The sequence below is a fragment of the Streptomyces altiplanensis genome (assembly GCF_053591575.1).
This window is the reverse complement of the sequence record NZ_JBSFUB010000061.1, coordinates 1-43,387: the sequence shown is the minus strand read 5'-3', so window position 1 is coordinate 43,387 and position 43,387 is coordinate 1. Positions and strand designations below refer to the sequence as shown.

Annotated in this window: 39 protein-coding genes and 2 pseudogenes; 21 read left to right on the top strand and 20 right to left on the bottom strand. The window is 71.4% G+C overall.

Features of this window, described 5'->3' with window-relative positions; translation table 11 throughout:
* Nucleotides 1–96: pseudogene (locus tag ACWD0Y_RS24160) on the top strand (ABC transporter ATP-binding protein); the annotation flags it as partial.
* Here ACWD0Y_RS24160 and ACWD0Y_RS24155 read toward each other — a convergent pair.
* From ACWD0Y_RS24155 to ACWD0Y_RS24145, 3 genes and pseudogenes are all read right to left on the bottom strand, one after another.
* Nucleotides 95–652: pseudogene (locus tag ACWD0Y_RS24155) on the bottom strand (cob(I)yrinic acid a,c-diamide adenosyltransferase); the annotation flags it as partial. The pseudogenes ACWD0Y_RS24160 and ACWD0Y_RS24155 overlap by 2 nt on opposite strands.
* 14 nt (nucleotides 653–666) lie before the next feature.
* Nucleotides 667–1,422 (bottom strand): ABC transporter permease, encoded by a 756-nt coding sequence (locus ACWD0Y_RS24150; protein WP_450262401.1) that lies wholly within the window; start codon nucleotides 1,420–1,422, stop codon nucleotides 667–669.
* A 21-nt stretch (nucleotides 1,423–1,443) separates the two neighbouring features.
* Nucleotides 1,444–2,226 carry an ATP-binding cassette domain-containing protein gene (locus ACWD0Y_RS24145; RefSeq protein WP_450262400.1) on the bottom strand — a complete coding sequence of 261 codons (783 nt, stop codon included), beginning with the start codon at nucleotides 2,224–2,226 and terminating at the stop codon, nucleotides 1,444–1,446.
* Nucleotides 2,227–2,305: 79 nt separating this feature from the next.
* Here ACWD0Y_RS24145 and ACWD0Y_RS24140 point away from each other — a divergent pair, with 79 nt between their 5' ends.
* The 4 genes from ACWD0Y_RS24140 (at nucleotide 2,306) to ACWD0Y_RS24125 (ending at nucleotide 7,360) form a co-directional block, all read left to right on the top strand.
* Nucleotides 2,306–2,947, top strand: coding sequence for a TetR/AcrR family transcriptional regulator (locus ACWD0Y_RS24140; protein WP_450262399.1), 642 nt, complete (start codon nucleotides 2,306–2,308; stop codon nucleotides 2,945–2,947).
* Between the two features lie 138 nt (nucleotides 2,948–3,085).
* Nucleotides 3,086–3,934: a 3-hydroxyacyl-CoA dehydrogenase family protein gene (locus ACWD0Y_RS24135; RefSeq protein WP_450262398.1), complete on the top strand. Its 849-nt coding sequence runs from the start codon at nucleotides 3,086–3,088 to the stop codon at nucleotides 3,932–3,934.
* A gap of 146 nt (nucleotides 3,935–4,080) precedes the next feature.
* Nucleotides 4,081–4,404, top strand: coding sequence for an STAS domain-containing protein (locus ACWD0Y_RS24130; protein WP_093799010.1), 324 nt, complete (start codon nucleotides 4,081–4,083; stop codon nucleotides 4,402–4,404).
* A gap of 256 nt (nucleotides 4,405–4,660) precedes the next feature.
* Nucleotides 4,661–7,360 (top strand): ATP-binding protein, encoded by a 2,700-nt coding sequence (locus ACWD0Y_RS24125; protein ID WP_450262397.1) that lies wholly within the window; start codon nucleotides 4,661–4,663, stop codon nucleotides 7,358–7,360.
* Between the two features lie 66 nt (nucleotides 7,361–7,426).
* Here ACWD0Y_RS24125 and nucS read toward each other — a convergent pair whose 3' ends face one another.
* Complete coding sequence (nucS, locus tag ACWD0Y_RS24120; protein ID WP_093799008.1) at nucleotides 7,427–8,098, bottom strand: endonuclease NucS; 672 nt, start codon at nucleotides 8,096–8,098, stop codon at nucleotides 7,427–7,429.
* A 209-nt stretch (nucleotides 8,099–8,307) separates the two neighbouring features.
* Between nucS and ACWD0Y_RS24115 the strand changes: the two genes are divergently transcribed.
* Entirely contained in the window at nucleotides 8,308–8,700 is a 393-nt protein-coding gene (locus ACWD0Y_RS24115; RefSeq protein WP_450262396.1) for an SCO5389 family protein, read from the top strand.
* 91 nt (nucleotides 8,701–8,791) lie between these two features.
* Here ACWD0Y_RS24115 and ACWD0Y_RS24110 read toward each other — a convergent pair whose 3' ends face one another.
* On the bottom strand, nucleotides 8,792–9,841 hold the full coding sequence (locus ACWD0Y_RS24110) for an LLM class flavin-dependent oxidoreductase (RefSeq protein WP_450262395.1): 1,050 nt from the start codon (nucleotides 9,839–9,841) through the stop codon (nucleotides 8,792–8,794).
* A 214-nt stretch (nucleotides 9,842–10,055) separates the two neighbouring features.
* On the opposite strand from ACWD0Y_RS24110, the gene ACWD0Y_RS24105 reads away from it, so the two are divergent.
* A complete protein-coding gene (locus tag ACWD0Y_RS24105; protein WP_450262402.1) occupies nucleotides 10,056–10,385 on the top strand; it encodes an ATP/GTP-binding protein in 330 nt (109 codons plus the stop codon).
* Between the two features lie 18 nt (nucleotides 10,386–10,403).
* Here ACWD0Y_RS24105 and ACWD0Y_RS24100 read toward each other — a convergent pair whose 3' ends face one another.
* From ACWD0Y_RS24100 to mce, 7 genes are all read right to left on the bottom strand, one after another.
* Entirely contained in the window at nucleotides 10,404–11,249 is an 846-nt protein-coding gene (locus tag ACWD0Y_RS24100; protein ID WP_450262394.1) for an ABC transporter permease subunit, read from the bottom strand.
* Complete coding sequence (locus ACWD0Y_RS24095; RefSeq protein WP_450262393.1) at nucleotides 11,246–12,460, bottom strand: ABC transporter ATP-binding protein; 1,215 nt, start codon at nucleotides 12,458–12,460, stop codon at nucleotides 11,246–11,248. Before ACWD0Y_RS24095 ends, ACWD0Y_RS24100 begins: the two co-directional genes overlap by 4 nt.
* Before the next feature lie 130 nt (nucleotides 12,461–12,590).
* On the bottom strand, nucleotides 12,591–13,361 hold the full coding sequence (locus ACWD0Y_RS24090) for an ABC transporter permease (RefSeq protein WP_450262392.1): 771 nt from the start codon (nucleotides 13,359–13,361) through the stop codon (nucleotides 12,591–12,593).
* Between the two features lie 3 nt (nucleotides 13,362–13,364).
* Nucleotides 13,365–14,339: an ABC transporter ATP-binding protein gene (locus ACWD0Y_RS24085; protein WP_450262391.1), complete on the bottom strand. Its 975-nt coding sequence runs from the start codon at nucleotides 14,337–14,339 to the stop codon at nucleotides 13,365–13,367.
* Between the two features lie 91 nt (nucleotides 14,340–14,430).
* Nucleotides 14,431–15,369: a coiled-coil domain-containing protein gene (locus tag ACWD0Y_RS24080; protein ID WP_138896371.1), complete on the bottom strand. Its 939-nt coding sequence runs from the start codon at nucleotides 15,367–15,369 to the stop codon at nucleotides 14,431–14,433.
* Between the two features lie 122 nt (nucleotides 15,370–15,491).
* Nucleotides 15,492–19,694 carry a polarized growth protein Scy gene (gene scy, locus ACWD0Y_RS24075; RefSeq protein ID WP_450262390.1) on the bottom strand — a complete coding sequence of 1,401 codons (4,203 nt, stop codon included), beginning with the start codon at nucleotides 19,692–19,694 and terminating at the stop codon, nucleotides 15,492–15,494.
* Nucleotides 19,695–19,871: 177 nt separating this feature from the next.
* Nucleotides 19,872–20,312 carry a methylmalonyl-CoA epimerase gene (gene mce, locus ACWD0Y_RS24070; protein ID WP_093798998.1) on the bottom strand — a complete coding sequence of 147 codons (441 nt, stop codon included), beginning with the start codon at nucleotides 20,310–20,312 and terminating at the stop codon, nucleotides 19,872–19,874.
* 135 nt (nucleotides 20,313–20,447) lie between these two features.
* Here mce and ACWD0Y_RS24065 point away from each other — a divergent pair, with 135 nt between their 5' ends.
* Together ACWD0Y_RS24065 and meaB are read left to right on the top strand one after the other, a co-directional pair.
* Nucleotides 20,448–21,650, top strand: coding sequence for an acetyl-CoA C-acetyltransferase (locus ACWD0Y_RS24065; RefSeq protein ID WP_450262389.1), 1,203 nt, complete (start codon nucleotides 20,448–20,450; stop codon nucleotides 21,648–21,650).
* A 61-nt stretch (nucleotides 21,651–21,711) separates the two neighbouring features.
* Nucleotides 21,712–22,668: a methylmalonyl Co-A mutase-associated GTPase MeaB gene (meaB, locus tag ACWD0Y_RS24060; RefSeq protein ID WP_450262388.1), complete on the top strand. Its 957-nt coding sequence runs from the start codon at nucleotides 21,712–21,714 to the stop codon at nucleotides 22,666–22,668.
* Nucleotides 22,669–22,987: 319 nt separating this feature from the next.
* Here meaB and ACWD0Y_RS24055 read toward each other — a convergent pair whose 3' ends face one another.
* The gene (locus tag ACWD0Y_RS24055; RefSeq protein WP_450262387.1) at nucleotides 22,988–23,533 is read right to left on the bottom strand and encodes a PepSY domain-containing protein; all 546 of its coding nucleotides are present in this window, start codon (nucleotides 23,531–23,533) and stop codon (nucleotides 22,988–22,990) included.
* Between the two features lie 114 nt (nucleotides 23,534–23,647).
* On the opposite strand from ACWD0Y_RS24055, the gene ACWD0Y_RS24050 reads away from it, so the two are divergent.
* Both ACWD0Y_RS24050 and ACWD0Y_RS24045 read left to right on the top strand, forming a co-directional pair.
* On the top strand, nucleotides 23,648–24,310 hold the full coding sequence (locus ACWD0Y_RS24050) for a response regulator transcription factor (RefSeq protein ID WP_093798994.1): 663 nt from the start codon (nucleotides 23,648–23,650) through the stop codon (nucleotides 24,308–24,310).
* Nucleotides 24,307–25,716 carry an ATP-binding protein gene (locus tag ACWD0Y_RS24045; protein ID WP_450262386.1) on the top strand — a complete coding sequence of 470 codons (1,410 nt, stop codon included), beginning with the start codon at nucleotides 24,307–24,309 and terminating at the stop codon, nucleotides 25,714–25,716. The genes ACWD0Y_RS24050 and ACWD0Y_RS24045 overlap by 4 nt, the downstream gene beginning before the upstream one ends.
* Nucleotides 25,717–25,861: 145 nt before the next feature.
* On the opposite strand, the gene ACWD0Y_RS24040 is transcribed toward ACWD0Y_RS24045, so the two are convergent.
* The 4 genes from ACWD0Y_RS24040 to ACWD0Y_RS24025 form a co-directional block, all read right to left on the bottom strand.
* Complete coding sequence (locus ACWD0Y_RS24040) at nucleotides 25,862–26,338, bottom strand: MarR family winged helix-turn-helix transcriptional regulator (protein ID WP_450262385.1); 477 nt, start codon at nucleotides 26,336–26,338, stop codon at nucleotides 25,862–25,864.
* A gap of 106 nt (nucleotides 26,339–26,444) precedes the next feature.
* Entirely contained in the window at nucleotides 26,445–27,221 is a 777-nt protein-coding gene (locus ACWD0Y_RS24035) for an AIM24 family protein (RefSeq protein ID WP_450262384.1), read from the bottom strand.
* Entirely contained in the window at nucleotides 27,218–27,868 is a 651-nt protein-coding gene (locus ACWD0Y_RS24030; RefSeq protein ID WP_450262383.1) for an AIM24 family protein, read from the bottom strand. Before ACWD0Y_RS24030 ends, ACWD0Y_RS24035 begins: the two co-directional genes overlap by 4 nt.
* Nucleotides 27,868–28,506: an AIM24 family protein gene (locus ACWD0Y_RS24025; RefSeq protein ID WP_450262382.1), complete on the bottom strand. Its 639-nt coding sequence runs from the start codon at nucleotides 28,504–28,506 to the stop codon at nucleotides 27,868–27,870. The genes ACWD0Y_RS24030 and ACWD0Y_RS24025 overlap by 1 nt, the downstream gene beginning before the upstream one ends.
* Nucleotides 28,507–28,636: 130 nt before the next feature.
* On the opposite strand from ACWD0Y_RS24025, the gene ACWD0Y_RS24020 reads away from it, so the two are divergent.
* The 4 genes from ACWD0Y_RS24020 to ACWD0Y_RS24005 all read left to right on the top strand — a co-directional run bounded on the left by ACWD0Y_RS24020 (nucleotide 28,637) and on the right by ACWD0Y_RS24005 (nucleotide 33,185).
* Entirely contained in the window at nucleotides 28,637–28,981 is a 345-nt protein-coding gene (locus tag ACWD0Y_RS24020) for a DUF3817 domain-containing protein (RefSeq protein WP_093798988.1), read from the top strand.
* Nucleotides 28,978–29,271, top strand: a complete 294-nt coding sequence (locus ACWD0Y_RS24015; protein WP_093798987.1) for an MTH1187 family thiamine-binding protein — start codon at nucleotides 28,978–28,980, stop codon at nucleotides 29,269–29,271. Before ACWD0Y_RS24020 ends, ACWD0Y_RS24015 begins: the two co-directional genes overlap by 4 nt.
* Before the next feature lie 181 nt (nucleotides 29,272–29,452).
* Entirely contained in the window at nucleotides 29,453–31,225 is a 1,773-nt protein-coding gene (locus tag ACWD0Y_RS24010; protein WP_450262381.1) for a glycosyltransferase family 2 protein, read from the top strand.
* A gap of 4 nt (nucleotides 31,226–31,229) precedes the next feature.
* Complete coding sequence (locus ACWD0Y_RS24005; protein WP_450262380.1) at nucleotides 31,230–33,185, top strand: galactose oxidase-like domain-containing protein; 1,956 nt, start codon at nucleotides 31,230–31,232, stop codon at nucleotides 33,183–33,185.
* 7 nt (nucleotides 33,186–33,192) lie between these two features.
* On the opposite strand, the gene ACWD0Y_RS24000 is transcribed toward ACWD0Y_RS24005, so the two are convergent.
* Together ACWD0Y_RS24000 and ACWD0Y_RS23995 are read right to left on the bottom strand one after the other, a co-directional pair.
* Nucleotides 33,193–34,230 (bottom strand): glycoside hydrolase family 6 protein, encoded by a 1,038-nt coding sequence (locus ACWD0Y_RS24000; RefSeq protein WP_450262379.1) that lies wholly within the window; start codon nucleotides 34,228–34,230, stop codon nucleotides 33,193–33,195.
* Between the two features lie 184 nt (nucleotides 34,231–34,414).
* Nucleotides 34,415–35,401: a DUF5937 family protein gene (locus ACWD0Y_RS23995; RefSeq protein ID WP_450262378.1), complete on the bottom strand. Its 987-nt coding sequence runs from the start codon at nucleotides 35,399–35,401 to the stop codon at nucleotides 34,415–34,417.
* Nucleotides 35,402–35,512: 111 nt separating this feature from the next.
* On the opposite strand from ACWD0Y_RS23995, the gene ACWD0Y_RS23990 reads away from it, so the two are divergent.
* The 4 genes from ACWD0Y_RS23990 to ACWD0Y_RS23975 all read left to right on the top strand — a co-directional run bounded on the left by ACWD0Y_RS23990 (nucleotide 35,513) and on the right by ACWD0Y_RS23975 (nucleotide 39,515).
* On the top strand, nucleotides 35,513–36,808 hold the full coding sequence (locus ACWD0Y_RS23990; protein ID WP_450262377.1) for an MFS transporter: 1,296 nt from the start codon (nucleotides 35,513–35,515) through the stop codon (nucleotides 36,806–36,808).
* A 21-nt stretch (nucleotides 36,809–36,829) separates the two neighbouring features.
* Entirely contained in the window at nucleotides 36,830–37,339 is a 510-nt protein-coding gene (locus ACWD0Y_RS23985) for a MarR family winged helix-turn-helix transcriptional regulator (RefSeq protein WP_450262376.1), read from the top strand.
* Between the two features lie 63 nt (nucleotides 37,340–37,402).
* On the top strand, nucleotides 37,403–37,729 hold the full coding sequence (locus tag ACWD0Y_RS23980; RefSeq protein ID WP_450262375.1) for a DUF3817 domain-containing protein: 327 nt from the start codon (nucleotides 37,403–37,405) through the stop codon (nucleotides 37,727–37,729).
* Nucleotides 37,730–37,814: 85 nt separating this feature from the next.
* The gene (locus ACWD0Y_RS23975; protein ID WP_450262374.1) at nucleotides 37,815–39,515 is read left to right on the top strand and encodes an acyl-CoA mutase large subunit family protein; all 1,701 of its coding nucleotides are present in this window, start codon (nucleotides 37,815–37,817) and stop codon (nucleotides 39,513–39,515) included.
* Nucleotides 39,516–40,041: 526 nt separating this feature from the next.
* Here the strand turns inward: ACWD0Y_RS23975 and ACWD0Y_RS23970 are convergent.
* A complete protein-coding gene (locus ACWD0Y_RS23970) occupies nucleotides 40,042–40,701 on the bottom strand; it encodes a TetR/AcrR family transcriptional regulator (protein WP_450262373.1) in 660 nt (219 codons plus the stop codon).
* Nucleotides 40,702–41,037: 336 nt separating this feature from the next.
* On the opposite strand from ACWD0Y_RS23970, the gene ACWD0Y_RS23965 reads away from it, so the two are divergent.
* Nucleotides 41,038–42,018, top strand: a complete 981-nt coding sequence (locus ACWD0Y_RS23965; protein WP_450262372.1) for a tetratricopeptide repeat protein — start codon at nucleotides 41,038–41,040, stop codon at nucleotides 42,016–42,018.
* A 590-nt stretch (nucleotides 42,019–42,608) separates the two neighbouring features.
* Nucleotides 42,609–43,274 carry a DUF6230 family protein gene (locus ACWD0Y_RS23960; protein ID WP_450262371.1) on the top strand — a complete coding sequence of 222 codons (666 nt, stop codon included), beginning with the start codon at nucleotides 42,609–42,611 and terminating at the stop codon, nucleotides 43,272–43,274.
* The last annotated feature ends 113 nt before the right edge of the window (nucleotides 43,275–43,387 follow it).

Below are 43,387 nucleotides of genomic sequence, written 5' to 3'. Positions count from 1 at the left end.
GAACTCCTCTTCCTGGACGAGCCGACCACCGGCTTCGACCCCCAGGCGCGGCACGAGTTCCACGTACTGGTCGAACGGCTGGCCCGCGACGAGGGGGGACCCACAGCACGTCCCCGACCTCCTTGTTCGCCACCCTGGCCAGGATGAACAGGAGGTCCGAGAGCCGGTTGAGGTACGTCGCCGTCAGCGGGTTCATGACCTCGCCGTGCACCTCGAACGCCGCCCACGTGGACCGCTCCGCGCGCCGTACGACCGTGCACGCCTGGTGCAGCAGCGCCGCGCCCGGAGTGCCGCCCGGCAGGATGAAGCTGCGCAGCTTCTCCAGCTCCTCCAGGAAGCGGTCGCAGTCCGCCTCCAGCTTGTCGATGTACGCCTGCTCGACACGCAGCGGCGGGTACTTCGGGTCCTCGACCACCGGGGTCGACAGATCCGCGCCCACGTCGAAGAGGTCGTTCTGGACCCGGACGAGGACCTTCACGACCTCTTCGCCGAGCTGCCCCAGGGCGATCGCCGTCCCGATGGCGGCGTTGGCCTCATTGGCGTCGGCGTACGCCGAGATCCGCAGATCGGTCTTGGCGGTGCGGCTCATGTCGCCCAGGGCGGTGGTGCCCTTGTCGCCGGTACGGGTGTAGATGCGCGTCAGATTGACCATGGAGCCGAGCCTAGCTACGCCCCCGCCTTCCGGAAGACACGTGTGCCCACCGTCACGGAGACCAGCACCAGCGCGGCCGACACCAGGACGCCGTACAGCATCGCCGTGCCCGCGTAGTCGCCCACGTACGCCGCCCGCATCGCGTCCACCAGGTACCGGAAGGGCATGAGGCGCGACAGCGCGTCCAGCCAGCCCGGGGCGAGGGCCATCGGCAGCATCAGGCCGGAGAGCAGCATCGACGGCATGCTCACCGCGTTGACGGCCGGGCCGAACTCGTGCGGCCTGGAGACCTTGAGCGCGAGCGCGTACGAGAGCGAGGCGAGCGCGACCGTCAGTACGCCCACGAACGCGAAGCCGATGAGAACGCCGCCCAGCGGCGCCCGCATCCCCGTCGCCAGCGCGGCCAGCACCACCACACCCGCCTGGAACACGAACAGCACCGCGTCCCGCAGTACGCGCCCCAGCAGCAGCGCGAGCCGGCTGACGGGGGTGGCCCGCATCCGCTCCACCACCCCGGACTGCTTCTCGATGATGACCGCGAATCCGGCGAACAGGGCGCCGAACAGGCCGAGCTGGAGCAGCAGGCCGGGAACGAGCACCTGCCAGGAGTCGCCCCGCGAGCCGAGCGGCAGGCCGGTCAGCAGGGGGCCGAAGAAGAGCAGGTAGAGCAGCGGCATCAGGGCGCCGAAGAAGATCTGGAACCTGGAGCGCAGCGTCTGGCGGGCGTACCGCCCGAAGAGCAGCGCGGTGTCGGAGAGAAGAACGCTCATGGGGTGTCGGGTCTCCCGGGACTAGACGGCGACGGGGGCGGGGTCCACGGGCGCGGGGCCGCGCCCGGTGATGGCGAGGAAGGTGTCCTGGAGGGTGGCGTCGAGGTGGCCGCCGTACCGGAGCTTGAGCGCGCCCGGCGTTCCCTCGGCGGCGACCACTCCCTTGTCGACGACGACCAGCCGGTCCGAGAGCGCGTCGGCCTCGTCGAGGTAGTGCGTGGTGAGGAAGACGGTGGTGCCGTACCGGTCGCGCAGCCGGCGCACCAGCTTCCACAGGCCGGCCCGGCTGCCCGGGTCGAGGCCGGTGGTCGGCTCGTCGAGGAAGAGCACCTCGGGCCGGTGGGTGAGGCCCATGGCGATGTCGAGCCGCCGCCGCCGGCCGCCGGAGAGCGCGCCGCACGCGCGGTCCATGACCCCGGTCAGGTCCAGGTCGTGGGCCAGCTCGTCGGCGCGGGCGGCCGCCTCGGCCCTGGAGAGGCGGTAGAGGCGGCCCTGGGTGACGAGTTCCTCGCGTACGGACACCTGGGGGTCCACGCCGCTGGACTGGGCGACGTAACCGATCTTCCGCCGTACGCCCGCGGGGTCCCCCGCCAGGTCGTGGCCCGCGACGGTGGCGGCGCCGCCGGTCGGTGCGAGCAGCGTGGTGAGCATGCGCAGGGTGGTGGTCTTGCCGGCGCCGTTGGGGCCGAGGAAGCCCAGGATCTCGCCCGGTTCGACGCTCAGGTCGATGCCGCGGACGGCCTCGACGGGGCCTGCCTTGGTGGTGAAGGTCCGGGTGAGCCCGGCCGTGCTGATGACTGCCATGCGCCCAGAAAAACAGAGGAGCTTTAAAATTGCAATGACCCCAAAATTAAAATGAGCCCAGCGAAGCTAGGATGGAGGCATGGCCGAGGGACTCAGAGAGCGCAAGAAGCGGCAGACCAGGCAGCACATCTCCGACGTGGCGACCGGGCTCTTCCTGGAGCGGAGCTTCGACGCGGTGACGGTCGCCGAGATCGCCGAGGCCGCCGATGTCTCCGTCAACACCGTCTACAACTACTTCCCGGCCAAGGAGGACCTCTTCCTCGACCGGGGCAGCGACATCGTCGACCGCCTCTCGCGGTACGTCCGCGGACGCCGCGCCGGGGAGTCGGCGGCCGGCGCCGTGCTGCGCGAACTGCGCGGGGCGGTCGAAGGCGTCTCGCCCGCCGTGGGCCTCTTCGCGGGGTACGGCCGGTTCATGCGGGTCGTCTCGGAGGCCGACTCCCTCAGGTCGCGGCTGTGGCGCATCCAGCAGGAGAGCCTCGAGAACCTGGAGCGCACCCTCGGGCAGGAGGCCGGTGCCGAGCCCGGCGACCCGCTCCCCGTCCTGGTCGCCGGCCAGCTGTCCTGGCTCCAGACGATGCTCATGGGGTGCATCGGCCGGGAGATGACCGCGGGCCGCGAGGCCGCCGAAGTCTCCCGCGAGGCGCTCGTCCTCCTCGACGAGATGGAGGAGCTGCTGAGCGAGAAGGTGCTCAACTACGCGGTGCGGGCCGCCGAGTGAGGGGTGCCGGTGTGATGTCCGCCATTTGGGACGTGACGCGCATCTCTTCACCGCCACTCGGCCGCTCACGGACGCTAATCTCCGCCGGAGAGCCTGAAGTGAACAGGCGTTAAGGCCGAAGGAATCAAGGGGTGTGCCGTGGCCAGGAAGCTCGCCGTCATCGGAGCCGGACTCATGGGGTCCGGTATCGCGCAGGTATCGGCGCAGGCGGGCTGGGACGTCGTCCTGCGCGATGTCACCGACGCCGCGCTGACCCGGGGCCGTGACGGCATCAGGGCCTCGTACGACAAGTTCGTGTCCAAGGGGAAGCTGGAGGCCGCGGACGCCGACGCGGCGCTCGGCCGCATCACCACGACCACCGACCTCGACGCGGTCGCCGACGCCGACATCGTCGTCGAAGCCGTCTTCGAGAAGCTCGAGGTCAAGCACGAGATCTTCCGTACGCTCGACAAGCTCGTGCGCGACGACGCGGTCCTCGCCTCCAACACCTCCGCCATCCCGATCACCAAGATCGCGGCGGTGACGGAACGCCCGGAGCGGGTCGTCGGCGCGCACTTCTTCTCGCCCGTACCGATGATGCAGCTCTGCGAGCTCGTGCGGGGCTACAAGACCAGCGACGAAACGCTCGCCCGTACACGCGAGTTCGCCGAATCCGTCGGCAAGACCTGCATCGTCGTCAACCGTGATGTGGCAGGCTTTGTCACCACCCGCCTCATCTCGGCCCTCGTCGTCGAGGCCGCCAAGCTCTACGAGTCGGGTGTCGCGTCGGCCGAGGACATCGACATCGCCTGCAAGCTGGGCTTCGGCCACGCCATGGGACCGCTCGCCACCGCCGATCTGACCGGTGTCGACATCCTGTTGCACGCGACCAGCAACATCTACACGGAGTCGCAGGACGAGAAGTTCGCGCCGCCGGAGCTGATGCGCCGGATGGTTGACGCCGGTGACATCGGACGCAAGAGCGGGCAGGGCTTCTACAAGCACTGACGCCGTGTCAGCTCCTGGGTCACTCCCAGGAGTGAATTCGGTATCGGTTCGCTTACGGGCGGCAACTTCCTTACCCGTACGGCAGTCAGTTGGGTGCAAGGAAGAAGCAGGACACGGAGAAACTGACGGACTCCCGGGGAGCGCATATGCACATCAGGGGCGATCACGTCGAGCTGGTCGTCGGGGGCCGCCTCGATGTCCGCAGCGCGGCGGACGCCCGTACGGCCCTGCACTCGGCCGTCGACGACGGAGTCGGCGATCTGGTGCTGGACCTGACCGAGTTGGACTCCTGGGACGCCACCGGCCTGGGCGTCATCATGGGCGCCCACCGGCGCGCCGGGCGGGCGGGCCGCAGGCTCGTGCTGCGCGGGGTGCCGGCCCAGATGCAGCGCCTGCTGGTCGCGACCAGACTGCACCGCATCCTCGCCATCGAGGGCGGTCTCGCGGCCGAATCGCTGCCAAGGGTCTGACAGGGGTCCGAGCGGTACGGCGTGGGACATCGCGGGACAGCGCGAGACATACGGCGGGCGCACAATCCTCACGAGACCGTGACGTCCCGGGCGGGGCGGCCCCCCTCTTGTTCACAGATACTGTGCCAAGGTCTAGGGTTCGGTCGCCTGCCGATTGACGAACCCGAGTACGGCGGGCACCGGACCAGAAGCGACAGCGAGCGTGCGAAAGGCCGGGAGGGACAACCGCACGCAACGCCTCTGGGGGGCTTTGACCATGGACCCGATGAACCGGGGACCGGAAGAGTACGGCCACGACGACGACCGTTTCGGCGAGGGCGACACCGGTGACGGACCGCGCCGGCCACCGCGGGACGCGCTGCCGCCGGCTCTTGCGCAGAGCGGTCAGGCCAAGGGGAGCGGGCAGTCCTCGCCCGCGCCCGCCCGCACCGTGCAGGTCGTCGCGGGCGACTTCCTGCTCACCGTCAACCCTGTCGACGGCAGCGAGATCGAGGTCTGCCCGCCCGGCGAGCGTCCCGCGCGGCCGGTCAGGCGCGACGCCGAGGACCGTGCCGAGCTGCTGCGGGCGGCCGCGCCGCCCGTACCGCCGGGGCCGGCCGCTCCCGCCCGCCCGCTCCTGGAGCGCCAGGAGGAGCGCGAGAGGCTCGTGCGGCTGCTCGCGCGCGGGCGTTCGGTGCGGCTGACGGGACCGTCGGGATCCGGCCGTACGGCACTGCTCGACGCCGTCGCCGAAGAGTGCGCGGACCTCGCGCCCGACGGCGTCGTACGGCTCTGCGGAAGCCACCGCACGCCCGAAGAACTGCTCCACGACCTGTTCGCGGCCGTGTACGGCGCGCCGCTGCACCGTCCGGACCGTGCGGGGCTGCTCGGTCTCGTCCAGGAGATCGGTGCCGTCGTCGTCCTCGACGACCTGGAGTTCGGCGGGGCGGCGCTGGACGAGCTGCTGGAGGCCACGCCCGAGTGCGCCTTCCTGCTCGCCACGACGCCGGATGTCGCCCCGCCCTCGCCCGAGTCGCACGTCGAGGAGGTCTTCCTCGGCGGTCTCGGCCGCGGCGCCAGTCTGGAAGTCCTCGAACGGGCCGTGGACCGGCCGCTCACCGACGACGAGGCGAACTGGGCGGGCGACCTGTGGTTCGAGTCCGAGGGGCTGCCGCTGCGCTTCGTGCAGGCGGGCGCGCTGCTGCGCCAGCGCGACCGGCTGCGCGCCGACCCCAACGCCTTCGACGAGTACGGGTACTTCAGCGAGCAGCCCTTCGACGCGGACGACGGCCACGACGTGCCCCTGCCCTCGCTCGCCGAGGGAGCGATGCCCGTGGCGCTGCTCGTGTCCCGGCTGAGCGAGTCCGCCCGGGACACTCTGCGCTTCGCCCTCGCGCTCGGCGGCGAGGTCCCGCACCAGGCGCACCTGCCGGCCCTCGTGGGGGACACCCACGCGGACGCCGCGCTCGGCGAGCTGATGAGCTGCGGCCTGCTCTCGACGGCCGGCTCGCACTACCGGCTGGCGGCCGGTGTGGCCCCGCAGCTGGAGGCCGCGGGGTTCGCGGACGACGTGACGGAGCGGGCGCACAGCGCCGCCCAGCACTACGCCTGGTGGGTCGGACACCCCTCGGTCACGCCCGAGCGGGCGACCGCGGAGGCCGACGCGGTCCTCGCCGCGATGGCCGCACTGGTACCGGGCACCGAGGCGGGGCATCCGAGCGCCGCCGTCCTGCTCGCCCGTACGGCGGCGCCCGCCTTCGCCGCCGGGCTGTACTGGGGGGCGTGGGAACGGGCCCTGCGGACCGGGCTCGAAGCCGCGCGCCTCGCGGGTGAGGTCGCCGAAGAGGCGTACTTCCACCACGAGTTGGGTGTCCTCGCGCTCTGCACGGGCAACCTGGACCGGGCCCGGGCCGAGCTGGAGGCGTCCATCGCGATGCGCGGCGCCGTGGCCGACAAGAGCGGCACCGTCGCCGGACGCAGGGCGCTGGCGCTGGTCGCGGACCGCTCCGGCGCGGGCGTCGGCGGGCTCGTGCCGGGCGGACGCACGCCCGCGGGCGAGGAGGTGCCCGCGGCGCGGTACGAGGAGTCGGCGTCGCCCCCCGGCGGCGTACCGGCGGCGGTCGTACCCCTGTCGCTGCCGCCCAGGCCCGAACAGCCGCGCGAGGACGGCACGCTGGTCACCCACCGTCCGGCGGCGGCCCCGGGCGGCGGCCGTCTCGCCCTGCTCAGCGGCGCGCGGCGCAACATGGTCGCGGCGGGCGCGGGCGCGCTGCTCGTCGCCGTACTCGGCACCGTGGTGACCCTGGGCGCGGCCTCGGACAGCGACGAGACCCCGGACAACAAGGTCAGGACCGAGCAGTCGGCCAGTGAGGACGACGGACTGGACGGTCTGCCGGCCGACGAGCCGACCCAGGGCTCGACCGAGCGCCCGGGTGATCCGGGTGACCCGGCCGGGCCCGGTACGTCGGGACAGCCGCAGCCGGGCGAGAGCGGCGACAGCAAGGCTCCCGGCAGCAGTCCGTCCAAGAGCGGCAGACCGACGGACGACGACTCCTCGTCGCCGGGCAGCAAGCCGCCGGCTTCGGACGGTCCGACGACGGGCGGGCCGACCACCGGCGGTCCGACGACGGGCGGTCCGACCACCGGCGGTCCGACGACGGGCGGTCCGACGACGGGCGGTCCCACGACCGGTGGTCCGACCACGGGCGGTCCCACGACGGGCGGCCCGACCACCGGAGGCCCCACCTCGACGGGAGGAACCTCCGAGGGCGGAACCACCGAAGGGGGAACCACCGAAGGCACTTCCGAGGGCGGGACCACCGAAGGCGGGACGACCACCGAGGGCGGGACCACCGGCGACACGAACGGCGGAACCACCGACGGCACCACCACGGACGGCACCACCACCACGGGCGGCAGCCCCAGCAACAGCGTCTCGGTCTCGTCCGGCGCGCAGGACCCCGCGAGCCCGGCGTAGGGCGTGGGGCGGGGGAGAGGGTTCTTTCCCCCGCCCCCTTCCCGGAGGCCGTGAGCCGGGAGCGGGTCAGAACAGGCGGAGCTTGTCGTCCTCGATGCCGCGCATCGCGTCGTAGTCCAGTACGACACAGCCGATCCCGCGGTCCGTCGCCAGTACGCGCGCCTGCGGCTTGATCTCCTGCGCCGCGAAAACGCCCCGCACCGGAGCCAGGTGCGGGTCCCGGTTGAGCAGTTCGAGGTAGCGGGTGAGCTGCTCGACGCCGTCGATGTCACCGCGCCGCTTCAGCTCCACCGCCACCGTCGCCCCGTCCGCGTCGCGGCACAGGATGTCCACCGGGCCGATGGCGGTGGGATATTCGCGCCGGATCAGGGAGTAGCCCTCGCCGAGGATCTCGATGCGGTCGGCGAGCAGCTCCTGAAGGTGCGCTTCGACGCCGTCCTTGATGAGACCGGGGTCCACGCCCAGCTCGTGGGACGAGTCGTGGAGGACTTCCTCCATCGTGATGATCAGTTTCTCGCCCGCCTTGTTGATCACCGTCCAGGTACCGGCATCGTCTCCGGTGCCCTCCTTGAGGGTGCACGGCGGCGACATCCAGTTGAGCGGTTTGTACGCCCTGTCGTCGGCGTGGATCGAAACGCTGCCGTCCGCCTTCACCAGGATCAGACGGGGAGCGGAGGGCAAGTGGGCGGTGAGCCGGCCCGCGTAGTCCACGGAGCAGCGGGCAATGACGAGACGCATGGGGCGCAACGCTACTCGACTACCCGTGCTCTACGCGATTCGCCCAGTAAGCCCCCGTTCGTTGTTGGCCGGTTGTGTTCCCAATCTCCTGGTGCGGTCCGGACCGCACCCTTAACTTGGATGCAGGAGGTCGTCGTACGTGCACCCTGCGTCGTCGTCCGCCTTCCCTGCCCGTAAGACCCCGGCCCGGGGTCGCGAGAGGAGAACCCATGTCGCTCGACGTCTCACCGGCACTGTTGGAACAGGCCGAGCGAGGCGATGTCGACGAAGCCGCCTTCGTCGACTGCGTCCGGACCTCCCTGCCTTACGCATGGGAGATGATCAGCTCTCTGGTGGCACAGCTGAAGGTCGACGGTGGAGAGTTCGCCGACAACCAGACGCCTCCGCCGGACGAGCAGGCTCGTGGTCAGCTGCTGCGCGCACTCGCGAGTGACGCGATTCGCGGTGCGCTCCAGCGGCACTTCGGCGTACGTCTTGCTTTCCAGAACTGCCACCGCGTAGCGGTGTTCCCGCTGGACCCCTCTTCGGACGAGCGGCTCGCCCGCTTCACCTCGATCAGGGGGCAGCTGCTCAACCAGTCACCGGAACTGCGGGACTGCTGAGACAACGCTGCCGCTCCGCATCGTGGGAGTTGCACGCCTGATGCGGAGCGGCGGTGTCCCGCCGGGCCGGCCCTGGTCCGGGCCGACGGGGTCAGGACAGCAGGGGGAGCACCTCGGACCCCAGCAGCCGTACGTTCTCCTCGGTGGCCGCAAGGTCCCCCGACCCTTCGACGAGCAGTGCGAAGCGCGTGATGCCGGTCCGTTCCGCAGTGGCCGCCAGCCGGTCGGCGGCCAGCTGCGGCGGGCCCACCGGGTGCAGCCGGCACAGCATCTCCGTGTAGGCGACGGGGTCCCGCATCGCGCGGTGCCGCCCGTCCACCGTCACATGGGCGTCGAGCCCCTGCTTGAGCCAGCCGGGCATCGCCTTCGTCAACGTCTCCGTGGCGTCGGCCGCGCTGCTCGCGATCTGAGCCACTCCGGCCGAGACGTGCCCCGCCCGCGCGACCGTCTCCGGCTCGTGTCCCGCGGCGAGCGCGTGCCTGCGCCACAGCGTGACCATCTCCGCCTTGTCCTCGTCGCCGCAGTGCATGCCGAGCAGCATCGGCAGCCCGCGTTCGGCCGCCAGCCGCACGCTCTTGGGCGAGGTGCAGGCGATCACCACCTCGGGGCCCCCGGAGGCTTCAGCTCCCTCGGGCCCTGCCGGCAGCAGCTCGTCCGGCCTGGGTACGACGGCGACTTCGCGGAAGTCGAACCGCTCTCCCCGCGACTCGACGCGCGGCTCGCGCAACCACCGCAGCAGCAGGTCCAGCGATTCGGGGAACCCGTGCTCGTACGCCGCCAGACCCTGTCCGAACACCTCCAGGTCCACCCACGGACCGCCCCGCCCGACGCCGAGTGTGAAGCGCCCGCCGGAGGTGAGGTGCAGCAGCGCGGCCTGCTCGCCCAGGGCGACCGGGTGTACGGTCGGCAGGACGCTGACCGCCGTGCCCACGCGGATCCGCCGGGTGCGGCCGAGCAGCAGTCCGGCGAGGGTCACCGCGGAAGGGCACACGCCGTACGGCACGAAGTGGTGCTCCGCGAGCCAGACCGAGTCCAGCCCGCACTCCTCGGCGACCTCGGCCGACCGCACCGCCCGGTGCAGTGCTTCCCCTGGGCCCTGGCCCGGGAACTGGGCTGCCAGTACAAACGTTCCGACACGCATCGCCTTCTGCCTCCTTGCGGCCGACGCGGCATCCCCCTTCACTGGCAACAACGCCTGACACGTGCCAAAGGCACGGCCACGTGAGAAGTTGTTGCGATTTTCCGGTAAGCCGGAGCCTGTGGGCGGCGGGCTCGTACGCGGTGCGGTACGGGTGCCCCGGCCGAATGGCCCTAGGCTTGGGAAAACCACTTCCATCCGATCCGTGAGGTTTCAGGTGTCCCCGCGTCGCAACCGCCCCAAGGGCGGCGAGAACCCGACCGAGCCCCAGAGCGGCACGGCAGGAGACCGGTTCGGGCTCCAGAGCACCGAGTTGTGGCAGGGCGAGGAGTGGTCGGTGCGCCACGTCGCCGGAGCGAGCGCGGCCGGCAAGCGCTACCGCTGCCCGGGCTGCGACCAGGAGATCCCGTCCGGGGTGCCGCACCTGGTGGCCTGGTCCGAGTACGGCGGCGTCGACGACCGCAGGCACTGGCACAAGGCGTGCTGGAACGCGAAGGACCGCCGCACCTCGAAGGTGCAGCGGTCCCGGAACGCCCCGCGCTACTGACCGGCGCGGCGGGCGCGGTCACACGTCGCGCTTCTCCAGGGCCAGGAAGGCGCCGCCGAGCGCCACGGCGGTCACGCCCGCCACGATCCACAGCGGGTCCCACCCCGACGGTCCCGACTGGGTGACCGAGGCGTCGTAGAAGACGGCGAGCTGGCTGGGGATCGAGTACTCGAAGAGCGCCTGCTGAAGGTCGGCCAGCGACTCGGAGAACATGAACATCGCCAGCACCAGCGGCAGCAGCACCACGCCGATCATGATGGTGATCGCGCCCGCCGAGTGACGGATGAGCGAGCCGACGGCGAGCGACAGCAGGCCGAGCGTCGCGATGTAGAGGCTGACGCCGACCGTCGCGCGCAGCCAGTCCTCGCCGGTGGCCGTGGCCCCGTCCAGCATCGCGACCTGGAGCGCCCCGACGGCGGCGGTGGTCACCAGTGTGATGGCGAAGGCCAGTGCGAAGAAGACGATCGCCTTGGCGGTCAGCACCCGGGCGCGGCTGGGGCACGCGGTGAGGGTCGTGCGGATCATGCCCGTGCCGTACTCGGACGCGACGGTCATCACGCCGAGCGTGATCACCGGGATGGCGCCGAGCAGTACGCCGAAGAAGCCGAGGCTCAGGACCGGGGACTCCTCGAGGTCGGCGCCGGACGAGGAGACGAGCAGCGTCGAGAGCAGTCCGATGCCGAGGACGAGCACGATCATCACGCCGAGCGTCCACACCGTGGAGCGCACCGACCGGATCTTCGTCCACTCGGAGGCGAGGGCGTCCCCGAGCGTCGCCCTGCGCACCGGGATCGGCGAGACGTACGACGCGACGCCCTGCGGCGGGTACTGCTGCGGGGCCTGCTGCTGGTACGGGGTCGTCATCGGGCGTCCTCGGGGCTGTCGCTGTCGCTCTTGGTCGGGTGGGCGGCGGGCGCGGGCGCGGGGGGCACCGGCGGGGCGGGAGGCGCCGCGTACGGGTTCTGGCCCGGTGCGGGCGCGTAACCGGGCGCGGGTGCCTGGCCGGGCGGTACGGGGGCGCCGGCGAAGGGCGGCTGCCCGCCGGCCTGGGGCGGCGGCGGGGCGTACCAGCCCTGCTGCGGCACGGGCGGCACGGGCGGGGCGTAACCGCCGGGCGGGTGCGGCTGGTCCGGCGGCTGGAAGCCGGCCAGCTGGTCGGCCGTCGAGCGGTAGTCCACCGCGCTCTGCGTCATCCGCATGTACGCCTCTTCCAGCGAGGCCTGGTGCGGCGAGAGTTCCCACAGCCGTACGTCGGCCTCGTGCGCGAGGTCGCTGATCCGCGGCAGCGGCAGCCCGGTGACGCGCATCGCACCGTCGTGTTCGGTCATGACGTGCCCGCCGGCCTCGGTCAGTACCGAGGACAGCTTCTCGCGCTGCTGCGGCTCGGCCTGCGGCGTACGCACCCGGGCGAAGTCCGCGGAGTTGGCGGAGATGAAGGCCTTGACGCTCATGTCGGCGAGCAGCTGCCCGCGCCCGATCACGATCAAGTGGTCGGCGGTGAGCGCCATTTCGCTCATGAGGTGGCTGGAGACGAAGACCGTGCGGCCCTCGGAGGCCAGCGTCTTCATGAGGTTGCGGACCCACAGGATGCCCTCGGGGTCGAGACCGTTGACCGGCTCGTCGAAGAGCAGCACCTGCGGGTCGCCGAGCAGCGCCGCCGCGATGCCCAGGCGCTGCCCCATGCCGAGCGAGAAGCCGTTGGAGCGCCGCCTGGCGACCTCCTGGAGGCCGACGACCCCGAGCACCTCGTCGACCCGCTGGGCGGGGATGCCGGAGAGTTGCGCCAGCGACAGCAGGTGGTTGCGGGCGGTGCGCCCGCCGTGCACGGCCTTGGCGTCGAGCAGGGCGCCGACCTGCCGGGGGGCGTTGGGCAGCTTGCGGAAGGGGTGGCCGCCGATGGTGACATGGCCCGAGGTGGGCTCGTCGAGCCCGAGGATCATGCGCATCGTCGTGGACTTGCCGGAGCCGTTGGGGCCGAGGAAGCCCGTCACCGTGCCCGGGCGAACCTGGAAGGAAAGGTTGTGCACGGCTGTCTTGGCGCCGTAGCGCTTCGTCAGGCCGACTGCCTCGATCATGTGTGTGCAGCCCCATCGACAGGTCGGGTCGTCGGGGCTGTGACCGCATGGCCGAACGCGCCCCCGTAAGGGTTAGGAGGATAACCAGCCGTTGACGGTTCCGGCTAAGCCGGGGACGCGGCCGTCGTCCCTACGCGTCCCGCTTCTTCAGCAGGGCGTACCCGCCCGCCACGGCCACGACGACCCACGCCACCATGATCAGCAGCCCGCCCCACGGGCCGTACGGCGCATCGTCGTCGAGCGGCGGCACCACCTGCATGATCTTGCTGCCCGCCTGGTCGGGGAGGTACTGGCCGACCTTCTCGGTCGCGGAGACATTGCCCAGGATCGGCGCGAGGAGGAAGAAGATCGGCATCAGGATGCCGAGCGCGAGCATCGGGCTGCGCAGCATGGTGGCCACGCCCATCGAGAACAGCGCGATCAGGGTCATGTAGAGCCCGCCGCCGATCACCGCGCGCAGGACGCCCGGGTCGCCGATGTCCGCTCTCAGGTCGCCCAGCATCGCCTGGCCCAGGAAGAAGGAGGTGAAACTCGTGACCATCGCGACGGCCAGTGCGAGCGCCGTGGCGACGGCGATCTTGCTGAAGAGGAAGGCGCCGCGCTGCGGGACCGCGGCGAGCGACATGCGGATCATTCCGGTGCTGTACTCGTTCGACACGACGAGCACGCCGAAAACGATCATCGCCAGCTGGCCGAGGCTCGTTCCGGCGAAACTCACGAAGGTGGGATCGAAGGCGAGCCTGTCCTGGGCGTCCATGTTCTTGAACTCGTTCTTCGAGAGAACGCTGATCAGCATGCCGAGGCCGATCGTGACCACCGCGGCGAGACCGAGCGTCCACACCGTGGACCGAACCGATTTGATCTTGGTCCATTCCGATGTGAGCACCTGTGCGACCGCCATGGCTCAGACCCCCTTCTTCTGCTGCTGCGCGCCGGCGCCCCAGCCGGCCCCGGGCGACTGCGGCCCCGCGCCGTCCGTATGCGCGTGGTACTCCACGGACTCCGCGGTCAGCTGCATGAACGCCTCCTCCAGCGAGGCCTGCTGGGGGCTCAGCTCATGGAGGACGAGCTGGTGGCGGGCGGCGAGTTCGCCGAGCTGCTCCGAGGTCGCGCCGTCCACCTCCAGCGCCCCGTCACCTTTGCTGACCGCCGTGATCCCGGCCTCGTGCATGACATCGCGCAGCCGCTCCTGCTGCGGGGAGCGCAGACGCACGTAACTGCGCGAGTTCTCCCGGATGAAGTCGGCCATGGACGTGTCGGCGAGCAGCCTGCCCTGGCCGATGACGACCAAGTGGTCGGCGGTGAGCGCCATTTCGCTCATCAGGTGGGAGGAGACGAAGACCGTACGGCCCTGGCCCGCCAGCGACTTCATCAGGTTGCGGATCCAGTGGATGCCCTCGGGGTCGAGCCCGTTCACCGGCTCGTCGAACATCAGGATCTCGGGGTCGCCCAGCAACGCGCCCGCGATGCCGAGCCGCTGGCCCATGCCGAGCGAGAAGCCCTTCGCGCGCTTCTTGGCGACGGCCGTCAGGCCCACCGTTTCGAGGACCTCGGAGACCCGGCGGCGGGGGATGCCGTTGCTCTGGGCCAGGCACAGCAGGTGGTTGTACGCGCTGCGGCCGCCGTGCATCGCCTTGGCGTCGAGGAGCGCGCCGATGTACTTCAGGGGATCCTTGAGTTCGGCGTACCGCTTCCCGTCGATGCGGACGTCGCCCGCCGTCGGGTTGTCCAGCCCCAGCAGCATCCGCATGGTCGTCGACTTGCCCGCCCCGTTCGGGCCCAGGAAGCCGGTCACGATGCCCGGCCGTACAGTGAAGGTCAGATGGTCGACGGCCACCTTCCCGCCGTAACGCTTCGTCAGCCCCGTCAGCTCAATCATGCCCGCCACGCTAAGGGCGCACCGAGCCCCCCGCCACCGGAATGACGGGGGGCTTTCGGGGCTTTTACGGCCTGCTTGCTTCCGCTTCGGGCTAGCGGGTCTGCTGGGCCGGGACGCCGCGGGTGATCGGCTCGTCGTCGGCCGGGGCGCCGGCGGCGGCGACGGCCGCACCGGTCAGCGTCGCCAGCATCTCGCGGACGTTGGTCAGCTGCGCGTTGATCGAGTCACGGCGGTTGGTGAGCGCCGCCAGCTCGCGCTCCGATTCGCTGCGGATCCGGTCGGCCTTGGCGTTGGCGTCGGCGACGATGTCCTCGGCCTGGCGCTGCGCGGTCTCCACCGTCTGACGGGCACGGCGCTCCGCGTCCGTACGCAGCTTCTCGGCCTCCAGGCGCAGCTGCTCGGCGCGGTGCTCGATCTCGGCCAGACGCTTCTCGGCCTTGGCCTGGCGCGAAGCCAGGTCGCGCTCGGACTGCTCGCGGCGCTTGGCCAGGTTCGTCTCGAAGTCCGCGGCGGCCTGGGCGGCCTTGGCGCGGGTCTCCTCGAAGAGGGCGTCCGCCTCCTCGCGCTTCTGCTGTGCGTCCTTCTGCGCCTCGCTGCGCAGCGTCGAGGCGTCCCCCTTGGCCTTCTCGACGATACGGACACCCTCGTCCTCGGCCTTCGCCTTGCGCTCGGCGGCGAACGACTCGGCGTCGTTGCGCACCTGCTGCGCGGCGGACTCGGCGAGCTCGCGGTGCTGCTCGGCGGCGCGACGGGCCTCCTCACGCAGGTCCTTCGCCTCCTCCTCGGCGAGACGGAGGATCTTCTCGACACGCGCACCGAGACCGGCGTACGACGGCTCGGCATCGCTGACCTGGGCCTGGGCGTTCTGTGTCTCGAGGTGGAGTTCCTCGATGCGCTTTTCCAGAGCAGTGATTCGGGCCAGAGCACTGTCACGGTCGGCGACGAGTTTGGTAATGCGGTCGTCCACCTGACCGCGGTCGTAACCACGCCGCACGAGCTCGAAGCCGAAGGGGGAGGAAGTGTCGCTCATGGGGTTCCTGGGTTCCTGTCGAATGAGACCGGTGGGGTGCTAGGGGGAATCCTAGGGGCCCGGGCGGCGTGTCACCGAGCCAATGGAGGTTTGGTCCGGAGAATGACACCTCTTTCGAGTGGCTAACTGTCCGAAGACTTGCCACCCGAACGAGTGTTGCCCGACCCTGCGCCCGCTCTGACTCCACCTGCGGCGGAGCCGCTGTTCGATGCCGTCTTGCCACCCCCCGCGGGTGTCTCAAAAGACTCCAATGCCTCAAGTACGTCCTGGACGCGGGAAATCTCGGTCTGGATGTCCTTGCGGCGGCGTACGAGCACATCGAGCTCACGCCGGCCCTCCTCGACCGTGCGCTTCGCCTCCGCCTCGGCCTCCGCGTGCATCCGCTCGGCCTCCCGTACCAGCTCGGCCTTCTTCTGCTCGGCCTCCTTGAGCAGCGCCTCGGCCTTCTTCACCGCGGCGATACGGACCTTGCCCGCCTCCGAACTCGCCTCGGAGATCATCGCCTTCGCCTTCGCCTCGGCCTCGGCCTGCTGCTCCGTCGCGGCCTTCACCAGCTTGTCGACCCGCTCGCCCGCCGTCCGCATCTGCTCGGACGTCTCCCGGCGGGCCCGCTCGTGCAGCTCCTCGATCTCGCTCTCCGTACGGGAGCGCAGCTCCTCCGCCCGCTCCCGTATGGCGGTCGCGTCCCTGCGGGCCCCGACCAGCAGCTCGTCGGCGTCCGTACGGGCCTTCTCCACCAGGGAGTTGCCCTCGATCGTCGACTCAGCCACCAGCCGCTCGGCCTCCTTGCGGGCCGCGCCGACCATCGTGTCGGCCTGCTCCTCGGCCCGCGTCGCGGCGAGCAGCGCCTCCTCCTGGGCCTTCGCGATCAGCTGGTCGGCCTGCTCGGCCGCGTCCGCGCGGCGCTTGGACGCCGCCTGGCGCGCCTCGTCGAGCAGCCGGTCGGCCTCGGCGCGCGCGTCGCCGCGCATCCGCTCCGCCGCCTTCTCGGCGTCCGCCTTGACCTTCTCGGCGTCGGACCTGATGCGCTCCGCCGCCCGCTGGGCGGAGGCCACCATCTCGGCGGCCTCGGCGCGCAGCCGCTCGGCCTCGCCGTTCGCGTCGGAGAGGATCCGCTCGGCCTCGCCGCTCGCCTCGGAGACGAGCTTGTCGGCCTGGGACGCGGCGTCGCCGCGTCGCTTGTCGGCGGCCTTGCGCGCCTCGTCGAGGACGCGCTCGGCCTCCTGGCGCGCGTCGCCGCGCACCCGCTCGGCCTCGGCGCGCAGCCGCTCCGCTTCGCCGTTCGCGTCGGAGAGGATCCGCTCGGCCTCGCCGCTCGCCTCGGAGACGAGCTTGTCGGCCTGGGACGCGGCGTCGCCGCGTCGCTTGTCGGCGGCCTTGCGCGCCTCGTCGAGGACGCGCTCGCCCTCCTCGCGCGCCTCGGCCCGCAGCCGCTCGGCCCCGGCCTCGCCGTCCGCCCTGATCTGCTCGGCCTCGGCCCTGATGCGGGCCGCGTCCTGCCCGGCGGCCGTCAGCGACTGCACGGCCTCGGCCGCCATGCGCTCGGCCTCGCCCGTCGCCTCGCCGATCAGCCGGTCCGCCTGCGCCGCCGCCTCGTTGCGGATGCGGTTGGCGTCCTCGCGGGCCTCGGCGCGCGAACGGGCCGCGTCCTGCTCGGCCGAAGCCAGCGCGTCGGAAGCCTCCGTACGGAGCCTCTGCGCGTACTCCGACGAATCGGAACGCAGCCGCTCCGCCTCCGCGATCGCGTCCCCGACCGTGCGCTCCGCGAGCGCCTTCGCGGCGTCCGTCTCCTCCTGCGCCTGCCGGCGCATCCCGGCCGCGTCCTCGGTGGCCCGCTCCCGCTCCTCGTACGCCTCGGCGCGGAGCCGGTCCGCCTCCTCCTGCGCCTCGGTCTTCGTACGCTCCGCCACGTGCTCGGCGGCGCTGCGCAGCCCGGCGATCTCCTGCTCGGCCTGCTCGTGCAGCCCGGCCACCGCGTCCCGTACCTGCTGCGCGGTCTGCTCGGCGGCGGCGACCAGCTCGGTCGCCCGGTAGTCCGCCTCCTGGACCAGGCGCTGCGCCTCGGTCTGCGCGTCCTCGACCCGCTTGCGGGCGGACGCCAGCAGCTCCTCGCTCTGCTCGCGGGCCTGCGTACGCTCCTGCTCGGCCTCCTCGCGGGCGGCGGCGAGCGTCTCCTCGGCCTCCCGGCGGCGCCTCGCGGCCTCCTCCTGGGCGGCGGCCAGGGCCTCGGCGGCCTCGGCCCCGACCCGCTCGGCCGCGGCGGCGGCCTCCGACCGGATCCGGTCCGCGCTCTCCTGCGCCTCCGTCTTGAGCCGCTCGGCCTCGTTCGACGCCTCACTGCGCAGCCGTACGGCGACGGCCTCGCCCTCGGCGCGCGACTGCGAGGCGTCGGCGGCCGCCTCGGTGCGCAGCCGCTCCGCCTCCGTCTCGGCCTGCGCCTGGAGCGTACGCACCCGCTCCGCCGCTTCGACCCGCAGCCGCTCGATCTCCTCGCCGGCCTCCCGGCGCAGCCGCTCGGCCTCGGTCCTGGCCTCGCCCAGTGCCTGCTCGGCGGCGGCGACGCGCTGCTCGGCCTCGGCGTGCAGCCGGGTCAGCTCCTCGGCGGCCTCGGACCGGCGGCCGGCGATGACGCGCTCGGCCTCCTCGCGCAGCGCGCGGGCGGCCTCCTCGGCGTCGGCGGTGGTGCCCGCCGCCTGCTCCTCGGCCTCCGTGCGCAGCTGCTCGGCCTCGGCGCGGGTGCGTTCCAGGGTCTCCTCGGCCTGCTTGCGCAGCGCCGCGGCGCGCTCGATGGCCTCGCCGCGGACGCGCTCGCTCTCGGCGGAGGCGGACGTACGCAGCTCGTCCGCGTCGCCCCGCGCCTTGGTCAGCAGCTCCTCGGCGGTCCTGGCCGCCTCCTCGATCTGCTGGACGGCCTCACGGCGGGCCTCGCCGCGGATCCGCTCGCCCTCGGCGACCGCCTCGGCCCGCAGCTGCTCGGCCTCGCCGCGCAGCCTGCGCGCCTCCTCCTGCAGCTCGACCGTCTTGGCCCGGTACTCCTTGGTGTCGTCCTTGGCCGCGCCCTTGAGCTGGTCGGCCTGGGCCGCCGCCTCGCTGCGCAGCCGCTCGATCTCGGCCTCGGCCTCGCGGCGGATCCGCTCGGCCTCCTCGGACGCCTTGCGGGTGGTCTCCCTGGCGTCGTCGGACGCCTTGGTCAGGACCTCTTCGGCGGTACGGGCGGCCTTGGCGAGCTGGGCCGCCGAATCCTCGGCGGCGGCCGTACGGGCCTTCTCGGCGGCCTCGGCCACCAGCCGCTCCGCCTCGGCGCGGGCATCGGCGCGGGCCTGCTCGGCCTCCGCCTTGAGCGCCTCGGCGTCCTTCGTGGCCTCCGCGACCAGCCGGGCGATCTCGGTCTTGGCCGTACGGGTGCGCTGCTCGTTGACGGACTCGGCCGTCGTCAGCTGCTTGGCCGCCGCGTCCTTCGCCTCGGTCAGGACCTTCTCGGCCTCGGCGCGCGCCTCGCGCAGCGCCGTCTCGGCCTCCTGCATCCGCTGCTCGGCGGTGCGGCTCAGTTCGGCGGCCTGACGGCGCGCCTGGTCGGACTCGGCGCTCGTCGACGTCCGCAGCTGTTCGGCGTGGGCCGTCGCCTCCTGCGCCTGGCTGGAGGCGGCGTTCAGCAGGCGCTCGGCGTCCTTGCGGGCGCGCAGCAGAAGCGCTTCCGCCTCGGCGCGGGCGTTCTCGGCCTCGGCGCCGAGGCGCCGGCGGGCCTCCTGGGCGACCCGCTCGGCCTCGGCGCGGGCGGCGGCCAGCGCCTGCTCGGCCTCGGCGCGGGACTCCTCCAGGAGCCGGCGGGCCTGCGCCTCGGTACGGGCGCGCAGCTGCTCGGCCCACGCCACGTTCTCGTTGACGTGCGCCTCGACGGTCTGCCGGCGCTCGGCGAGCTCCTGGTCGAGCCGCTGACGACGGGTGACCGCCTCCGTGTGCAACTCGGCCTGGAGCCGTGCCTGGTGCTCGGCGTGCTCCTGGAGGATCCGCTGCGTCTGCGCCCGGGCGTCGCGCAGTTCGCGCTCGGCGTCGGTGCGCAGCTGATCGGCCTGGACCTGGGCGTTACGGAGCAACTGCTCGGCCTGGTAACCGATGTCCGCCGCGTCGTAGGCAGGACGGGACGCGAGGTTGCGGCGCGCCTCGTGGAGCTTGGCGCGCAACACCTCGACCTGGTAACCGAGGTCCTCGGCGTGCTGAACCGCCTTCTCCCGCTCGGTCTTCAGCCGGTCCATCTCGGCTTCGAACCGCGAGAGATGGTCGGTTTCACCCCGCTGTTGGCTCTCCTGGCGTTCGTAGCCCCGCACTGCGCGGTCCCATCCGTCCCCTGGTCGCAACTCTTCCGACTCTCCGAACAAGCGCCACCCCGGCACGGGCGGCCCCCCGGGGGGAATGGTGTCAGATCAACTGCGAGGCATGAGTCACAGGCCCCGGTCCGGCCCCGGACCGGAACCGCCCACTCTACCGGCCGTGGAATCCGGGGGTCAGTGCTCCTCGGGGGTGGAAGGGGCCGAAGTGACCAGTTCGGTCAGTACGCCGTGGCAGTCCTTGGGGTGCAGGAACGTGATGCGGGACCCCATCGAACCGATGCGGGGCTCGTCGTAGAGGACCCGTACGCCCTTCTCGCGGATGTCCGCCGCGTCGGCGTCCACGTCCGGGGTGCCGAAGGCGATGTGGTGGACCCCCTCACCGTTCTTGGCCAGCCACTTTCCCACCGCGGAGTCCTCCCTGGTGGGCTCCAGGAGCTGGAGGTACGTGGCGCCGCCGTCGGACGTTTCGTTGATCTTGAGCATGGCCTCGCGCACGCCCTGCTCCTCGTTGACCTCCGAGTGGTACACCTGGAAGCCGTAGGTCGAGCGGTAGAACTCGATGGTCCTGTCGAGGTCGAAACAGGCGATTCCGATGTGGTCGATTCGCGTCAGCATGGGTTCAGTGCAGCGCGGTTGGAGTGGTTACGCAACGTGCGCGCGATCACACTCGCTGCCCGGTGACCGGGCCCGTACCGCTCAGTACATTGAGGTAAACCCTCGTTCACTCCTCATCCCAAGGGGCCGTGCCTCATGCCTGGAACGAACCGCACTACGTCTGTCATCGTCGCCGGTGCCCGTACGCCCATGGGTCGGCTGCTCGGCTCGCTGAAATCCTTCTCCGGCGCGGACCTCGGCGGGTTCGCCATCAAGGCGGCCCTGGAGCGGGCCGGTATCGGCGGGGACCAGGTCCAGTACGTGATCATGGGGCAGGTGCTGCAGGCCGGGGCGGGGCAGATCCCCGCCCGTCAGGCGGCGGTGAAGGCCGGGATTCCCATGGCCGTGCCCGCTCTGACCATCAACAAGGTCTGCCTGTCGGGGCTCGACGCGATCGCCCTGGCCGACCAGCTGATCCGCGCCGGTGAGTTCGACGTCGTCGTCGCCGGTGGCCAGGAGTCCATGACGAACGCTCCTCACGTGCTTCCGAAGTCCCGCGAGGGCTTCAAGTACGGCGCGATCGAGATGCTCGACTCGATGGCGCACGACGGGCTGACCGACTCCTTCGAGGGCATCGCGATGGGAGAGTCGACGGAGAAGCACAACACCCGGCTCGGAATCGCGCGCGGACCGCAGGACGAATTCGCGGCGCTTTCGCACCAGCGGGCCGCCGCCGCGCAGAAGAACGGCCTCTTCGAGGCGGAGATCACGCCCGTCGAGATTCCGCAGCGCAAGGGCGAGCCGGTTCTCTTCTCGAAGGACGAGGGAATCCGGCCCGAGACGACCGTCGAGTCGCTGGGCAAGCTGCGTCCCGCTTTCGCCAAGGACGGCACGATCACCGCCGGGACCGCTTCGCAGATTTCGGACGGCGCGGCGGCCGTGGTCGTCATGAGCAAGGCCAGGGCGGAGGAGCTCGGGCTGGAGTGGATCGCCGAGATCGGGGCCCACGGGAACGTCGCCGGGCCCGACAACTCGCTCCAGTCGCAGCCTTCCAACGCCATCGCGCACGCGCTCGGCAAGGAGGGGATCGGGGTTGAGGATCTTGACCTCGTGGAGATCAACGAGGCCTTCGCCGCGGTTGCGGTCCAGTCAATGAAGGACCTCGGAATTTCCCCGGAAAAGGTGAACGTCAACGGTGGTGCGATCGCCCTGGGACATCCCATCGGAATGTCCGGCGCGCGGGTCGTGCTGCACTTGGCGCTCGAACTGAAGCGGCGGGGCGGGGGCGTCGGTGCCGCCGCGCTGTGCGGTGGTGGCGGTCAGGGTGATGCGCTGATCATCAAGGTCGCGGGCAAGTAATCCTTTCGCAGGCAGGCCTTTGCGGGCAGGCCGGTTCGCCGATTCAAGGAGCGGAATTGTGATGCAGGACGTCCCCGGGCTGGTGGCTCAGGCGCGAGAGGGCCGGCCCCGGGCCGTCGCCCGGCTGATCTCGCTGGTCGAGGGGGCGTCCCCGCAACTGCGTGAGGTGATGGCGGCGCTGGCTCCGCTCGCCGGCGGTGCGTATGTGGTGGGGCTCACGGGGTCGCCGGGAGTCGGTAAGTCGACTTCCACGTCGGCGCTCGTATCGGCGTACCGGCGGGCCGGCAAGCGGGTCGGGGTGCTGGCGGTGGACCCGTCGTCGCCGTTCAGCGGCGGCGCGCTGCTGGGCGACCGGGTGCGGATGTCGGAGCACGCGTCGGATCCGGGGGTCTACATCCGGTCGATGGCCACCCGGGGGCACCTGGGCGGGCTGGCCTGGGCCGCGCCGCAGGCCATTCGGGTGCTGGACGCGGCGGGCTGTGACGTGGTGCTGGTCGAGACGGTGGGAGTCGGGCAGTCGGAGGTGGAGATCGCCTCGCAGGCGGACACGTCCGTGGTGCTGCTGGCACCGGGGATGGGGGACGGGATCCAGGCCGCGAAGGCGGGGATCCTGGAGATCGGTGACGTGTACGTCGTGAACAAGGCCGACCGGGACGGGGCCGACGCGACTGCGCGGGAGCTCAACCACATGCTGGGGCTCGGGGAGTCCCGGGGGCCCGGGGACTGGCGGCCGCCGATCGTGAAGACGGTGGCGGCGCGGGGCGAGGGTGTCGACGAGGTCGTCGAGGCGCTGGAGAAGCACCGGGCGTGGATGGAGGAGCACGGGGTGCTGGCGGAGCGGCGGGCGAAGCGGGCGGCCCACGAGGTCGAGACGATCGCGGTCACCGCGCTGCGGGAGCGGATCGGTGACCTGCGGGGCGACCGGCGGCTGGGGGTGCTGGCGGAGCGGATCGTGGCGGGGGAGCTGGATCCTTACGCGGCGGCGGACGAGCTGGTGGCGGGGATTACCGAGGCGTAGGCGGTTTGGGGCGGCGCCGCGGGGCCTTGTGCGAAACCGGCGTCCTGCGCACACATCACGTTCTACGTCCCGGACACCGCCCCCTGCGCGGCCCGCCCCCTCGCGCCGGCGGGCAGTCCCCGGGCCGTCGGCCGGGGGTCCGGGGGTTGCCCCCGGGCAGGCGCAGCACGTCCCGGACACCGCCCCCTGCGCGGCCCGCCCCCTCGCGCCGGCGGGTGGTGGCCTGCGGGCACCGCGCACCCCGGGGCTGCCCCCGGATCAGCGCAGCGCGTCCTGGGCGCCGCCCCCGCGCCGGTGGGTGGTCTGCGGGCGGTCGGTGTCAGTCGGAGTCGTTGTCGTCGTCCGCGTCGTCCGCGTCGTCCGCGTCGTCCTGGTCCGGGGTCGCCTTGGCCGTGGTGGCGTCGACGTTCAGCTCGTGCTGCTTGCCGTCCTTGGACTGGACCTCGGCTTCCCAGGCGCTGTCGTCCAGGTCGATGGACGTCAGCGTGCCCGGCTGGGCCTTGAGGGCTGCCGCCACGGCCTCGCGCATGGTGACCTTCGCGTCCTTCGGGGCGCGGTCGCGGTCGTCGTCGTCCTCGGTGTGGACGTGGATCACCTTCGCGCTCTTGGTGTCCACCTCCACGTCGTGCCACTTGGTGTCCTTGCCGAAGACGTCGATCTCCCAGACCGGGGCGTCGTCGTCCAGCTCGGCGCCGGTGACCGTGCCCGGCGTGGACTTCACGGCCGCCGCCGTCGCCTCGTCGAGGGTGATCGTGCTCGTGGCCGGCGCCGGCTTCGCGTCGTCGTCCGACGTGGCGAATGCGGTCGCGGTGCCGCCGAGGAGCAGGGCGGTGGCGGCGGTGGCGATGACGAGCTTGCGCTTCATGAGGGTTCCTCCAGAGCGGTCGGTTGCTACGGGGACCAACCTGGCTGAGTGATGCTGAAGGGCAGCTGAAGCCGGCTGAAGGCGCCTTCAGGTTCGGTTTGCGAACCTTGGCGCATGCGCTTGTTGATCGTGGAGGACGAGAGGCGGCTCGCGGTGGCCCTGGCCAAGGGGCTCACCGCCGAGGGCTTCGCCGTGGATGTGGTGCACGACGGGCTCGAAGGGCTGCACCGGGCCGGGGAGGGCTCGTACGACCTCGTCATCCTGGACATCATGCTGCCCGGCATGAACGGGTACCGGGTGTGTGCGGCGCTGCGGGCCGCGGGGAACGACGTGCCGATCCTGATGCTGACCGCCAAGGACGGGGAGTACGACGAGGCGGAGGGGCTCGACACGGGCGCCGACGACTATCTGACGAAGCCGTTCTCGTACGTGGTCCTCGTCGCCCGGGTCAAGGCGCTGCTGCGGCGGCGGGCGAGTGCCGGGGCTTCGCCGGTGGTCGTGGTGGGGGATCTGCGGATGGATACCGCCGGCCGGCACGTGTATGCCGGGGAGGAAGAAGTCGTGCTCACCACGAAGGAGTTCGCCGTGCTGGAGCAGTTCGCCGTGCGGGCCGGTGAGGTCGTCAGCAAGGCGCAGATCCTGGAACACGTGTGGGACTTCGCGTACGAAGGCGACCCGAACATCGTCGAGGTGTACGTGAGCGCCCTGCGCCGGAAGCTGGGCGCCGGGCGGATCCAGACGGTGCGCGGCGCCGGATACCGGCTGGTGGCGGGATGAGGCGGCTCTTCGGGTCCGTACGGGCCAGGGCGGCGCTCGGGGCGACCGTGGTCGTCGCGGTGGCACTGGTGGCCGCCGGGCTGGCCGTGCTGCTGGTGCTGCGGGCCAATCTGATCGACCAGGCCGACCTCCAGGCCGAGGTCGACGCCCAGAACGTGGCCTCGCAGGTGGCCGTGGGGCGTCCGTACGGGGAGGTGGAGTGGCCCGACGACCGTCCGGTGCAGGTGGTGGGGGAGGACGGGAAGGTGGTGGCCGTGAGCGAGGACCTGGAGGCGATCGAGGGGGCCGGGAGCCCCGAGGTCAGGGTCGGGGGCGGTGCGGGGGGTGGTGACGGCGATGACGAGGACCCCGGGCGGGGAGAGGTCTCGGGCGACGACCCCCGGCTGTCGTCGGGGAGCGCGACCGTGGACGGCGACCGGGCCGACTACCGGTTCGCGGCCGTCGAGGCGACGACGCCCCGGGGGCAGACCGTCACGGTGTACGCCGGTGCGCCGCTGGCCACCGAGCAGGACGCCGTCGGCACGGTGCGGGAGGCCATGCTGATCGGTCTGCCGGTGCTGCTCGTGGTGGTGGGCGGGGTGACCTGGCTCGTGACGCGGCGGTCCCTGCGGCCCGTGGAGGGAATCAGGCGGGAGATGGCCGCGATCACTGCCTCCGAGGACCTGTCGCGGCGGGTGCCGGAGCCCGACACGCACGACGAGGTGGCGAGGCTGGCCGTGACGACCAACGAGACGCTCGCGGCGCTGGAGGCTTCGGTGGAGCGGCAGCGGCGGTTCGTCGCCGATGCCTCGCACGAGCTGCGGAGTCCGATCGCTTCGCTGCGGACGCAGCTGGAAGTGGGCGCGGCCCACCCGGAGCTGCTCGATGTGGAGGGCGCGGTGGGGGACACCGTGCGGCTTCAGGGGCTGGCCGCCGACCTGCTGCTGCTCGCCCGGCTGGACGCGGGGGAGCGGCCGGGGCCGGGGCGCGTGGACATGGGGGCGCTGGTGAGGGAAGAGGTCTCGCAGCGGGCCGACCGGGTGCCGGTGGCGGTCGTGGGCGAGGGGGCGTTCGAAGTCGCCGGGTCGCGCGGGCAGTTGGCGCGGGTGCTCGGCAATCTGCTCGACAACGCGCAGCGCCACGCGAGGAGTTCTGTCGAGGTCTCCGTGCGGGGGGAGCGCGGCGCGGTGGTGGTCGGGGTCGCCGACGACGGTGCGGGGGTTCCGGCGGCGGAGCGCGAGCGGATCTTCGAGCGGTTCGTACGGCTGGACGACGCGCGCACCCGCGACGACGGTGGCGCGGGGCTCGGTCTGGCGATCGCGCGCGATGTCGCGATGCGGCACGGTGGCTCGTTGTCCGTGGGTGAAGGAAAGCGTGGCGGCGCTCTCTTCGTGTTGCGTCTGCCGGCTGCTCCGGGGGATTTCTGACGGCGGCGGCCCGGGCGGTGTGGTGCCTGTGCCGGCGGACGGAGTCCGGCGCAGCGGCGCGAAGCCCGGGAGACTCCTGGGCCGAATGGTGCGTGGGGGGCTGGGCGCGCGGCGGTGCTCTCTTCGCGCCGCGTCTGCCGGCCGCCTAGACCTTTCCTCGCCGGCCCCGCAACTGCTCGACCACCGGGGTCAGGGCGGCCTTCATCTGGGCGAGCGCCTCCGGGGAGAGCATGTCGATGAAGTGCCGGCGCACGGACTCCACGTGGTGCGGAGCGACCTGCTTCATGGTCGCGCTGCCCTGGTCGGTCAGTACGGCGTACAGGCCGCGGCGGTCGGACTCGCAGTTCTCCCTGCGGACCAGTCCCGCGCTCTCCATGCGGGTGATCTGGTGGGAGAGCCGGCTCTTGGACTGGAGGGTCGCTGCCGCGAGGTCGCTCATCCGCAGCCGGCGTTCGTCGGACTCGGAGAGGTTGACCAGGATCTCGTAGTCGTTGATGGTCAGCCCGTACGGCTGAAGATCCTTTTCGAGCTGGTAGGTCAGCAGCCGGTTGGCGTCCAGGTAGGTACGCCAGGCGCACTGTTCGGCATCGGTCAGCCAGGGGGTGGCCGTCTCGGTCTCCATGTATGGATTCTACCTAAGAAGTTGAATTCTTGACGAAGTCACGGAATGTGACGCCCGTACGTGACAAGGGCGCAGACGTTCGACGTCACACTCCGCAGACTACCGCTCACAGGCCGAAGCGACGCTGGAGGTCCCCCAGCTGACCGGGAAGGCGCGGTGCGCCGCCGGACTGGCCCTGTCCCGCACCGTGGCCGCCGGGCACTCCCGGCTCCGTCGGTACGGTGCCCGTGGCCTGCTCGGCCATGAGGAGTTCGGTGGACTGGAGCAGGACCGTGCCGGCCCCCACGAACTCGAACTGGTGCTCCTCGCCCGACGTGCCGCCGATGCCGGTCAGTGACCTGATTCCGCCCATCACGCCGGTCATGTAGCCGTGGTCGTAGTGGTGGCAGGGGGACGGGCAGTCCGCCCAGCCGACCAGGGCCTGCGGGTCCACGCGGATCGGCGGCTCCATGAAGACGACCGGGCCGTTGGAGGCCGCCACGAACTTGCCGGTGCCGATGAGGGTGAGGAAGCCCGGGACGATCGACTGCTTCAGGGCGAGCGTCGGCTCGTACGCCAGAAGGCTGCCGGAGCGGATGGTGAGGTTGCCGTCGTCGAGGTCGAAGGAGTTGACGTCGAACGCGCGGTCCGCGAGCAGCATCTTGCCCTGGCCCTCCGCCACCACCCAGTCGCTCGCGTGCAGCGGCGAGTGGAAGCTGGTGCGCACGAGGCGGTCGAAGCGGCCGTGGCCGATGCCGTTGAAGTCGATGCGCCCGTAGTAGGCGATCATCTTGCCCTTCTGGAGGAACCACTGGCTCCCCTTGAGCTCCACGCAGAAGGTGTAGGGGGTGACGTTGTCGTCGGAGGGGAGGGTGTGCGGGTCGAAGATCACGGGGCCGGTCACAGCTTCTCCTCCGAGGCCTGTACGTACACCGCGCCGCTGCCGGACAGCTCCAGCTGGAACGCCTCGCCCGAGCCGCGGCCCACCATGTCGCGCCAGCCCAGTGCGGTGGAGAGCTGGTTGCGCACGTCGCCGTGGTGCGCGACGTACGCCTGCGGGTCGACGTGCACGGGCCGCTGGGGCGTGACGGGGATCTCGATCACTCCGCCGTGCGCCATGACCGCCACCGCGCCGTGGCCCTTGAGGGTCGTCGTGAACAGGCCCTGACCGGTCACCTGGCCGCGCACCATGCCCATGACGCCGCCCTGCGAGCCCATGAACATCGTGCCCTGGGTGAGGGTGCCGTCGAAGGCCAGGAGGCGGTCCGCCTCGACGTAGAGGGTGTCGCCGGTCAGGTTGATCACCTGGATGTGGTGACCGCCGTGGCCGAACAGCACCGTGCCCGATCCCTCGACCGTCATGAGGGGCGTGGCTTCGTCGGCGACGCGCCGGCCGATCATGGACATCACGCCGCCCTGGCCGCCCTGCATGTTCGGCGTGAAGGAGACGTCGCCCCGGTACGCGAGCATCGCGCCGCGCTGGCTGAACATCTTCTGGCCGGGCGTGACCCGTGCCTCGACCATCCTGGAGTTGATCTCGCGGAACGGCATCAGACGTCGCCCCCGACGGTGTTGCGCTCGCTGGGCTGCACGTAGACGAGCCCCTCGCCCTCGAACCGGATCTGGAACGCCTCGCCCGAGCCCTCGCCGATGAACGTACGGAAGTTCACGCCGGACTGGAAGTGCTGCCGGAGGTCGCCCTGGTGCGCGATGTACGCCCCGGGGTCGACCTGGAGCGGGTACTGGGAGGAGACGCGCAGGACGACCGCCGGGCCGTCCGACATGATCGCCGCCTGCCCGGTGCCCTCCACCGTCGTGGTGAACAGGCCGCCCCCGGTCGCGCCGCCGCGCAGCCCGGTGAAGGAGGTGCCGGTGCGCAGGCCCGCGTCCGTGCAGAGGAGGTTGCTGGATTCGACGTACAGCTTCTCGCCGCGCAGCGAGACGAGGTTGATCTCGCTCGCGCGGTCGGCGAACCAGCACGTGCCGTGGCCCTTCACCTCCATCACGGTCATCTGCTCACCGGTGAGGCGCCGGGTCACCATGCCGCGCATGCCCTCACCGCCGCCGGACATCTTCTTGAAGGCCATCCGGCCGTCGTACGCGACCATCGAGCCGTTCTTCGCTTTGACGGCATCGCCGGTCATGTCGACGGCGAGCACCTTGCTGCCTTGGAGTCGGAACTGAGCCACGGGACGACGGTACCCGCGAGCCCGACCCTGACAAAGAGGTGGCAAAGCGGGCTGCCACAATGGGAACGAGCTTGTGCGTGCATTCACAAGATCGACGACCCGTTCCCGCGACGACGAAGGTTGCCCCTCCGTGGACATCAAGACCGCTTCCGCACTCCGCCGCCTCCGCCTGGTGTCCGCACCCGAGGCGGTCTCCTTCCTGCTGCTGCTCGTCTGCTCGGTGCTCAAGCGCACCACGGAATTCAACGCGGTCCCCGTCATGGGCGCGATCCACGGTCTGCTCTTCGTCCTGTACGTCCTCTTCTGGGCCGACGCCTGGAACCGGACCAAGTGGTCGCTGGGGACCGCGGCCTTCTACTTCGTCATGTCGGTCCTGCCGACCGGCGGCTTCTTCGCCGACAAGCGCCTCAAGCGCGAGGCCGAGGACGCGGTCATCGCCACCCGCGCCCGCAAGGAAGGCGTGGTCGGCGCATGATCGTCGCCTTCTCCGTGACCCCGCTGGGCGTGGGCGAGGACGTCGGCGAGTACGTCGCCGACGCGGTCCGCGTGGTCCGCGAGTCCGGACTGCCGAACCGCACCGACGCGATGTTCACCTCCGTCGAGGGCGAGTGGGACGAGGTGATGGACGTCGTCAAGCGCGCCGTCGCCGCCGTCGAGGCCCGCGCGCCCCGCGTGTCGCTCGTCCTGAAGGCCGACATCCGGCCCGGTGTCACCGACGGCCTGACGTCCAAGGTCGAAACGGTGGAGCGCCACCTGGGGGCCTGATCCGGCTCCGCTGACAGCCCCCGGCCGCCACACGGCGGCCGGGGGCTTCGTCGTGCGTGTTCCAGGTGCCCGCCGTGCGCGGCCGGATGATAAAACCGCCCGCTCGGACGACCCGGTTCGACACACCGCCCCGTGTCCCTTTGTGTGGGGTTACGGAACACGCTCGACTGCTGGAGGCGCGGTGCGGCCGGAGGGCTATGACTACGAGACCTACAGCAGGCTTTCCGGACCGCTGACGGAGCCGGGCGCCGGCGCGTACCGGGTGCAGTACCGAAGCCTGATGGCGCAGGAGCCGCACCGAATACGCGCGGTGCTGCTGATGACTCTGGCACCGCTCCTCTCGGCGCTCCTGCTGGTCTACCTCGTCTGGCCCACGCACTGGACCGAACGTGAGGGCGGCGACCGCTGGCTGGTCCACCTGGACACGGTGATGCTGGCCTCGATCGGTCTGATCATGTTCTTCATGCTGGTCAACGTGGTGTCGATCGCGCACGCCACGATGGTCGCCAGGGACCCGGTGCCGGTGACGCCCGAGCCGGGGACCCGGGTGGCGTTCCTCACGACGTACGTACCGGGCAAGGAGGCACTGTCCATGGTGCGGGCCACGCTCGAAGGCGCGGTCGGGCTCCGGCACGCGGGGCCGCTCGACGTCTGGCTCCTCGACGAGGGCGACGACGAGCAGGCGAAGGCGCTCTGCGCCCGGCTGGGCGTACGGCACTTCAGCCGCAGCGGCGTACCCGAGTGGAACACCAGGAAGGGCCCGCACCGGGCGAGGACCAAGCACGGCAACTACAACGCCTGGCTCGCCATGTACGGCGACGCCTACGACTTCTTCGCCTCCGTCGACACCGACCACGTCCCGCTCCCCAACTACCTGGAGCGGATGCTCGGCTACTTCCGCGACCCGGACGTCGCCTTCGTCATCGGCCCGCAGGTGTACGGGAACTACACCTCCTGCGTCACCAAGGCCGCGGAGTCCCAGCAGTTCCTGTTCCACGCCCTGATCCAGCGCGCGGGCAACCGCTACGGAGTCCCGATGTTCGTCGGCACCAACAACGTCGTGCGCGTCGGGGCGCTGAAGCAGGTCGGCGGCCTGTACGACTCGATCACCGAGGACATGGCCACCGGCTTCGAGATCCACCGCAGGAAGAACCCGGAGACGGGGCGCTTCTGGCGGTCCGTCTACACCCCGGACGTCCTGGCCGTCGGAGAGGGCCCGGCGTCCTGGACCGACTTCTTCACGCAGCAGCTGCGGTGGTCGCGCGGGACGTACGAGACGCTGTTCAAGCAGTACTGGAAGGCGCCCTTCAGGGTGCCGCCGGGCCGGCTGCTCACGTACACGCTGATGCTCGTCTACTACCCGATGACCGCCGTCAACTGGCTGCTCGGCATCCTCAGCTGCGTCCTGTTCCTGTGGTTCGGCGCGTCCGGCACCGAGGTCTCGTCCTCGGTCTGGCTGATGCTCTACAGCGACGCCGCCGCCCTCCAGATCGGGCTGTACCTGTGGAACCGCCGCCACAACGTCTCGCCGCACGAGCCCGAAGGCTCCGGCGGCCTCGCCGGCATGGCGATGTCCGCCCTCTGCGCGCCGATCTACGCCAAGTCGCTGGGCTCGGCGGTGCTGCGCACGCACGGCAGGTTCGTGGTCACGCCCAAGGGCGGCGCGGTGAGCCCCGACCGGCTGCTGACCTTCCGCATCCACCTGTCCTGGGCCGCCGTGCTGGTCGCCTCGCTGATCGCGTCCGTGGTCCTCGGCCACACCCACGCGGCGATGCGCACCTGGGCCGTGCTGGCGCTGGTCATCGCACTCTCGCCGGTCGGTGTGTGGTGCTGGACCTCGGCCCGGGAGCGCGCGGCCCTCAGCGGTGCGAGGACCACGAAGGAAGCCGGCGGCAGCACGGTGCCGGGCGAGGAGCCGGAGCCCGCGTTCGCCACGACGACCGGAGGGAACTGAAGCCATGGCCTACCGGCCCACGAAGAAGTTCAAGAAGACGCTGATGGGCAGCGGGGCCGTCGTGGTGCTCGCGGGACTCAACGCCCCGGCGGCGCTGTCCTTCGCGGAGGAGAAGTACCACGCGTACAAGATCGCCCAGCCCGCCTACAAGGCGGAGTACGGTTCCTGGTCCACCGTCGACATCCCCGAGAAGTACCGTACGAACGCGATCCACGCCGCTCTGCTCCACACCGGCAAGGTGCTGATCATCGCGGGTTCGGGCAACGAGCAGAAGAAGTTCGACGAGGGCACCTTCGAGACGGTCCTGTGGGACCCCGGGGACGGCTCCTTCAAGATGGTCCCGACCCCCGAGGACTTCTTCTGCGCCGGACACTCCCAGCTGCCCGACGGGCGGCTGCTGGTGGCGGGCGGCACCGCGCGCTACGAGGTGCTGGGCGACGAGGTCATGCGGGCCGGCGGCGGGATGCGCGTCAAGAACGAGAACCCCGACAAGCCCGTCACCTTCAAGAAGGGCACCCGCTTCCGCTCGCCCTCGGGGGTCGTGTACGTGTCGAAGTTCGACGTGACCGTGCCGAAGGCCAAGCGCGAGTTCAAGGTCTCGTACGCCAAGGGCGGGCGCATGCTGCCCTGGAAGACCAAGGTCACCGCGGCCGAGGCCCGGGTCTTCGTCGAGGCCCTGGAGGAGGGGCCGCAGGCCGTCACCAAGGAGTCCGCGCAGTACGAGATCGAGGGGCTGAAGGGCGAGGACGCCGACAACGCGTACGGCCTCGCCGAAGCGATCACCATGGACAAGCAGGACTTCCAGGGGATCAGGGCGGCGTACGAGTTCGACCCGAGGGCGGAGAAGTACATCCCCGTCGACCCGATGAAGGAGGCCCGCTGGTACCCGACGCTGGTCACCCTCCAGGACGGCAGAGTGCTCGCCGTCTCCGGGCTCGACGACGTCGGCGCGATCCTCTCCGGCGACAACGAGTACTACGACCCGAAGACGAAGAAGTGGTCGAAGGCGCCCTTCCGGTACTTTCCGACGTACCCCGCGCTCTTCCTCACCAAGGGCGGCAAGCTCTTCTACTCCGGTGCGAACGCCGGGTACGGACCGGCCGGGAAGGGCCGCGACCCCGGCATCTGGGACCTGGAGAAGAACACCTTCAAGAAGGTCGGCGGCCTCACGGACCTCGACCAGACCGAGACCGCGGCCTCGCTGGTCCTGCCGCCCGCGCAGGACCAGCGGGTGATGATCCTGGGCGGCGGCGGAGTCGGCGAGTCCGACAAGGCGACGGGCCGTACGGCGATCATCGACCTGAACGAGCAGAACCCGGTCTTCGAGTCCGGGCCCCGGCTTCCCCAGGGCACGCGGTACCTGAACAGCGTGATCATGCCGGACGACACCGTCTTCACCAGCGGCGGATCGCGGGACTACCGGGGGCGCGGCGCCAGCAACATCCTCAAGGCGCAGTTCTACGACCCGAAGGCGAACGCCTTCAAGGAGGCGGCCGAGCCGACGGTGGGCCGCAACTACCACTCCGAGGCGCTGCTGCTGCCGGACGGCCGGGTCGTCACCTTCGGCTCCGACTCCCTCTTCGGCGACAAGGACAACACCAAACTCGGCAAGTTCGAACAGCGGATGGAGGTCTACACGCCGCCGTACCTCTACCGGGACAAGGCGCTGCGTCCGGTGCTGGGGGCCGGGCCGCGCGAGCCGTCCGCCTCCGGGAGGGCGACGTTCAAGACCGCGCATCCGGAGCGGATCGAGCGGGCCAGGCTGATGCGGCCGAGCGCGGTCACGCACACCACGGACGTCGAGCAGCGCTCGATCGAACTGGGCCTGGAGAAGGGCAGGGGAGAGGTGACGGTGGAAGTGCCGGACGACAGGACGCTGGTGCCGCCCGGCTGGTACATGCTCTTCGTCACGGACGGCGAGGGGACGCCGTCGGAGGCGAAGTGGCTCCATGTGACATGAGGGCCGCTCAGGCCTTCGCGCGGCGGGCCAGCCCCAGGGCGTAGTCCGGCCACCAGGTGCCCGCCGCCGGGCCGCCCCGGCACTCGCCGTCCGATTCGCCCGGCCGCTTGATCCACAGGAACGCGTCCAGCAGCGGGTCGCCGGTGCGGTCGGTCGGCGGCGTGCCGAGGGCGCGGCCCGCCGGGTTGCACCAGGCGTCGGCGCGGCTGCCGGAGAGCGGGCCGTTTCCGCTGCGGCTGCTGTCGATCACGAAGTGGGCGCCGCCGAGCAGGCCGGACAGCTGGTTGCCGAACGCCTTGACGGCGTCGTCCTTCTGGAAGTTGGAGACGTTGAGGGAGACGCCGTCGGCCCGGTCCACGCCGGCCCGCTTGAGGGGCTCGACCAGCTTGCCGGGGTCGTCGATCCAGGCCGGGTTGCCCGCGTCGAGGTAGACCTTGGTCTTCGGCTGCCGCTTCAGCCGGTCGACCGCCTCGGAGAGCAGCGCGGTGCGCTCGTCGTGCTCCTCGGCCGGGGTGCAGCCGTCCACGATGTGCGGTACGGCGTCCGGCTCCAGGATCACGATGGCCGGGGCGGTGCCGATGCTGTCGGCGAACGACCCGATCCAGCGGCGGTAGGTGTCGGCGTCGGCGGCGCCGCCGGCGGAGTGCTGGCCGCAGTCGCGGTGCGGGATGTTGTACGCGACGAGTACGAGGGTCCGGCCGTCCTCGGCGGCGCCCCGCACGGCCCGCCTGATGCCGGGCGCCGGGTCGTTCCCGTCCGGCCAGTCGGCGACGGGCCGCTCGGAGATGCGCCGCAGAACGTCCGCGTCGGCGCCGCGGCCCTGGGCCTCCCACGCCTCGACCTGACGGGCGGCGTCGCTCTTCGGGTCGACCCAGTACGGGGACGGGTCCCGGTCCTGCCCCTGGTTCCGTGCCGCGGCGGCCTTCTCCGGCTGCCGCCCGGACCCCGGCCCGGAACCGCCGTCGGAGGAGCAGCCGACGGCGGTGAGCGCGAGGAAGGCGACGGCCGCGGCGGTGAGCGGACGGGTCGGTCTGCGGCCGGACATCCAGCCCCCTTGGACGGTTCGACTGGGCGACGATACGGACCGGGCAATCGTTGCATAACACCCATAACGCCCCGGGTTGCGACACCGGCGGAGGCGGAAGCGCGGGAATCCGGGGGCTTGCCCGGCTCCGGGAAGAGGCGGGCAGGGGAACTTCGGCGGGGTCTTCCCGCGCCCGGCCGGATCCCTACGACACCGTGGACAGCGCGATGCCCAGCGGGGTCCGCTCGTACAGCACCTGATGGCCGTAGCGCCGCGAGACGAGCAGCCCCGCGCCGCGCAGCGTCGAAAGGTGCGCCGACACGGACGACCGCGCCAGCCCGAGCCGGTGTGCCAGCGCCGACGTCGACGCCGGTTCGTCCAGCGCGCACAGCACGTCCGCCCGCCCCCGCCCCAGCAGCCGGGCCAGCGACTCCGGCGTACGCTCGGCCGCCCGCGTCCACAGCCCGCCGATCCCGCGCGCCGGATACACGACGGTCGGCTGCCACGGCGGTTCGAAGCCGCTCACCACATCCGGCCAGCAGAACACGCTCGGCATCAGGACCAGCCCCTGGCCGCCGAGCGTCCGCTCGTGCTCGCCGGGCCGTTCGATCGTGAGCGTACGGCCGTCGCCCGACCAGGCGAGCCGCGGGTTCAGCTCCCCCAGCAGGCCCTCCAGGCCGACCTCCGCCAGCCGCCGGGAGTGGAACGCCACGTCCGCCTCCAGCAAAGCGCGCAGCCGGGGCCAGTCGGGCTCGACCAGGGCACGCCACGCCTGCTCCAGGAGCGCGGCCAGGTCGCGCACGGCGTCCGTCGGGTCCGCGAGCATCGCCTGCCCCGACGCGCTGTCCGAGGCCCCCGGCGTACAGGCCAGCGACCGCGCGATGTCGTCGCGCGCGGCCACCGGATCGGCCGCCCGTACGGCCGCGATCTCCTCCTCGAAGGTGGCGGCGGGCCCGATCGGGGGCGGCCCCAGGCAGTCGGGGGTGTGCCCGCGCTGCGGCATCAGCAGCCACAGCGGCGTGAGGTCGAGACCGGCGGTGGCCTCGCGGATGCGGCGCAGCCAGGGCAGCTGGTAGCCGTGACGCTCGGGGCGCGCGAGGGTCCGTACGGCCTCCTGCGTCTCCCACAGCGGCGAGACCGCGAACCGGCAGCGCAGCAGGTCTGCCTCGCCGAAGTGCAGCCGGTATGCCATGGGCCCTCCCGCGTTCTCCCGTTGATCTCGCACTGATCCCCGGTACGGGCCGAAGATTCGGCAACAGCCGAAAGTCTATGGACGCCGGGGGACCCCGGCCAGGCTGCCTCCATGCCACCCGAGCCACCCGTGCCGACCGAGTCACCCGCCCCCTCCACGCCGACCGAGCCACCGGCCGGCTACGGCGCCGTCTTCCGTGTCCGGGAGTTCCGGGCCGTCTTCGCCGCGCACCTCATGTCTCTCCTCGGCGTCGTCGTCTGCGAGATCTCGCTCGCCGTCCTCGTCTACGACCTCACCGGGTCCCCGCTCATGAGCGCGCTCGCCTTCGCCGTCGGCTTCCTCCCCTACCTCGTCGGCGGGACGCTCCTCGCCGGAGTCGCCGACCGCTTCCCCGCCCGGCGTGTGCTCGTCGTCTGCGACCTCGTCTGCGCCGGCTGCGCGGCCCTGATGGTGCTGCCCGCCACCCCCGTCGCCGGACTCCTCGTCCTGCGCTGCGCGGTCGCCGCCGTCTCGCCCGTGTTCAACGGGACGCGGATCGCGACGCTCGCCGACATCCTCGGCGACGGCGACCTCTTCGTCCTCGGGCGCTCGCTCCTGCGCATCGTGTCGCAGAGCGCGCTGCTCGTCGGGTTCGGAGCCGGCGGGGTACTGCTCGCGCTGATGCCCGCGCGGGCCGCCATCGGGATCACCGTCGTCACCTTTCTCGGCTCGGCCGTACTGCTCCGGCTCGGGACCAGGCGCCGGCCCGCCCGCGGCGGCCGGGGTGCCACCCTGCTGCGCGACTCGCTCGCCGGGGCCCGCGCGGTCTTCGCGCACCGCCGGATCCGCGCGCTGATGCTGATGTTCTGGGTGCCGCCGATGTTCGTCGTGGCGCCGGAAGCGCTCGCCGCGCCGTACGCCGACCAGCTCGGCGCCGGCACCGCCGCCGTCGGACTGCTGATGTGCGCGATGCCGGTGGGGCACATCGCGGGAGAAGTCTGGGCCGGTTCCGCGCTCGGCCCCCGCACCCGGGAGCGGATCGTCGTACCGGTGGCGGCGGTGTGCCTGCTGCCGCTGGTGCTGTACGCGGTACGCCCCGGGGTGGCGCTCGCGGTGGCGGCGCTGGTGGTGACGGGGCTGGCGTCGGCGTACACGCTCGGCCTGGACCAGTGGTTCGTCGAGGCGGTGCCGCAGGAGCTGCGGGGGCGAGCCATGACCGTGATGACGGCGGGCATGATGACGGTGCAGGGCGTGGGAATGGCGTTGGCGGGCGTGGCCGCGGAGTTCTTTCCCGTGCACCGGATCGTGGCCGGGTTCGGGGTGGTGGGCACGGTGGCGCTGCTGGCGCTGCTGGCGGAGGTCCGGCGCACCGGGTGTGCGGAGAACGGGAAAGGACCGAAGCGCGAGACGGGGATGTTCACCATGTGACCGGCCGGTAAGGTCGATGCCGTGCCGAAGCCGCTCAGCCTTCCGTTCGACCCCATCGCCAGAGCCGACGAACTCTGGCAGCAGCGCTGGGGACCGGTCCCCTCGATGGCCGCGATCACCTCGATCATGCGCGCGCACCAGATTCTGCTCGCCGAGGTCGACGCCGTCGTCAAGCCGTACGGGCTGACCTTCGCGCGCTACGAGGCGCTGGTGCTGCTCACCTTCTCCAAGGAGGGCGAGCTGCCGATGTCCAAGATCGGCGAGCGGCTGATGGTCCACCCGACGTCCGTCACGAACACCGTCGACCGGCTGGTGAGGTCCGGTCTCGTCGCCAAGCGGCCGAACCCGAACGACGGGCGCGGCACGCTCGCCTCGATCACCGAGAAGGGCCGCGAGGTGGTGGAGGCGGCGACCCGCGACCTGATGGCGATGGACTTCGGACTCGGCGCGTACGACGCGGAGGAGTGCGCGGAGATCTTCGCGATGCTGCGGCCGCTGCGGGTGGCGGCGCACGACTTCGAGGAGAAGTAGGGGCGGCTGCGGGGCGGCGACCCGCGCGAAGATCTCCCCTTGCGCCCGGTTACGCTCGATGCCATGAAGTCCAATGTGCTGTCCCGATACCGGGTGATGGCGTACATCACCGCCGTATGGCTGCTGGTGTTCACCGTGGCGATCATCGCCAAGTACGGGTTCCAGATGGGCGACACCATGCTGATCTCGCAGATCCACGGTGTGCTGTTCATCATCTACGTCGTCTTCGCCTTCGACCTCGGCACCAAGGCGAAGTGGCCGTTCGGCAAGCTGCTGTGGGTGCTGGCGGCCGGCTGCATCCCGTTCGCCTCGTTCTTCGTCGAGCCGAAGATCACCCGCGAGGCCCGCTCACTGATCACGGACGCGCGCCCGGCCACGGCCACGGCGTAACCCGCGCAGCCCTTCCACCGTCACGGGCACGGCTCGTGGCGGTGGGCCATCGACATTTACTAGGACGTCCTAGTAAATTCGAGGTATGGACGCTGAAGCGATCGAGGAAGGCCGCCGTCGCTGGCAGGCCCGTTACGACAAGGCCCGCAAGCGTGACGCGGACTTCACCACGCTCTCCGGAGACCCGGTCGACCCCGTGTACGGGCCACGCCCCGGCGACACCTACGAAGGCTTCGAGCGGATCGGCTGGCCCGGGGAGTACCCCTTCACCCGCGGCCTGCACCCGACCGGCTACCGCGGCCGGACCTGGACCATCCGCCAGTTCGCCGGCTTCGGCAACGCCGAGCAGACCAACGAGCGCTACAAGATGATCCTGGCCAACGGCGGCGGCGGCCTCTCCGTCGCCTTCGACATGCCGACCCTCATGGGCCGCGACTCCGACGAGCCGAAGGCGCTCGGCGAGGTCGGCCACTGCGGTGTCGCCATCGACTCGGCCGCCGACATGGAGGTCCTGTTCAAGGACATCCCGCTCGGCGACGTCACGACGTCGATGACGATCAGCGGCCCGGCCGTCCCCGTCTTCTGCATGTACCTCGTCGCGGCGGAGCGCCAGGGCGTCGACCCGGCCGTGCTGAACGGCACGCTCCAGACCGACATCTTCAAGGAGTACATCGCGCAGAAGGAGTGGCTCTTCCAGCCGGAGCCGCACCTGCGCCTGATCGGCGACCTGATGGAGCACTGCGCGCGCTCCATCCCGGCGTACAAGCCGCTGTCGGTCTCCGGCTACCACATCCGCGAGGCGGGCGCGACGGCCGCGCAGGAACTCGCGTACACGCTGGCGGACGGCTTCGGCTACGTCGAGCTGGGCCTGTCCCGGGGCATGGACGTGGACCACTTCGCCCCCGGCCTGTCCTTCTTCTTCGACGCGCACGTCGACTTCTTCGAGGAGATCGCGAAGTTCCGCGCGGCGCGGCGGATCTGGGCGCGGTGGATGAAGGAGGTGTACGGCGCGCGGACGGACAAGGCGCAGTGGCTGCGGTTCCACACGCAGACGGCCGGCGTCTCGCTGACCGCGCAGCAGCCGTACAACAACGTGGTGCGTACGGCGGTCGAGGCGCTGGCGGCGGTCCTCGGCGGCACGAACTCCCTCCACACCAACGCCCTGGACGAGACGCTCGCGCTGCCGAGCGAGCAGGCGGCGGAGATCGCGCTGCGCACGCAGCAGGTGCTGATGGAGGAGACGGGCGTCGCCAACGTCGCGGACCCGCTGGGCGGTTCGTGGTACATCGAGCAGCTGACGGACCGCATCGAGGCGGACGCGGAGAAGATCTTCGACCGGATCAAGGAGCGGGGCCTTCGGGCGCACCCGGACGGGCAGCACCCGATCGGCCCGATCACGTCGGGCATCCTGCGCGGGATCGAGGACGGCTGGTTCACGGGCGAGATCGCCGAGTCGGCGTTCCAGTACCAGCGGTCGGTGGAGAAGGGCGACAAGCGGGTGGTGGGCGTGAACTGCCACCACGGCTCGGTGACGGGCGACCTGGAGATCCTGCGGGTCAGCCACGAGGTGGAGCGCGCGCAGGTGAACACCCTGGCGGAGCGCAGGGCGGCGCGGGACGAGGCGAAGGTCCGCCGGTCGCTGGACGCGATGCTGGCGGCGGCGCGGGACGGCTCGAACATGATCGAGCCGATGCTGACGGCGGTACGGGCGGAAGCGACGCTGGGCGAGATCTGCGGCGTACTGCGGGACGAGTGGGGGGTCTACACGGAGCCGCCGGGGTTCTGAGAGCGGTGGAGGGCGCGGAGGCCGGCCGGGTTTCCGGCCGGCCTCTTCCTCCGGGGCGCGGTGGACGGGCCCGCGCCCGGCCGAGGGGCCCGGGCGGACCGCTTCTTCCGGATCCCCGGGTATCGGCTTTCTGCTTTCTGTGGCGGAACGCGTCACTTCCGGCGGAACGGAGTCGCATCCGCTGGAGCGGGACGGCGCCGGGCTTGCGCAGGTCTCGTGGCGGCCTCGGGGCAGGGCCCGCCCCGCCCCGGCCGCACTGGTGTGCTTGAGCGGAAAAGCTGTGGTCAGCGCCATGGGAGGCGCGCCGGCGCGTCCATACGCTCCTGAAGGTACGGATCTCACCGCCAGGTCCGGCAGACCAGGAGGACCACCGCCGGTGACCACCTCACGACCTCGCGCCGCGCTCACCGCGATCGCCGGGGCCGTCGCCCTGCGGCCTCGGGCCGTTGCGCCCGGCAGAGGTGAAGGAGCGCCGGCGGCAGGCGCCGCGGCGCCTGCCCGGCCGTGATGTCCCCGCTGCCGGTCGTCAGGCCGGGCCGCTGGACGCCCGGGGAGGCGGGGCAGCGCCCGGGCCCGCCGTCAGGCCGCTGACCAGCAGCAGGGAGAAGTTGCGCGCCCACTGCGTGTCCACCGGTTCCGCGCTCACCAGGGCCCGGTGGACGACGGCGCCGGCGATGACGTCGAAGATCATGTCCACGTTACGGGCCGCCTGGACGGGGTCGTCCTCGTACGGCAGCTCGCCGCGGGCCTGCGCGCGTTCCCGGCCCACCAGCACGAGGCGCTTCTGGCGGTCGACGATCGCCGAGCGGATGCGCTCCCGCAGCGCCTCGTCGCGCGTCGACTCCGCGACCACCGCCATCAGCGCGGTCTTCGTCTCGGGCCGGTCGAGCAGCGCCGCGAACTGGAGCACCACACCCTCGACATCGGCCATCAGGGATCCGCGGTCGGGGAGCCGGAGTTCGTCGAAGAGGACGGCCACCGCGTCCACGACCAGTTCGCTCCTGTTCGCCCAGCGGCGGTACAGCGTCGTCTTGGCGACACCGGCCCGGCTCGCCACGTCCCCCATCGTCAGCTTCGACCAGCCCAGCTCCACCAGCGCGGCCCTGGTCGCATCGAGGATCGCGGCGTGGGCCTCGACGCTGCGCGGGCGGCCGGTACGGGAGGGGGGAGTGTGGCTGGGTGACATGGGCGTGACCATACCGGTCGGTAGGCAGGGCGGCGGAGGGCCCTGGTGAGAGAGATCACCGCCGTCGGCGCCGGGGCGGCCGGGTTTCCGAGTTACGCTACGACCTGTAGCGAAAGAGCGACAACCACTGGCGCAAGGGTGGGGACCCCGCGCCGGACCCGGTCCTCCTCGGGACCTCGAACCGTGTTCGTCCGTACGCCTCGCAATCCGGCGGGGGGCTGCGGACGGGCGCGGTTCACGCATCCGGTGACCCTTCGGCGGCCGTGCCGGCACGTGCGGACAGCGCGACAGCCACGAGTTTTTCCTTACCGCGCGCGAAAGGGGGAGGATGTACGCATGCAGCCTAGGAACATGTCCATGAGCGGCGTCGTCGATCTCGCCGCGGTGAAGGCGGCCGGCGAAGCCCGGCAGAAGGCGGAGCAGGCGCGCGCCGAGGCCGCCAGGAGCGGTGGGGGCGGCGGAGCCGTCGCCCCGTCGAGTCTGGTGACCGATGTCGACGAGGCCGGCTTCGAGCGCGATGTCCTCCAGCGCTCCACCGAAGTCCCGGTCGTCATCGACTTCTGGGCCGAGTGGTGCGAGCCGTGCAAGCAGCTCGGCCCGCTCCTCGAGCGCCTCACCCGCGAGTACAACGGCCGTTTCGTCCTCGCCAAGGTCGACGTCGACGCCAACCAGATGCTGATGCAGCAGTTCGGGATCCAGGGGATCCCGGCCGTCTTCGCGGTGGTCGCCGGACAGGCGCTGCCGCTCTTCCAGGGCGCGGCCCCCGAGGCGCAGATCCGCGCGACGCTGGACCAGCTGGTCCAGGTCGCGGAGGAGCGCTTCGGCCTGACCGGCATCGCCGTCGACCCGGCGGAGGGCGCGGGCGAAGTCCCGGCCGAAGCGGCCGAGGAGCCCGCCGGTCCGTACGACGCGCTGCTCGAAGCGGCCGTACGGGCGCTGGACGCGAACGACTTCGCCGGCGCGGTCCAGGCGTACAAGAACGTGCTCGTGGACGACCCCGCCAACACCGAGGCCAAGCTGGGCCTCGCGCAGGCCGAACTCCTCGCGCGCGTCCAGGGTCTCGACCCGCAGCAGGTGCGCAAGACCGCGGCCGAGAGTCCGTCCGACGTGGCCGCGCAGGCCGCCGCGGCCGATCTGGACCTGGTCGGCGGCCATGTGGAGGACGCCTTCGGGCGTCTGATCGACACCGTGCGCCGCACGGCCGGTGAGGACCGTGACGCCGCGCGGGTGCGGCTGCTCGAACTCTTCGAGGTGATCGGCGGCGACGACCCGCGCGTGACGGCGGCGCGGACGGCCCTGGCGAGGGTGCTGTTCTGACCGGTGGCGCCCTGGGGGCAGCCATCGTTGATTTACCGACACAGTGACAAGAGGCGGCCGCGTTTTACCGAAACTTGGTAATCGCGGCCGCTGTTACTTGCAGTAAGTCGCTCACGTCGGTCTGCCCGGTTCTGGGCGGCAATCACCGCGTTTTCACCGTCACTTGAGGGCACGGTCCGTGGCCCGCCGATGCCGGGCGGTCGCGCTTCGGTTATACGGCCGTTACTAGTCAGTAATGAACCACTTGTGCACCGGCTTCGAATGCACCACGATCGGCCACGCTCGGTCCAACACCGCACCGCCCGACAGCCAATCGGGGCCGCGGTCCCATGGGTCCCCACCGAGCCGGCCGGCGGCCAGTGGCGCCGGCCGTGGACAGGGGGGTCTCTGCCGGACAACGGCGGGGCCTGTCCAGCAGGTTGCGCGAACGCGTGGCCAGTGGTTGTCGCTCGGGGGTGATCGCCGGTGTGCAGGATGCCGTTTCACGCTTCCGGCGCGGGCGCTCTCCTTCCCGAGGACGTAGCACTTCTCCCATCCCCCTGCGGGCCCCTGCCCGTACAGGAGATGTACGTCCGAGAAGGAGGAAAGTCATGGAGTCTGCAGTTCGTGGTGGTACCAGATGGAGGCGGTTCGCCGTCGTCATGGTGCCGAGTGTGGCCGCGACGGCCGCGATAGGCGTCGCTCTCGCGCAGGGTGCGTTGGCGGCTTCGTTCAGCGTTTCCGGCCAGCAGTTCAAGGTCAAGGCCAAGCAGGTCGACGGAACCGGCTTCGCGCAGTACGGCGGCATCGACGCGGGCTACGCGGAAATGACGGGCGACAAGAAGGTTCTGCGCCCGGTCGCGATCTCGGCGTTCCAGAACGCCGAGATCACCGAAATGTGCCAGTCCGTCGTGACGGACGTGCCTCTCCTCGGCAAGGTCACGATGCGGCTCGAGGCAGGTGGCGGGGGCAAACCCGTCACCGCCAAGCAGCTGTACCTCGACATCGCCGAGCTCGACGCGGATGCGACGTTCACGAACATCGACATCGGCGTCGCGGCGAAGGACACGGCCAAGCCGAGGAGCGAGGGAGGCCGGGGTCCTGCGATCAAGCCGGGCGACAGGATCCAGGAGAACGGTTTCGCCCAGCAGGCGGACCGCGCTGTGCTGAACAACGTGGAGCAGAAGGCGTGGGCCACCACGGCCGGAACGTTCACGCTCAACGGTCTGAGCCTGCGGCTCTCCGCAGGCGACAAGGCCGAGTGCTACAAGGGCTGAGCACTCCGGTGGGGGCGGGCCGGGCGGCCCGCTCCTCACCGGAGCGCAGGACGACCCCCGTGGCGTCCGGGCGGAGCCGGTAGCCCCAGCCGCCGAAGTCGGCGACCGGCCTG

Bases quoted from the DNA above. Each gene is read 5' to 3' on its own strand.
- ACWD0Y_RS24030 (WP_450262383.1), bottom strand. From the start codon at position 27,868: ATGCCGTTCCGCGAGATCAACTCCAGGATGGTCGAGGCACGGGTCACG.
- ACWD0Y_RS24000 (WP_450262379.1), bottom strand. From the start codon at position 34,230: ATGTCCGGCCGCAGACCGACCCGTCCGCTCACCGCCGCGGCCGTCGCC.
- ACWD0Y_RS23980 (WP_450262375.1), top strand. From the start codon at position 37,403: ATGAAGTCCAATGTGCTGTCCCGATACCGGGTGATGGCGTACATCACC.
- ACWD0Y_RS24085 (WP_450262391.1), bottom strand. From the start codon at position 14,339: ATGATTGAGCTGACGGGGCTGACGAAGCGTTACGGCGGGAAGGTGGCC.
- ACWD0Y_RS24130 (WP_093799010.1), top strand. From the start codon at position 4,081: ATGCACATCAGGGGCGATCACGTCGAGCTGGTCGTCGGGGGCCGCCTC.
- ACWD0Y_RS24055 (WP_450262387.1), bottom strand. From the start codon at position 23,533: ATGAAGCGCAAGCTCGTCATCGCCACCGCCGCCACCGCCCTGCTCCTC.
- ACWD0Y_RS24050 (WP_093798994.1), top strand. From the start codon at position 23,648: ATGCGCTTGTTGATCGTGGAGGACGAGAGGCGGCTCGCGGTGGCCCTG.
- ACWD0Y_RS23990 (WP_450262377.1), top strand. From the start codon at position 35,513: ATGCCACCCGAGCCACCCGTGCCGACCGAGTCACCCGCCCCCTCCACG.
- ACWD0Y_RS24150 (WP_450262401.1), bottom strand. From the start codon at position 1,422: ATGAGCGTTCTTCTCTCCGACACCGCGCTGCTCTTCGGGCGGTACGCC.
- ACWD0Y_RS23970 (WP_450262373.1), bottom strand. From the start codon at position 40,701: ATGTCACCCAGCCACACTCCCCCCTCCCGTACCGGCCGCCCGCGCAGC.
- ACWD0Y_RS23995 (WP_450262378.1), bottom strand. From the start codon at position 35,401: ATGGCATACCGGCTGCACTTCGGCGAGGCAGACCTGCTGCGCTGCCGG.
- meaB (WP_450262388.1), top strand. From the start codon at position 21,712: ATGCAGGACGTCCCCGGGCTGGTGGCTCAGGCGCGAGAGGGCCGGCCC.
- mce (WP_093798998.1), bottom strand. From the start codon at position 20,312: ATGCTGACGCGAATCGACCACATCGGAATCGCCTGTTTCGACCTCGAC.
- ACWD0Y_RS24125 (WP_450262397.1), top strand. From the start codon at position 4,661: ATGGACCCGATGAACCGGGGACCGGAAGAGTACGGCCACGACGACGAC.
- ACWD0Y_RS23975 (WP_450262374.1), top strand. From the start codon at position 37,815: ATGGACGCTGAAGCGATCGAGGAAGGCCGCCGTCGCTGGCAGGCCCGT.
- ACWD0Y_RS24140 (WP_450262399.1), top strand. From the start codon at position 2,306: ATGGCCGAGGGACTCAGAGAGCGCAAGAAGCGGCAGACCAGGCAGCAC.
- ACWD0Y_RS24110 (WP_450262395.1), bottom strand. From the start codon at position 9,841: ATGCGTGTCGGAACGTTTGTACTGGCAGCCCAGTTCCCGGGCCAGGGC.
- ACWD0Y_RS24080 (WP_138896371.1), bottom strand. From the start codon at position 15,369: ATGAGCGACACTTCCTCCCCCTTCGGCTTCGAGCTCGTGCGGCGTGGT.
- ACWD0Y_RS24005 (WP_450262380.1), top strand. From the start codon at position 31,230: ATGGCCTACCGGCCCACGAAGAAGTTCAAGAAGACGCTGATGGGCAGC.
- ACWD0Y_RS23965 (WP_450262372.1), top strand. From the start codon at position 41,038: ATGCAGCCTAGGAACATGTCCATGAGCGGCGTCGTCGATCTCGCCGCG.
- nucS (WP_093799008.1), bottom strand. From the start codon at position 8,098: ATGCGTCTCGTCATTGCCCGCTGCTCCGTGGACTACGCGGGCCGGCTC.
- ACWD0Y_RS24145 (WP_450262400.1), bottom strand. From the start codon at position 2,226: ATGGCAGTCATCAGCACGGCCGGGCTCACCCGGACCTTCACCACCAAG.
- ACWD0Y_RS24015 (WP_093798987.1), top strand. From the start codon at position 28,978: ATGATCGTCGCCTTCTCCGTGACCCCGCTGGGCGTGGGCGAGGACGTC.
- ACWD0Y_RS24040 (WP_450262385.1), bottom strand. From the start codon at position 26,338: ATGGAGACCGAGACGGCCACCCCCTGGCTGACCGATGCCGAACAGTGC.
- ACWD0Y_RS23960 (WP_450262371.1), top strand. From the start codon at position 42,609: ATGGAGTCTGCAGTTCGTGGTGGTACCAGATGGAGGCGGTTCGCCGTC.
- ACWD0Y_RS24065 (WP_450262389.1), top strand. From the start codon at position 20,448: ATGCCTGGAACGAACCGCACTACGTCTGTCATCGTCGCCGGTGCCCGT.
- ACWD0Y_RS24095 (WP_450262393.1), bottom strand. From the start codon at position 12,460: ATGATCGAGGCAGTCGGCCTGACGAAGCGCTACGGCGCCAAGACAGCC.
- ACWD0Y_RS24045 (WP_450262386.1), top strand. From the start codon at position 24,307: ATGAGGCGGCTCTTCGGGTCCGTACGGGCCAGGGCGGCGCTCGGGGCG.
- ACWD0Y_RS24100 (WP_450262394.1), bottom strand. From the start codon at position 11,249: ATGACGACCCCGTACCAGCAGCAGGCCCCGCAGCAGTACCCGCCGCAG.
- ACWD0Y_RS24115 (WP_450262396.1), top strand. From the start codon at position 8,308: ATGTCGCTCGACGTCTCACCGGCACTGTTGGAACAGGCCGAGCGAGGC.
- ACWD0Y_RS24090 (WP_450262392.1), bottom strand. From the start codon at position 13,361: ATGGCGGTCGCACAGGTGCTCACATCGGAATGGACCAAGATCAAATCG.